This is a genomic window from Roseivivax sp. CAU 1753 (assembly GCF_054482575.1).
This window is the reverse complement of record NZ_JBTLRF010000004.1, coordinates 165,184-220,898: the sequence shown is the minus strand read 5'-3', so window position 1 is coordinate 220,898 and position 55,715 is coordinate 165,184. Positions and strand designations below refer to the sequence as shown.

Annotated in this window: 53 protein-coding genes and 1 tRNA gene (1 of these 54 running past the window's edge); 17 read left to right on the top strand and 37 right to left on the bottom strand. The window is 67.0% G+C overall.

Annotated features, from left to right (window positions below):
- The 6 genes from ACXYMN_RS10835 to ACXYMN_RS10810 all read right to left on the bottom strand — a co-directional run.
- Positions 1-1,024, bottom strand: the 5' portion of a protein-coding gene (locus ACXYMN_RS10835) for a carboxynorspermidine decarboxylase (RefSeq protein ID WP_459013648.1). Its footprint begins 68 nt before the window's first position; only the first 1,024 of its 1,092 coding nucleotides appear in the window; its start codon is at positions 1,022-1,024; the stop codon falls past the left edge of the window.
- A gap of 172 nt (positions 1,025-1,196) precedes the next feature.
- Entirely contained in the window at positions 1,197-3,158 is a 1,962-nt protein-coding gene (locus ACXYMN_RS10830; protein WP_459013647.1) for a bifunctional 2',3'-cyclic-nucleotide 2'-phosphodiesterase/3'-nucleotidase, read from the bottom strand.
- A gap of 294 nt (positions 3,159-3,452) precedes the next feature.
- Positions 3,453-4,616, bottom strand: coding sequence for a M20 aminoacylase family protein (locus ACXYMN_RS10825; protein WP_459013645.1), 1,164 nt, complete (start codon positions 4,614-4,616; stop codon positions 3,453-3,455).
- A gap of 67 nt (positions 4,617-4,683) precedes the next feature.
- Positions 4,684-6,027 carry an NAD(P)/FAD-dependent oxidoreductase gene (locus ACXYMN_RS10820; RefSeq protein WP_459013644.1) on the bottom strand — a complete coding sequence of 448 codons (1,344 nt, stop codon included), beginning with the start codon at positions 6,025-6,027 and terminating at the stop codon, positions 4,684-4,686.
- Positions 6,024-7,187 (bottom strand): acetylornithine deacetylase, encoded by a 1,164-nt coding sequence (argE, locus tag ACXYMN_RS10815; RefSeq protein ID WP_459013643.1) that lies wholly within the window; start codon positions 7,185-7,187, stop codon positions 6,024-6,026. Before argE ends, ACXYMN_RS10820 begins: the two co-directional genes overlap by 4 nt.
- Before the next feature lie 83 nt (positions 7,188-7,270).
- Entirely contained in the window at positions 7,271-8,377 is a 1,107-nt protein-coding gene (locus ACXYMN_RS10810) for an anhydro-N-acetylmuramic acid kinase (RefSeq protein WP_459013642.1), read from the bottom strand.
- Positions 8,378-8,465: 88 nt separating this feature from the next.
- Between ACXYMN_RS10810 and tyrS the strand changes: the two genes are divergently transcribed.
- On the top strand, positions 8,466-9,719 hold the full coding sequence (gene tyrS, locus ACXYMN_RS10805) for a tyrosine--tRNA ligase (protein ID WP_459013640.1): 1,254 nt from the start codon (positions 8,466-8,468) through the stop codon (positions 9,717-9,719).
- A 190-nt stretch (positions 9,720-9,909) separates the two neighbouring features.
- Here tyrS and ACXYMN_RS10800 read toward each other — a convergent pair whose 3' ends face one another.
- From ACXYMN_RS10800 to ACXYMN_RS10790, 3 genes are all read right to left on the bottom strand, one after another.
- Positions 9,910-10,857 (bottom strand): DUF3179 domain-containing protein, encoded by a 948-nt coding sequence (locus tag ACXYMN_RS10800; RefSeq protein ID WP_459013812.1) that lies wholly within the window; start codon positions 10,855-10,857, stop codon positions 9,910-9,912.
- A 192-nt stretch (positions 10,858-11,049) separates the two neighbouring features.
- The gene (locus ACXYMN_RS10795; protein ID WP_459013639.1) at positions 11,050-11,601 is read right to left on the bottom strand and encodes a peptidylprolyl isomerase; all 552 of its coding nucleotides are present in this window, start codon (positions 11,599-11,601) and stop codon (positions 11,050-11,052) included.
- Positions 11,594-12,100 carry a peptidylprolyl isomerase gene (locus tag ACXYMN_RS10790; RefSeq protein ID WP_459013638.1) on the bottom strand — a complete coding sequence of 169 codons (507 nt, stop codon included), beginning with the start codon at positions 12,098-12,100 and terminating at the stop codon, positions 11,594-11,596. The genes ACXYMN_RS10795 and ACXYMN_RS10790 overlap by 8 nt, the downstream gene beginning before the upstream one ends.
- A gap of 125 nt (positions 12,101-12,225) precedes the next feature.
- On the opposite strand from ACXYMN_RS10790, the gene ACXYMN_RS10785 reads away from it, so the two are divergent.
- Together ACXYMN_RS10785 and ACXYMN_RS10780 are read left to right on the top strand one after the other, a co-directional pair.
- Positions 12,226-13,413, top strand: a complete 1,188-nt coding sequence (locus ACXYMN_RS10785; RefSeq protein WP_459013636.1) for a phosphoglycerate kinase — start codon at positions 12,226-12,228, stop codon at positions 13,411-13,413.
- A 90-nt stretch (positions 13,414-13,503) separates the two neighbouring features.
- On the top strand, positions 13,504-13,803 hold the full coding sequence (locus ACXYMN_RS10780; protein ID WP_459013635.1) for an FtsB family cell division protein: 300 nt from the start codon (positions 13,504-13,506) through the stop codon (positions 13,801-13,803).
- A 26-nt stretch (positions 13,804-13,829) separates the two neighbouring features.
- Here ACXYMN_RS10780 and ACXYMN_RS10775 read toward each other — a convergent pair whose 3' ends face one another.
- Positions 13,830-15,494, bottom strand: coding sequence for an ABC transporter permease (locus ACXYMN_RS10775; RefSeq protein ID WP_459013633.1), 1,665 nt, complete (start codon positions 15,492-15,494; stop codon positions 13,830-13,832).
- 79 nt (positions 15,495-15,573) lie between these two features.
- On the opposite strand from ACXYMN_RS10775, the gene ACXYMN_RS10770 reads away from it, so the two are divergent.
- Complete coding sequence (locus ACXYMN_RS10770) at positions 15,574-16,455, top strand: hypothetical protein (protein WP_459013632.1); 882 nt, start codon at positions 15,574-15,576, stop codon at positions 16,453-16,455.
- Positions 16,456-16,576: 121 nt separating this feature from the next.
- Here the strand turns inward: ACXYMN_RS10770 and ACXYMN_RS10765 are convergent, their stop codons facing one another.
- Positions 16,577-16,837 (bottom strand): DUF2312 domain-containing protein, encoded by a 261-nt coding sequence (locus tag ACXYMN_RS10765; protein WP_459013631.1) that lies wholly within the window; start codon positions 16,835-16,837, stop codon positions 16,577-16,579.
- 125 nt (positions 16,838-16,962) lie between these two features.
- On the opposite strand from ACXYMN_RS10765, the gene ACXYMN_RS10760 reads away from it, so the two are divergent.
- Positions 16,963-17,178 carry a hypothetical protein gene (locus ACXYMN_RS10760; RefSeq protein ID WP_459013811.1) on the top strand — a complete coding sequence of 72 codons (216 nt, stop codon included), beginning with the start codon at positions 16,963-16,965 and terminating at the stop codon, positions 17,176-17,178.
- A 116-nt stretch (positions 17,179-17,294) separates the two neighbouring features.
- Here ACXYMN_RS10760 and ACXYMN_RS10755 read toward each other — a convergent pair whose 3' ends face one another.
- The 3 genes from ACXYMN_RS10755 to ACXYMN_RS10745 all read right to left on the bottom strand — a co-directional run bounded on the left by ACXYMN_RS10755 (position 17,295) and on the right by ACXYMN_RS10745 (position 20,116).
- A complete protein-coding gene (locus tag ACXYMN_RS10755) occupies positions 17,295-19,094 on the bottom strand; it encodes an ABC transporter transmembrane domain-containing protein (protein WP_459013630.1) in 1,800 nt (599 codons plus the stop codon).
- Between the two features lie 140 nt (positions 19,095-19,234).
- Positions 19,235-19,308 (bottom strand) — tRNA-Gly (locus tag ACXYMN_RS10750).
- A 163-nt stretch (positions 19,309-19,471) separates the two neighbouring features.
- Positions 19,472-20,116 (bottom strand): DUF1045 domain-containing protein, encoded by a 645-nt coding sequence (locus ACXYMN_RS10745; protein ID WP_459013629.1) that lies wholly within the window; start codon positions 20,114-20,116, stop codon positions 19,472-19,474.
- A gap of 201 nt (positions 20,117-20,317) precedes the next feature.
- Here ACXYMN_RS10745 and ACXYMN_RS10740 point away from each other — a divergent pair, with 201 nt between their 5' ends.
- Positions 20,318-20,941, top strand: coding sequence for a hypothetical protein (locus ACXYMN_RS10740; RefSeq protein ID WP_459013628.1), 624 nt, complete (start codon positions 20,318-20,320; stop codon positions 20,939-20,941).
- A gap of 52 nt (positions 20,942-20,993) precedes the next feature.
- Here the strand turns inward: ACXYMN_RS10740 and ACXYMN_RS10735 are convergent, their stop codons facing one another.
- From ACXYMN_RS10735 to ACXYMN_RS10725, 3 genes are all read right to left on the bottom strand, one after another.
- Entirely contained in the window at positions 20,994-21,674 is a 681-nt protein-coding gene (locus tag ACXYMN_RS10735; RefSeq protein ID WP_459013627.1) for an SOS response-associated peptidase, read from the bottom strand.
- A 6-nt stretch (positions 21,675-21,680) separates the two neighbouring features.
- Positions 21,681-22,886, bottom strand: a complete 1,206-nt coding sequence (locus ACXYMN_RS10730; protein ID WP_459013626.1) for a class I SAM-dependent methyltransferase — start codon at positions 22,884-22,886, stop codon at positions 21,681-21,683.
- A gap of 211 nt (positions 22,887-23,097) precedes the next feature.
- Positions 23,098-24,654 carry a bifunctional metallophosphatase/5'-nucleotidase gene (locus tag ACXYMN_RS10725; protein ID WP_459013625.1) on the bottom strand — a complete coding sequence of 519 codons (1,557 nt, stop codon included), beginning with the start codon at positions 24,652-24,654 and terminating at the stop codon, positions 23,098-23,100.
- A gap of 214 nt (positions 24,655-24,868) precedes the next feature.
- Between ACXYMN_RS10725 and ACXYMN_RS10720 the strand changes: the two genes are divergently transcribed.
- From ACXYMN_RS10720 to arsC, 3 genes are read left to right on the top strand one after another with little or no spacing between them, the layout of a single operon-like run.
- The gene (locus tag ACXYMN_RS10720) at positions 24,869-25,204 is read left to right on the top strand and encodes a DUF952 domain-containing protein (RefSeq protein WP_459013624.1); all 336 of its coding nucleotides are present in this window, start codon (positions 24,869-24,871) and stop codon (positions 25,202-25,204) included.
- Positions 25,201-26,259, top strand: a complete 1,059-nt coding sequence (locus tag ACXYMN_RS10715) for a quinone-dependent dihydroorotate dehydrogenase (protein ID WP_459013623.1) — start codon at positions 25,201-25,203, stop codon at positions 26,257-26,259. Before ACXYMN_RS10720 ends, ACXYMN_RS10715 begins: the two co-directional genes overlap by 4 nt.
- Positions 26,250-26,594 carry an arsenate reductase (glutaredoxin) gene (gene arsC, locus ACXYMN_RS10710; protein ID WP_459013622.1) on the top strand — a complete coding sequence of 115 codons (345 nt, stop codon included), beginning with the start codon at positions 26,250-26,252 and terminating at the stop codon, positions 26,592-26,594. Before ACXYMN_RS10715 ends, arsC begins: the two co-directional genes overlap by 10 nt.
- Here arsC and ACXYMN_RS10705 read toward each other — a convergent pair.
- The 15 genes from ACXYMN_RS10705 to modA form a co-directional block, all read right to left on the bottom strand.
- On the bottom strand, positions 26,591-27,253 hold the full coding sequence (locus ACXYMN_RS10705; protein WP_459013621.1) for a phosphoribosylanthranilate isomerase: 663 nt from the start codon (positions 27,251-27,253) through the stop codon (positions 26,591-26,593). The genes arsC and ACXYMN_RS10705 overlap by 4 nt on opposite strands.
- 76 nt (positions 27,254-27,329) lie before the next feature.
- Positions 27,330-27,680: a lipopolysaccharide assembly protein LapA domain-containing protein gene (locus ACXYMN_RS10700; protein WP_459013619.1), complete on the bottom strand. Its 351-nt coding sequence runs from the start codon at positions 27,678-27,680 to the stop codon at positions 27,330-27,332.
- Between the two features lie 7 nt (positions 27,681-27,687).
- Complete coding sequence (gene ihfB, locus ACXYMN_RS10695; protein WP_459013618.1) at positions 27,688-27,972, bottom strand: integration host factor subunit beta; 285 nt, start codon at positions 27,970-27,972, stop codon at positions 27,688-27,690.
- A gap of 277 nt (positions 27,973-28,249) precedes the next feature.
- Positions 28,250-30,052, bottom strand: a complete 1,803-nt coding sequence (rpsA, locus tag ACXYMN_RS10690) for a 30S ribosomal protein S1 (RefSeq protein ID WP_459013617.1) — start codon at positions 30,050-30,052, stop codon at positions 28,250-28,252.
- A 235-nt stretch (positions 30,053-30,287) separates the two neighbouring features.
- Entirely contained in the window at positions 30,288-30,665 is a 378-nt protein-coding gene (locus ACXYMN_RS10685; protein ID WP_459013616.1) for a hypothetical protein, read from the bottom strand.
- A gap of 120 nt (positions 30,666-30,785) precedes the next feature.
- Positions 30,786-31,859 carry a hypothetical protein gene (locus ACXYMN_RS10680; RefSeq protein ID WP_459013615.1) on the bottom strand — a complete coding sequence of 358 codons (1,074 nt, stop codon included), beginning with the start codon at positions 31,857-31,859 and terminating at the stop codon, positions 30,786-30,788.
- Positions 31,859-32,479, bottom strand: a complete 621-nt coding sequence (locus ACXYMN_RS10675; RefSeq protein ID WP_459013614.1) for a (d)CMP kinase — start codon at positions 32,477-32,479, stop codon at positions 31,859-31,861. The genes ACXYMN_RS10680 and ACXYMN_RS10675 overlap by 1 nt, the downstream gene beginning before the upstream one ends.
- A gap of 14 nt (positions 32,480-32,493) precedes the next feature.
- Entirely contained in the window at positions 32,494-32,898 is a 405-nt protein-coding gene (locus ACXYMN_RS10670) for a GFA family protein (protein ID WP_459013613.1), read from the bottom strand.
- Positions 32,895-34,244 (bottom strand): 3-phosphoshikimate 1-carboxyvinyltransferase, encoded by a 1,350-nt coding sequence (gene aroA / locus ACXYMN_RS10665; protein WP_459013612.1) that lies wholly within the window; start codon positions 34,242-34,244, stop codon positions 32,895-32,897. Before aroA ends, ACXYMN_RS10670 begins: the two co-directional genes overlap by 4 nt.
- A gap of 205 nt (positions 34,245-34,449) precedes the next feature.
- Positions 34,450-35,160 carry a tRNA (guanine(46)-N(7))-methyltransferase TrmB gene (gene trmB / locus ACXYMN_RS10660; protein WP_459013611.1) on the bottom strand — a complete coding sequence of 237 codons (711 nt, stop codon included), beginning with the start codon at positions 35,158-35,160 and terminating at the stop codon, positions 34,450-34,452.
- A 45-nt stretch (positions 35,161-35,205) separates the two neighbouring features.
- Positions 35,206-36,108, bottom strand: coding sequence for an EamA/RhaT family transporter (locus tag ACXYMN_RS10655; protein ID WP_459013610.1), 903 nt, complete (start codon positions 36,106-36,108; stop codon positions 35,206-35,208).
- A gap of 52 nt (positions 36,109-36,160) precedes the next feature.
- Positions 36,161-37,222, bottom strand: coding sequence for an aldo/keto reductase (locus tag ACXYMN_RS10650; RefSeq protein ID WP_459013609.1), 1,062 nt, complete (start codon positions 37,220-37,222; stop codon positions 36,161-36,163).
- Between the two features lie 43 nt (positions 37,223-37,265).
- Complete coding sequence (gene modC / locus ACXYMN_RS10645; RefSeq protein WP_459013608.1) at positions 37,266-38,360, bottom strand: molybdenum ABC transporter ATP-binding protein; 1,095 nt, start codon at positions 38,358-38,360, stop codon at positions 37,266-37,268.
- The gene (modB, locus tag ACXYMN_RS10640) at positions 38,357-39,052 is read right to left on the bottom strand and encodes a molybdate ABC transporter permease subunit (protein ID WP_459013607.1); all 696 of its coding nucleotides are present in this window, start codon (positions 39,050-39,052) and stop codon (positions 38,357-38,359) included. Before modB ends, modC begins: the two co-directional genes overlap by 4 nt.
- A 15-nt stretch (positions 39,053-39,067) precedes the next feature.
- Positions 39,068-39,838 carry a molybdate ABC transporter substrate-binding protein gene (gene modA, locus ACXYMN_RS10635; protein ID WP_459013606.1) on the bottom strand — a complete coding sequence of 257 codons (771 nt, stop codon included), beginning with the start codon at positions 39,836-39,838 and terminating at the stop codon, positions 39,068-39,070.
- A 141-nt stretch (positions 39,839-39,979) separates the two neighbouring features.
- On the opposite strand from modA, the gene ACXYMN_RS10630 reads away from it, so the two are divergent.
- Both ACXYMN_RS10630 and metG read left to right on the top strand, forming a co-directional pair.
- Entirely contained in the window at positions 39,980-40,606 is a 627-nt protein-coding gene (locus ACXYMN_RS10630; RefSeq protein WP_459013605.1) for an ImuA family protein, read from the top strand.
- Positions 40,607-40,911: 305 nt separating this feature from the next.
- Positions 40,912-42,624, top strand: coding sequence for a methionine--tRNA ligase (gene metG / locus ACXYMN_RS10625; protein WP_459013604.1), 1,713 nt, complete (start codon positions 40,912-40,914; stop codon positions 42,622-42,624).
- A 293-nt stretch (positions 42,625-42,917) separates the two neighbouring features.
- On the opposite strand, the gene ACXYMN_RS10620 is transcribed toward metG, so the two are convergent.
- The gene (locus ACXYMN_RS10620) at positions 42,918-43,352 is read right to left on the bottom strand and encodes an FKBP-type peptidyl-prolyl cis-trans isomerase (RefSeq protein WP_459013603.1); all 435 of its coding nucleotides are present in this window, start codon (positions 43,350-43,352) and stop codon (positions 42,918-42,920) included.
- A gap of 303 nt (positions 43,353-43,655) precedes the next feature.
- On the opposite strand from ACXYMN_RS10620, the gene ACXYMN_RS10615 reads away from it, so the two are divergent.
- The 3 genes from ACXYMN_RS10615 (at position 43,656) to ACXYMN_RS10605 (ending at position 45,683) form a co-directional block, all read left to right on the top strand.
- Positions 43,656-44,216, top strand: coding sequence for a L,D-transpeptidase (locus ACXYMN_RS10615; RefSeq protein ID WP_459013602.1), 561 nt, complete (start codon positions 43,656-43,658; stop codon positions 44,214-44,216).
- Position 44,217: 1 nt separating this feature from the next.
- Positions 44,218-45,408, top strand: a complete 1,191-nt coding sequence (locus ACXYMN_RS10610; protein WP_459013601.1) for a geranylgeranyl reductase family protein — start codon at positions 44,218-44,220, stop codon at positions 45,406-45,408.
- A 77-nt stretch (positions 45,409-45,485) separates the two neighbouring features.
- Entirely contained in the window at positions 45,486-45,683 is a 198-nt protein-coding gene (locus tag ACXYMN_RS10605; RefSeq protein ID WP_459013600.1) for a hypothetical protein, read from the top strand.
- A 373-nt stretch (positions 45,684-46,056) separates the two neighbouring features.
- On the opposite strand, the gene ACXYMN_RS10600 is transcribed toward ACXYMN_RS10605, so the two are convergent.
- Positions 46,057-46,761 (bottom strand): arylesterase, encoded by a 705-nt coding sequence (locus tag ACXYMN_RS10600; protein WP_459013599.1) that lies wholly within the window; start codon positions 46,759-46,761, stop codon positions 46,057-46,059.
- On the opposite strand from ACXYMN_RS10600, the gene ACXYMN_RS10595 reads away from it, so the two are divergent.
- From ACXYMN_RS10595 to ACXYMN_RS10585, 3 genes are read left to right on the top strand one after another with little or no spacing between them, the layout of a single operon-like run.
- Positions 46,760-47,464 carry an ABC transporter ATP-binding protein gene (locus ACXYMN_RS10595; protein WP_459013598.1) on the top strand — a complete coding sequence of 235 codons (705 nt, stop codon included), beginning with the start codon at positions 46,760-46,762 and terminating at the stop codon, positions 47,462-47,464. The genes ACXYMN_RS10600 and ACXYMN_RS10595 overlap by 2 nt on opposite strands.
- On the top strand, positions 47,461-49,977 hold the full coding sequence (locus ACXYMN_RS10590; RefSeq protein ID WP_459013597.1) for an ABC transporter permease: 2,517 nt from the start codon (positions 47,461-47,463) through the stop codon (positions 49,975-49,977). Before ACXYMN_RS10595 ends, ACXYMN_RS10590 begins: the two co-directional genes overlap by 4 nt.
- A 57-nt stretch (positions 49,978-50,034) precedes the next feature.
- The gene (locus ACXYMN_RS10585; protein WP_459013596.1) at positions 50,035-50,895 is read left to right on the top strand and encodes an inositol monophosphatase family protein; all 861 of its coding nucleotides are present in this window, start codon (positions 50,035-50,037) and stop codon (positions 50,893-50,895) included.
- A 123-nt stretch (positions 50,896-51,018) separates the two neighbouring features.
- Here the strand turns inward: ACXYMN_RS10585 and gcvP are convergent, their stop codons facing one another.
- From gcvP to gcvT, 3 genes are all read right to left on the bottom strand, one after another.
- Complete coding sequence (gene gcvP, locus ACXYMN_RS10580) at positions 51,019-53,868, bottom strand: aminomethyl-transferring glycine dehydrogenase (RefSeq protein ID WP_459013595.1); 2,850 nt, start codon at positions 53,866-53,868, stop codon at positions 51,019-51,021.
- 127 nt (positions 53,869-53,995) lie between these two features.
- Entirely contained in the window at positions 53,996-54,358 is a 363-nt protein-coding gene (gene gcvH, locus ACXYMN_RS10575; protein WP_459013593.1) for a glycine cleavage system protein GcvH, read from the bottom strand.
- 29 nt (positions 54,359-54,387) lie between these two features.
- Positions 54,388-55,545 carry a glycine cleavage system aminomethyltransferase GcvT gene (gcvT, locus tag ACXYMN_RS10570; RefSeq protein WP_459013810.1) on the bottom strand — a complete coding sequence of 386 codons (1,158 nt, stop codon included), beginning with the start codon at positions 55,543-55,545 and terminating at the stop codon, positions 54,388-54,390.
- Positions 55,546-55,715: the final 170 nt, after the last annotated feature.

Genomic DNA, 55,715 nt, shown 5'->3' with positions numbered 1-55,715 from the left:
CTTTGATCGCAATCGCGGGCATCTGCACGCCGTTGAACCAGTTCTTCTTGACCATGGTATACCCCGCCGCGTCCTCGATCGACAGCCGGTCGCCGGGTGTCAGCGCCTTCGGAAAGCGAAATTCGCCGAAGATATCCCCGGCAAGGCAGGACTTGCCGCAGATCTGCCAAAGCTGGTCACCGCTCTCGTGCATTTTCGCGCTCTCGCGGTAGATCAGCAGATCCAGCATATGCGCCTCGATCGAGCTGTCGACAATGGCCAGGTTCTTGCCGTTGAACAGCGTATCGAGCACCGTCACCTCGAGCGTGGTCGACCCGGTGATCGCGGCCTCGCCCGGCTCCAGGTAGATCTGCACCGCATTCTCGCCCGCAAACCGCTTGAGCCGCTCGGCAAAACGCGCAAGCGGATAGCCGTCGCCGGTGAAATGGATGCCGCCACCAAGGCTGATCCAGTCCATTCTCCGGATCAGCGGCCCGAACCGGTCCTCGATATGGTCCAGCATCTCGGCGAAGCGGTCGAAATCCGCATTCTCGCAATTGTTGTGGAACATGAAGCCGCTGACGCGATCGGCCACCGGCGCGATGTCCTTCGGGTCATGCTCGCCCAGCCGCGAAAAGGGCCGCGCGGGGTCGGCCAGATCGAACCCCGAGGTCGAGACGCCGGGATTGATCCGCAGGCCGCGCACATGCCCCGTCGAGCGGGCATCGAAGCGCTGCAATTGCGCGGCAGTGTTGAAGATCACCTTGTCCGACACCCGCAGAACCTCGTCGATCTCGTGATCGGCCCAGGCCACCGAATAGGCATGGGTTTCCTTGCCGAACTTCTCGGCCCCGAGCTTGACCTCGAACAGCGAAGACGAGGTCGTCCCGTCCATGTATCCGGCCATGAAATCGAACACGCCCCAGGTTGCGAAACATTTGAGCGCCAGAAGCGATTTGGCGCCCGACGCCTCGCGCAGCCAGGCGATCTTTTCCATGTTCGGCAAGAGCCTGGACTTGTCGATCAGGTAATAGGGCGTCTGCATGGTCGCGGGCTCCCTTGGCCGTTGGGTGGGTCCGCGCCATATAGGGCCCGCCCTGCCCCGGGGCAAGCCGCGCCGACGGCCCGGTCAGCGCACGGCAGGGGCTGGACGCCGCCCGCCTGCAGGATGCACCCCGCGCGACCGTGTCCGGCGGCGCGGGGCGGACCGGTGCGGCCTAAAGCGCGATCCGGTAGCGGGCGAAGCCGTCGTCGCCGTCCCCCGCGGCCTCGATCGAGACGCCGGTGACCTGGTCGATGTGCCGGGCCCCGGCCGGGCCAGTGTCGAAGATCACGGTGGTGCCGGGCAACGGTGCGAAGGTCCAGTTGGCGTCGGCCTTGGGGTTCACCTTCCCCTGTTCGACAAGGTAGCGCACGATGATATCGCGGTTCGTGTCGGGGCCGACAAAGATCGTGGTCTCGCCGTTCGCGCCCGGGAAATTGCCGCCGCCCCCGGCCCGGTAATTGTTGGTCGCGACCACGAATTTCTGATCTGGGTCAATTGGTTCGCCCATGTATGTCAGGTTGACGATGCGGTTGGCATCGGCCGCGACCACCGCACCTTCGCGGTTGTATTTCGAAGGCTGGCTGAGGTCGATCTGATAGGACACGCCGTCGATCACGTCGAAATTGTAGGACGGCATCTCGGGGTTCAGCAGCGCCGAGTCGGTGCTGCCGGGCTCGATCTGGTTGAAGATCGCCGCCGACCGTTCGAGCCATTCCCCGACGGTCTTGCCGTCGATCAGGACCGCGCGCACCGTGTTGGGATAGAGATAGAGGTCGGACACGTTCTTGATCGCCACCGGTCCCACCGGCACGTCGGTGTAATAGTCCGGGCCACCGCGTCCACCGGCCTTGAAGGGGGCCGCCGCCGACAGGATCGGCAGGCCGTCCCATTCGGTGCCCTTCATCATCTGTTCGATGTACCAGGTCTGTGCCTGGCTGACGATCTGCACCGACGGGTCGTCGGCCACCAGCGCGAAATAGGAATGCAGCGGGGCCTCGGTCTCGCCGACGGCGCGGCGCACATAGGCCAGCGTCGCGTCATGGGCCTCTTGCGTGGCGTCGATCACCGGCTGGTGGTTCTCGACCAGTGGCACCGAAGCCCGGTCGACGCGCTCATAGATCGGTCGGGCCGAGGTTTCGGCGGTGACCACGCGCCACGTGCCCGCCTCGTGTTCCAGCATCAGATCGATCAGCCCCATATGGCTGCCCCAGAACCCCGCCATCACGGCGGGCTTGCCGTTCAGGGTCTGTTCGCCGATGCCGTCGCCGGAATAGTCGGACCCCGGGAACACCAGGTGGTGGTGGCCGGTGACGACCGCGTCGATGCCCTCGACCGCCGCAAGGTGCAGGGACGCGTTTTCCATGCCTTCGCTGTAGGCGTCTGTGGAAATGCCGGAATGGCTGAGCGCGACGACGATCTCGGCCCCCTCCTCGCGCAGCTGCGGCACCCAGGCCCGCGCCGATTGCACGATGTCGCGGGTCGCGACATTGCCCTCGAGATGGCGGCGGTCCCAGTTCATGATCTGCGGCGGAACAAAGCCGATCAGGCCGACCTTCACGGTCTTTTCGGTGCCGTCGCCCAGCGTTACCGCGCGCTCGACGATGGTATAGGGCGGCACCAGCGTGGCATCGTCGGTGGCATTGGCGGCCAGTGCCCCCTTGACCACATTGGCCGAGACGACGGGGAAATCGGCCCCGGCAACGGACTTCGCCAGAAAGTCGAGGCCGTAGTTGAACTCGTGGTTGCCCAGCGTGGCCGCGTCGTAGCCCAGCACGTTCATGGCCGCGATCACCGGGTGCACGTCGCCCTCGGCAAGGCCTTTCTCATAGGCCATGTAATCGCCCATCGGGTTGCCCTGAAGGAAGTCGCCATTGTCGACCAGCATCGCGTTCGTTGCCTCGGCGCGGATGCCTTCGATGATCGAGGCGGTGCGGGCAAGGCCGACCGTGTCGACCGGCTTGTCGGCGTAATAATCGTAGGGATGCACGTGCACATGCAGGTCGGTGGTGGACATGATGCGCAGATGCGCCTGCTGGCCCTGGGCGTTGACCGAAAAGGGATGCAGCGCGACAAGGCTGCCCGCGCCAAAACCGGCAAGCAGGCTGCGACGAGAGATTGCGGATTGGATGGACATGGTGGGGCCCCGTTGTTTGATTGATGCACCATCCTTGCCAGTGCCGGGGATTCGGACAAGGAATGGTTTGAACCAGCGCGTGCTGCCAAGACAGGAATTCGGGTCCAGCGGCGCGCGCCGGATCCAGCGGCAGGTGCATGACCTTGGCGTCGTGGCGTCCGCCGGCCGTGATCGCCGGGCAGGATTGCCCTCGTCATTGCGGGCGGTCCCGGTCGCCGTTGCGCGCCCATCGCCCGATGATCGGCACGATCAGCGGGCCAGACATGACTGCGCCCTTGGGCGCAGCCCGCTGGATCACGCGGCGGGCAAGCGCCGTTCGACGATTTCGGCCCAGAACGAACAGCCCGCCGGGATGGCGTCGTCGTTGAAATTGTATTCCGGGTGATGCACCGCCGCCGTGTCGCCATTGCCCACCAGGATATAGGCCCCCGGGCGCTCTTCGAGCATGAAGGCAAAATCCTCGCCGCCCATCACCAGAGGCGCGTCGTCGCATTGCCCTGAAACCGCGCGGCCCGCCTCTGCGGCGAACTCCGTCTCGGCCTCGGCATTGACCATGATCGGGTAGTTGCGGGTGTAATCGACCGTTGCGGTGGCCCCGAAGGCCTGGGCCGTGTGCTCGGCGATCTCGGTCAGGCGCGTCTCGGCTAGATCGCGCATCCCGGGCGACAGGGTGCGCACCGTACCCTTCATCAACACCCGTTGCGGGATCACATTGAACGCGGTCGAAGAGGTTTCGAAAGACGTGATCGACACCACCAGCTGTTCGACGGGATCGGCGTTGCGCGCGGCGATGGACTGCATCGCGGTGACGATCTGCGCGGCGGTCACGGTCGGATCGATGGTCTCGTGCGGTTTCGCCGCATGGCCGCCGCGGCCCTCGACGGTGATCTCGAACACATCGGTCGCGGCGAAGAACGCGCCCGGGCGAATGGCGAAATTGCCCACCGGCAAACCCGGCCAGTTGTGCATGCCGTAGACCTCGGAGATGTTCCAGCGCGCCATCATGCCGTCGTCGCACATCTCCTTGCCGCCGCCGCCGCCTTCTTCGGCGGGCTGAAAGATCACCACGCAGGTGCCGTCGAAATTCCGTGTCTCGGCAAGGTACTTGGCCGCCCCCAGAAGCATCGCCGTATGGCCGTCATGGCCACAGGCATGCATCGCGCCGGGCGTTTTCGAGGCGTAGTCCAGCCCGGTCGCCTCGTGGATCGGCAGCGCGTCCATGTCGGCGCGCAGGCCCACCGTCCGGCCCGACGTGTCGGTTTTGCCCCGGATGACGCCGACGACGCCGGTCCGGCCGATGCCCTCGACCACCTCATCGCACCCGAAGGCGCGCAGCTTTTCGGCGACCATGGCGGATGTACGGTGCGTCTCGAACAGGATCTCGGGGTTCTGATGCAAATCTCGACGCCATTCGGTGATCTCATCTTGCATTTCTGCAATACGGTTCTTGACGGGCATGGTGGCTCTCCCTGGCTTCGGTGTTCGGCCCAAGCCTGCCTGATGCCCGACGGCTCTGCAAGCAAGCTCAGAGGTTCGGGCCGGGCACCATCGCCGTGCCGTCAGAGAACCGGTCGAACCGGAAGCGCGACAGATCGGCGCCCGGGTCCTCGCCGGTGGCCAGCGCCGCGGCGATGCGCCCGAAGGCCGGCCCCGCGCCGAAGCCATGGCCACACATGCCGGTCACGACAGTCAGCCCCGGCAGCGGTGCGATCCGGTCGACCAGCGGCACCACGTCCGGCAGCACGTCGATCATCCCCGCCCAGGCAGTGCGCACCGGCACCGTTCCCGCCTCGGGAAACGCATCTGCGAATGCGCGCAGGGCAGCGGTGATGGCGGCGCAATTGGGGTCGGGGTTCAGGATACGCATCGCCTCGAAGGGCGAGGCCGCATCCTCGGCCCAGCGGCGCGGGGTGGACCAGGCGTCGGGAAAGCCCGCAGGGGCCCGGGCGCGCAATTTTACCTCAAAGCCGCCCTGCCGCAGAACGGGGATGTACTTGCGCACGGCCCGCAGCGCATCGGGGCCGACGAACAGCTCGGACAGGGTGGCGGGTGCCAGCGTGTAGCCGCCGTCGTCGCGCGGCCGAAAGGCGATGCGGTCATCGACCCCGGCACTGTCGGCGACCTGCGGCACGGGCCCGGTCTCGAAGGCGGTGGCGCGCACCGACAGCTGCGGAATAAAAATGCCGTGCCGCCGCAACAGCAGCGCCGACCACGCCCCGCCGGCCAGCACCACGGCATCGGCCCGGACCCGCCCCTTTTCGGTCACCACCCCGGTCACCCGACCGGCCTCGATATCGAGCGCACGGATCGCGCACCGCTCGACGATGCGCGCGCCCGCATCGCGCGCCAGTCGCGCCAGTTCCGGCACCGCGACCCAGGGCTCGGCCTTCATGTCGGTCGGCGTATGAAGCCCGCCGATCCAGTCCGCGCGCGCGCCGGGCAGCGTCCTAGCGATGTCGGCCCGCGACAGCAGTTGCGACGTCGGGCCGAAGGGCTCCGCCGCCTTGAGCCAATCGGCATATCGCGCAAGCTGGGCTTCGCTGCGCGTCAGGTAATGCACGCCCACCGCGCGCAGTCCCAGACGGCCATGGCAGTCCTGATCGAGCGTGCTCCACAGGCGCTGCGCCTCTTGCGCGATGGGAATCTCGGCCATGTCGCGGCCCTGCACCCGGATCCAGCCCCAGTTGCGCGACGATTGTTCGGCGGCCACCCGCCCCTTTTCCAGCAGCGCCACGTCATGCCCGGCGCGCGCCAGGAAAAGCGCCGTCGCCACCCCGATCACGCCGCCGCCGATCACCACGACCCCGGTTTCGGAGGGCGGCGGACCACCATGTTCGACCGGGTTCTGAAGTTGGAACGGAAACCTCATGCGGACAGGTGTCGCACGAGGCGCTGCATGAAGTCCCGGCCCTTCTCGAACTGGGCCAGGGTGATGTATTCGTCCGGCTGATGTGCCACCGCGATATCGCCCGGGCCGCATACCACCGCGCGATAGCCCGCCGCCTGGAAATGCGCCGCCTCGGTTCCATAGCTGACATGGTGGGAGCCGTTGTCACCGGTGAGCGCGCGCACCAGCGCTTCGGCGGAATTGCCGTCCTCGGGGGCGAAGGTCGGCAGCGCGAAGGCCTCGGTCACCTCGATCCATGCCTCGGGCCGGATGGCCTGCATCCCGGCCTCGACCTCTTGCACCTTCGCCATCAGCCGCGCGCGCCAGAATTCCGGGTCCTCGCCGGGCACGATCCGGAACCCGAGCCCGAAGACGCAGTCCTTGGCGGTGATGTTATGCGCCGTGCCGCCGTGGATCTGGCCGACATGCACGTTGGTGTAGGGCGGATCGAACAGCGCCGCCATCGCGCCGGGCCTGGCGGCTGCATTCTCGGAATTCACCGCATCGGCCCAGGTGATCAGCTTCGCGCCTTCCATGATCGCGGACACCCCCTTGTAGAGGATCGAGGAGTGCACCTCGAACCCGTGCACATGCACCCGGAAGCTGAGGCCGCCCTTGTGTCCGGTGACCGCCTGCATCGTCGTCGGTTCGCCGACGATCACGTCCTGCGCCCGGGGGACGACAGCCTGCATCGCGGCGATCAGCGGCGGCGCGCCGGTGCAGCCGACCTCTTCGTCATAGCTGAGCGCGATTTGCAGCGGACGTGTCAGATCTGCATGCTGCGCCTCGACCAGCGCCCAGATCGCCAGCGCGTCGAAGCCCTTCATGTCGGTGGTGCCGCGCCCGTAAAGCCGCCCCTCGGCCTCGGTCACCTGAAACGGCGGCCTGGTCCAGTCCTGTCCGTCGGTCGGCACGACATCCGTATGGCCCGACAGGATCACGCCACCGTCGATCCCGGGGCCGACATGGGCAAACAGCCCCGCCTTGTCGCGCGCCGCGTTCCAGTGCCGATGGCACGCGATGCCATGACTGCCGAGATAGGCCTCGACCCAGTCGATCAGCGGCAGGTTGGTGTCGCGGGACACGGTCGGAAAGGCGATCAGCGCCTCGAGAATGGCGCGCGGGGACAAGCGGTCGGGCATGGGGGCAACTCCTTCACCCCTAGCCATAGCCGACGACGGGCCTGCCTGCGAAGGGGCGACCGCACGGCAGGCAGGCGGCGCGTCTAGCGCTGTGGCCGCGACACCTCGCCACCGCCGACAAGCGCGCGCACCCCGGTCGTCGAGGGGCCGGATGTCGGCAATCCGCGCAGCACCCGCACGGCGAGATAGCCGAATGCCTGCGCCTCCAGCATGTCCCCGTCGAGGCCGACCGCCTCGACCGGATCGACCGGGCAATCCAGCCCGGCCGACAGCATGTCCATCATCACCGGGTTCTTGCGCCCGCCGCCGGTGACCAGAAGACGCGTCGGCGGCGTCGGCAGATGTTCGAACCCCTGCATCACCGCAGCGGCGGCCATGGCCGTCATGGTGGCGGCGGCATCGGCATCGTCCAGTTCGCGCACCAGATCGAGCATGAGAGAAAAATCTCCTCGATCCAATGATTTGGGCGGCATCTTGCGGAAGTAGCCTTCGTCGAGGAACAGCTCCAGTGCGCCATCGACAACCTGCCCCCGGGCGGCCAGTGCGCCGTCCCTGTCGCAATCCTCGCCCCGGCGCTGCTGCATCAGATCGTTGATCGGCGCATTCGCGGGGCCGGTGTCGAAGGCAAGGCAGGCACCCGGCGTCTCGACCGTGTCGCAGGTCGGATCGACCCACGTGATATTGCCGACGCCGCCGAGGTTGAGGAAGGCCACAGGCTCGGTCGCGCCGATCCATTTGGCACAGGCGAAGTGATAGAACGGCGCCAGCGGCGCGCCTTCGCCACCCAGCCGAACATCCGAGGACCTGAAATCCCACACCACCGGAAGGTCGAGTTCCTGCGCCAGCGCAGCACCGTCCCCAAGCTGATGCGTGCCCTGCCCCTTGGGGTCATGCGCCAGGGTCTGGCCGTGAAAACCCACAAGTTCGGCCCCTTCGATTTGCGACAGGGCGGCGACATGGGCGCTGTGGACGACTTGTCGGGCCGCATCGAGCCCCGGATCCCCGGGCCACTTTCCCAGGGCATCGCGCAAGATCGCCGTTTCCTCTGCCGTGTAGGGCCGATACACGGTGTCGCCAAATGCGAAGATCCGCTGGCCATCGGTCTGGATCATGGCTGCGTCCACCCCATCGAGAGAGGTGCCCGACATCGCGCCCAACGCCCAGATCGGGCCACCTGTTCTGGAATTCATGCCTGCCTCATGCCGCCCCGCGAAAAGCGGTTTTCAAACCTTGTCTGCAAGCAGTATATCGCACCGGTCGAATGCGGAAGGAAAGACCATGACCTACCACCCGAAATCGGACTTCATGCAGGTCATGATGACACGCGGCTTCCTGGCCGACTGCACCGATTACCAGGGCCTCGATACGGCCCTGACCAAGGGGGTGGTGCCGGGGTATATCGGCTTCGACGCGACGGCCCGGTCGCTGCATGTCGGCTCGCTCATCCAGATCATGACGTTGCGCTGGCTGCAGAAGACCGGCGGCAAACCGATCACGCTGATGGGCGGCGGCACCACCAAGGTGGGCGATCCGTCGTTCCGGGCAGATGAACGTCCGCTGCTGACAGCCGATCAGATCGAAGCGAACATCGCGGGGATCAAACAGGTCTTCGCGAAATACCTCGACTATTCCGATGCGCCGTCGGGGGCTTTGATGCTGAACAACGCCGAATGGCTGGACGGATTGAACTACCTCGATTTCCTGCGCGACATCGGACGGCATTTTTCGGTCAACCGCATGCTGTCATTCGAGAGCGTGAAATCGCGCCTCGATCGCGAACAGTCGCTGTCATTTCTCGAATTCAACTACATGATCCTGCAGGCCTACGACTTCCTCGAACTCAATCGCCGGTACGATTGCCTGGTGCAGTTCGGCGGGTCCGATCAATGGGGAAACATCGTCAATGGGATCGACCTGACGCGGCGGGTGCTGGATCACGAGATATATGGCATGACGACACCGCTCCTGACCACGGCTGACGGCAAGAAGATGGGCAAAACGGCGGACGGGGCGATCTGGCTCAATGCGGAATTGCGTTCTCCTTATGAGTTCTGGCAGTTCTGGCGGAACACGATGGACGCCGACGTGGCCCGGTTTCTCAAGCTGTACACCGAGTTGCCGGTGGACGAATGCGACCGTCTTGGCGCCCTCGGCGGGGCAGAAATCAACGAGGCCAAGATCGTGCTGGCCGACGCGGTGACGACACTTTGCCATGGGCCGGAGGCTGCACGGACCGCCCGGGCCACCGCGCATGAAGTGTTCGAGAAAGGTGGCGCTGGCCCCGATCTGCCGACTTTGGTCTTGCACGCGGACGACGTGGGCGATGGCATTTCGGTCATCCAGTTGATCGTTCGGTCGGGCCTGGCGAAATCCGGCAAGGAGGCCAAGCGCCTGATCTCGGACAATGGCGCACGTATCGACGACGCACCGCTGACCGATGTCGGCCTGATGGTCAGCGCCGACGCGCTTGCCAATCCGATCAAACTGTCGGCCGGCAAGAAGCGTCACGCGGTGGTCAGGCTGGCCGAATAACCGCGGGTCCGCAGTCCAACCGGATTGGCGGCCCCGTCGCACGGCGGGCCTGGGCGGGTTTTCGTCGGTTCCGGCAATTTGATACCTTGTGTTTCATGGTCTGATCTTAACGTACCCTTCATTGATGAGACGTTAAGAACAGACCATGAATGTCGTCTGGACCATCATTTTCCGGTTGCTGAGCTGTCTTTCAAGGCCCGAGCATCCATTGCCCGTCCGGCCAGAAGGCGTGGAACGCAAAGGCAAACAGCAGGTCATGGGGCACATCGCGGCCCCGCCGGTCGGTCACCCGAATCTGTCCGATATCACGCCCCGCCCCGATCCGTCCGGTGTCGAGCGCAGAGGCAAGACCGGCCCGCCATTCGAACGTCAGCCCCGCCTCTTGCAGCTGCCCGGCCTCTGCCAGGCGGGTCAATGGCCACGCGCGCGCGCCCACCCGCACGACCCGTGCCAAGGGGGGTATATCGAATGGCGGCAGCTCGCCGGTATACAGAAACGGACGCGCCGACGTATCGTACCGTTCATAGGGATTGGTCCCGTACCGCCGATTGAAGGCGGGTTCCGCCATCACCAGGCCGTCGGGGTTTGCGCTTCGGAACTGCGCCCAGCTTTCCATCCAGGACGGCAGCGCATCCAGTCGTTTGCCCGTCAGCGTCCCGACGATGGCGCGGCCCTCGGCCTGCTGCCACCAACTTTGGGTCAGACGGTCGTACATCACCATGTCGGACCGCCGCAACTTGCCGGTCACCCCAAAGCTGAGAACCTTCCCATCGACGCGTCGGTCAAAGACGATGGCGGAATTGCAAAGCGGACAGTAGGTAACAGCGACAGGTGTGCCACCAACATTGTCATTCACGATCTCGTGCCACATCAGGTAGCGCAGCGGATAGGCGCGTGCCGGTCCGTCGCCCGTTTGGAACGTGATCACAGCCTCCGAGCCGTCGAGGCCCTGCTTCGTCTCGACCCGGGTGAAGGCCGGATCGTCAAGCGCGGGAATGCCGTCCTTGCCCGGCCCACCGGACATGATTTCAGCCCAATGCGCGATATCACGCCTGGAGAAATCCGTGTCGGGCCATTCATTCTGCCAGAAGGACGGATCGCCCGTCGCCGCGGTCGCCCAGAGCATCAATGCCAACATGAATCGCACGCTATCCCACCTCCTGCGTATCAGCAGACGCAAGAATGGGGGTCCGCGTCAAAACAAATAACGCCACATTGGCGTGATGCCCGCCGACCGGCAGTTCGGGGTGTCAGGCCGGGGCTGCATCACCCGCCGGGCAACTGCCAGCCGATGATGCAGGTTCAGGACGAATGCGACACGGGGTTCGGCTCAGTCGGTCACGCGCACAGCGGTCATGCGGTCGGGTTGCCCCGTCACCGCCCCGCTGCGACCGCTGCCACGCTTGATGGCGTCGACGACGTCCATACCGTCCGTCACACGCCCGACCACGGTGTATTGCCCGTTCAGAAAATCGCCCGGCGCGAACATGATGAAGAACTGCGAATTCGCGCTGTCAGGCGATTGCGACCGCGCCATTCCGACAACGCCGCGCGCGAAAGGCGCGTCCGAAAACTCGGCTTTCAGATCGGGCAGATCGGATCCGCCACGGCCTGCCATGCGCATGTCGCCGCCGATCTTGCCGAACTCGACATCTCCGGTCTGAGCCATGAAGCCGTCGATCACGCGGTGAAAGACCACGTCGTCATAGGCCCCGCTTTCGGCCAGCGCGGTGATCTGCGCGACGTGGCGCGGGGCAATATCCTCGAGAAGATCGATGGTGACCGTCCCGGTGGCCCCTTCACCCGCGATGTCGATCTCAAGCCCGGTGGCCAGCGCAGGGCCTGCGGCACAGATCAATGCGGCCAGACAGATATTACGCATCCGCGGCCACCTTGACCGAGATCATGCGATCGGGTTCGGCAGGCGGCTCGCCGCGGGCGATGGCATCGACATGCTCCATCCCCTCGATCACGCGGCCATAGACCGTGTATTGGCCGTTCAGGAAGTGGTTGTCCTTGAAGTTGATGAAGAACTGCGAATTTGCGGAATCCGGGTTCTGGCTGCGCGCGGCACCGATCGTGCCACGGTCATGCGGAATGCGCCCGAATTCCGCCGGCACATTGGGCAGGTCCGAGCTTCCGGTCCCGGCCATGCGCAGGTTGAAGTCCTTTTCGGTGTTGCCGTTCGCCACATCGCCGGTCTGCGCCATGAAGCCGTCGATGACACGGTGAAAGACGACGTTGTCATAGGCTCCGGCGCGCGCCAGTTCCTTCATCCGCGCCGCGTGCTGCGGTGCCACGTCGCTCATCAGCTCGATCGTGACGGTCCCGTCCTTCAACTCGATGAGGATGGTGTTCTCGGGGTCTTTGATATCGGCCATGCGCCGTCTCCCTGTTCCGTTGTGCGACCCATTAGGTAGCGGCAGGCAGGCAGGCCCGCAAGGCAGGCGTTGACCTATGGTCGCAGGCTTGCGAGATGTTGAACAACAGCTCAACGGAGGACCCCATGGCCTGGAAATCGCTCGATCAGATGGCGCTGGACGGCAAACGCGTTCTGGTCCGTGTCGACATCAACGTTCCGATGGACGACGGGCACGTGACGGATGCGACCCGGATCGAAAGAATCGTGCCCACGATCCGGGACATTCTGGACAAGGGCGGCAAGCCGATCTTGCTGGCGCATTTCGGGCGTCCGAAGGGCAAGCGCGTCGACGACATGAGCCTGCAACCGCTGATACCGGCGCTTGAAAACGCCATCGGGGCCGATGTCGTCTTTGCCGCCGATTGCCGGGGACCCACCGCTGATGCAGCGGTTGCGGCGCTGCAGCCGGGCCAGGTTCTGTTGCTGGAGAATACCCGATTTCATCCAGGCGAGGAAAAGAACGATGCCGCGCTTGCCGCCGAGATGGCGGCGCTCGGCGATGTCTACGTGAACGACGCCTTCTCTGCCGCCCACCGCGCGCATGCCTCGACCGAAGCCATTGCGCATCTCTTGCCCGCCTGCGCCGGTCGGTTGATGGCGGCAGAGTTGTCGGCGCTCGAGGCGGCACTTGGCAATCCGGACCGCCCGGTGGCCGCGGTGGTGGGCGGCGCCAAGGTATCGACCAAGCTCGATCTGTTGTCGAACCTCATCGAAAAGGTCGACATTTTGATCATCGGCGGCGGCATGGCCAACACTTTCCTGGCCGCGCAGGGCATCGATGTGGGCAAGTCCCTGTGCGAGCACGACATGGCCGACACCGCGCGCGAGATCGCGGCAAAGGCAGCCGGGGGCGGTTGCGAGATCCTGTTGCCGCGCGACGTGGTTGTCGCCCGCGAATTCAAGGCCGGAGCCGCCAACGAGACGGTGAAGGCCGAAGACTGCCCGGCTGATGCGATGATCCTCGATGCCGGGCCGGACAGCGTCGCGCATATCCGCGACGTGCTCGACCGCGCCCGGACGCTGATCTGGAACGGCCCGCTCGGCGCGTTCGAGATCGCGCCCTTCGATGCCGCGACCAACGCCGCCGCTGCCCATGCCGCGGAACGGACAAAGTCGGGCAAGCTGGTCTCGGTCGCGGGCGGGGGCGATACGGTTGCGGCGCTCAACAAGGCCGGCGCGGCCGAGGCCTTCACCTATATTTCGACCGCCGGCGGCGCGTTCCTGGAATGGATGGAGGGCAAGACCCTGCCCGGTGTTGCGGCATTGGAGTAACACCCTGCGCGCGGGGGATTCCCCCCGCCGCATCGGCGTGGCATAGTCGTGCAAACGCGCCCGTCAGAGGTGCATGTCCGAGGCAGAGCCATGACCAATCGCACACGTCCAGCCCTTGGCGGGCTTCTCTTCTTTGCCCTTCTGATCTCGGTCGGGGCGTATTTCACCTTCGCCGCCGTGCAGGGCGATTACGGCCTGTTCCGCCGCGCCGAGATCCAGGTCGAGGCGGACGCGCTGCGGGCCGAACTGGCCACCCTAGAGGCCGAGGTGGCGCGGATGGAAAACCTGACCCTGCGGCTGTCGGACGACTACCTCGATCTCGACCTGCTCGATGAACGCGCGCGCGACGTGCTGGGCCTGCTGCGTCACGACGAGGTGGTCGTGCGCTAGGTGCCACCGCCCGCCCCTCCTCCGGCCTAGCGATTGGCGCGCGCCAGAAGCCCCACCGCACACAGCCCGACAAGGATCACCAGCATCGCCGCCGGTGCCGCACCGCCAAGGTTTTCAAGGCTCGCCTGCTGATGCACGCGGGTCGCGAGCGTTTCGTAGTTGAAGGGGCGCAAAAGCAGCGTGGCGGGCAATTCCTTGACGCAATCCACAAATACCAGAAGCAGCGCCGATGCGATCGACCCTCGCATCAGGGGAAAGTAGACCGCGCCCAGCGTTTGCGCACGGTTGCGCCCAAGCGACCGGGCCGCCAGCGCCAGATTGGGTGACACCCGCCCCATCGCCGCATCCGCCGCGCCCTGCGCGATGGCAAAGAAGCGCACCGAATAAGCCAGCACCAGCGCGAAGGCCGAACCGGTCAGCAGCAACCCGATATCGACGCCGGTAACCCGCAGGACAAAATCGGCCAGCTTGTTGTCGAGAAAGGCCAGCGGGATAAGAATTCCGACGCCCAGAACCGCCCCCGGCGCGGCATAGCCAATCGAGGTGATCGGCATCAGCAGACGTGGCAGATCGTGGCCCGACATCCGCACCCCGTACACCATGAACAGCCCACCCGCGACGGTGACCACGGCGGCAAGTCCGCCAACCGTCACCGTGTGCAGCATGGCGCGGCCCAGCGCCGGATCGACCCAGGCATCCGCGTTGGACAACGCATGTTCAAGGATCACCGTCGCGGGCAGACCGAAGCCAAGCGCGCAAGGAAGGGCGCAGGCCAGCGTCGCCAGCCACCCCGCAGAGCCGTTGAGGGCGCGCCGCACGGCCGGGCGATGGCGCGACGACAGGTTGAAGAACTTCATACGCCTGCGCGACGACCGCTCGAGCATGACAAGGAAGACGACCAGCACCAGCACGACGCAGGCGATCTGCGCGGCACCGCCCGCATTGCCCGCCTGCAACCAGACCGAGAAGATGCCCGTGGTCAGCGTCTGCACCGCAAAATAGTCGACAGTGCCGAAATCGTTCACCGCCTCCATCATCACGATGGCACAGCCCGCCGCGATGGCGGGCCGGGCGAGCGGCAGGCCGACGCGCCAGAACCGCGCAAACCCGCCCGCGCCCAGCGATTGCGCCACCTCTTCGGCACTGCCCGACTGTTCGCGGAACGCCGCGCGCGTCAGCAGGTAGACATAGGGATAAAGCGACGCCGACAGCACGATGATCGCGGCCCCCAGCGACCGGATCTCGGGGAACCAGTAGGCACGGGCATCCTGCCAGCCGAAAAAGCTGCGCAACGCGGTCTGCACCGGCCCCGCATATTCCAGGAAATCGACCAGCGCATAGGCCCCGACATAGGCCGGGATCGCCAGCGGCAGCAGCAGCAGCCATTCCAGCCAGCGCCGCGCCGGAAAGTCATAGCGCGTCACCAACCAGGCCGCAGAGGTGCCCACAACCGCCGTGATCGTGCCGGTCGCCAGCATCAGGATCCCCGTGGTCCCGAGATAGCGCGGCAAGGTGGTGGCGGCGAGATGCGGCCAGATATTCTCTTTCGGAAAGGCGGCAAGGCCGATCACCGCGAGGATCGGCGCCAGCACCAGCGTCGCGATCAGCACCGCACCCACCGACCACAGGTTCGGGCGACGGTTGCGCTTGCGGGTCGTGGCGCGGTCGGTCTCGGTCGCTGATGCGGTCATGAAAGCCTTCGGGATTTGCGGTTTAACTGCCAGCCGAAGCGCTTATAGTCGCCCCGCAGGGCAACAAAAAGACCCAGACATGCAGGTAATTCTTCACGCGGGCGTGCACTTCACCGATGAGGGTCGTTTCCTCAAGGGGATGCAACGCAATTCCGATCTTCTGCACCAATCGGGCACGGTTGTGCCCGGTCCCAGCCGGTATCGCCAGCTGCTGTCCGAGGCAGCGCATCAGCTGGCCGGTGGCACCGCGGCCCCCGAGGCCCGCGAGGTTTTGCTGGACGGCTTGCTGGATGAGGACCCCGAGGCCATCGGGCGCATCGTGCTCAGCCATCCGAACTTCTTCTCGGTGCCGCGGCTGGCGATGCAGGGCGGCATGCCCTACCGCAAGGCCGAAGAACGCATCGGCATCCTCAAGGCGCTGTTCGAGGGCGACAGCCTCGAGGTGTTCATCGGCCTGCGCGATCCGTCGTCCTTCCTGCAATCGGCCTACCGCGAGGGCGATTACCCCAGCTTCGAAACCTTCATGGACGGGGCCACCGCCGAAGCGTTTCGCTGGTCGCACCTGATCAACCGCATCCGCGGCGCCCATCCGGATGTGCCGGTGACCTGCTGGTGCAACGAGGATACGCCGATCATCTGGGGGCAGATCCTGCGCGAGGCCTCGGGCATCGACGCCACCAAGAAGATCAAGGGCGCGTTCGACCTGCTGCACGAGATCATGGATCCCGAGGGCATGAAACGCTTCCGGGCCTATCTGCACCAGCACCCGACCATCAACGAACGCCAGAAGCGCCGGGTCATGGTGGCCTTCCTCGACAAATACGCCATGGACGAGGAAATCGAGGAAGAGCTTGACCTGCCGGGCTGGGACGAGGCCCGCGTCGCGGCGCTGACCGCGATCTACGAGGAAGACGTCTGGGACATCGAGCGGATCCCCGGCGTCACTTTCATCGCCCCCTAGCACCCGCCCGCGTCGGGTCACCGCCGACCACAGCACCCGGGAAACCCGGGTTTCCGACCCCACGCCCAGCCCCCCGCCGGGGCCAGAGCGCGCCTGCCGGGGCGGCGCGCTCCGGCGTGGCTCAGCCCATGCCCAGCGCGGCCTTGTACATGTCGAGGATCGCCTCTTCCTCGGCGATGTCGTCGGCGTCGCGCTTGCGCAGCGCGATGACCTTGCGCATCACCTTGGTGTCATAGCCACGCCCCTTGGCCTCGGCCATGACCTCCTTCTGCTGCTCGGCGATGTCCTTCTTTTCTTCCTCCAGCCGCTCCATCCGCTCGATGAACTGGCGCAGTTCGCCCGCCGCGACGCCGTAGCCGTCCGATGCCTGATTGTCGTCCATGAATGCCTCCTGTCGAACCAGACCCGCCGGGTAGCGCGGCGACGCCCGCGCGGCAAGGGGTTGCGGTGGCGCAGACGATCCTTTACCGCCCGGTCGGTGTCGGAACACCTGCGGGGAGAGACAGAATGGACGCATTGATCTGGGGCGGCGCCGCGGTGTCGCTCATGGGCCTGGCCGGTCTCGTCTTCTGCATTGTGAAGGTCTCGAAGGCGCGTCGCAAGGCGCTGCCCGACGACCAGCTGCGCGCCGAGTTGCATAAAGTCGTGCCGCTGAACCTCGGCGCGCTGTTTTTGTCGGTGATCGGGCTGATGCTGGTGGTGCTCGGCATCTTCCTCGGCTGACACCGCCGCTACCGGGCGTCCTGCGCACGATCGGACCCAAAATACTCCGGAGAGCACGAGAGGCAGCGCCTCTCGTCGCGCGCTGCGGGCCCCTTGGCCCGCCGCGCGCGCCCCGCCTACTCTGCCGCGATACCGTCGGTGAATTGCAGCCGGGCCAGCCGCGCATACAGCCCGTCCTCGGCAACCAGGGCATCGTGCCGACCGGTGGCGACGATCCGGCCATGATCCATCACCACGATCCGGTCAGCCTTCTTCACCGTGGCCAGGCGGTGCGCCACGATGATGGTGGTGCGGTCGCGCGACAGGCGATCCACGGCCTCCTGCACCGCGCGTTCGCTGGCCGCGTCCAGCGACGAGGTCGCCTCGTCCAGCAGCAGCACCGGCGCGTCCCGCAGGATCGCGCGGGCGATGGCGATGCGCTGTTTCTGCCCGCCCGACAGCATCACGCCGCGCTCGCCCAGCCACGAATCGTAGCCGTCCGGCAGCGCGGCGATGAAGTCATGCGCGGCGGCCGCGCGGGCTGCCTCCTCGATCTCGGCATCGGTCGCGTCGGGGCGGCCGAAGCGGATGTTCTCGCGCGCCGAGGCGGCAAAGATCACCGGGTCCTGCGGCACCAGCGCGATGTGATGGCGGAACGCATCCCGCGCCATCGCGTCAAGCGCCACCCCGTCCAGCGTGATCCTTCCCGAATCCGGGTCGTAGAACCGCAGCAGAAGCTGGATGATGGTGGTCTTGCCCGCGCCCGAAGGGCCGACAAGGGCGATGGTTTCCCCCGCAGCCACATCGAGCGTGACATGATCCAGCGCCGAGGTATCGGGCCGTGACGGATAGGTGAAGGACACGTCCTCGAAAGCCAGCGCGCCCCGCACCGGCGCCGGCAGGGCCACCGGGGCCACCGGCTCGGTCACCGCGTCCTCGCTGTCGAGCAATTCGACCAGGCGTTCGGTGGCTCCGGCGGCGCGCTGCAACTCGCCGAACACCTCCGACAGCGCTGCGACCGACCCCGCGACCATCACCGAATAGATCACGAACTGCACCAGCGCGCCGACGCTCATCTCGCCCGCGCGCACGTCCCATGCGCCCATCCAGAGCACGCCGACGATGCCGGTGAAGACCAGGAAGATGACGATCGCGGTCATCAGCGCACGCGTCCAGATGCGGCGCCGGGCCGCGTCGAAACTCTGCTCGGTGACCTCCGCGAAGGCCGCCTGCGAGATCTTCTCGTGGGTGAAGGCCTGCACCGCCTGCACCGACAGCAGCGCCTCCGACGCGCTGCCGGACGAGGCCGCGATCCAGTCCTGGTTCTCGCGGCTGAGCTTGCGCAGGCGGCGGCCCAGGACCAGGATCGGCACGACCACCGCGGGCACGATCAGAAGCACCATCATGGTCAGCTTCCACGAGGTGAAGAGCATCAGCACCAGCCCGCCCGCAAAGATCAGCACGTTGCGCAGCGCCACTGAGATCGACGAGCCGATCACCGACAGGATCAGCGTGGTATCGGTGGTGATCCGGCTCAGCACCTCGCCGGTCATGATCTTTTCGTAGAACGCGGGCGACAGCGTGATCACCCGGTCGAAGACCGCCATCCGGATGTCGGCCACGACCCGCTCGCCCAGCCGGGTGACAAGCGCGTAGCGCAGCGCGGTGCCGACGGCCAGAAGCGCCGCGATGCCAAGTGCCGCCGCGAAATAGAGATCGAGCAGCGCCGCTTCGCCGCCCTCGAAATTGTCGACCACCCGACGCACCGCAAGCGGCAGGATCAGCGAGATGGTCGCGGTGGCGGTCAGCGCCACCGCCGCCGCCGTCAGCAACAAGCGATACGGGGCCAGGAACGGCCAGAGCCGCGCCAGAACGCCGAGACGTTTCGACTTCTCGCGTTCTTCGTTTCCCTGCCCTGCGGCCAGCCCTCGCGCCATGTCACCTCCATCGCGTCGCCTCGGGGGTTTTTGGCAGGTTGGTCGCGGGGCCTCAACCCATGGCATGCGGCAAACGGCCCGTCAGGGGCCGCAAATGCGCCACGGACCGTCGGGGAAGGCGGCAGAATGGGGAAACAGAGTGGAGCGGGTAGCGGGAATCGAACCCGCACGACTAGCTTGGAAGGCTAGGGCGCTACCATTACACCATACCCGCCCGGCTCGGCCCGAGAGGTATTTTACACGCCGATCGAGGTCAAGATCGATTCGACCTGTGCGGCCCCGCCGGGACCTCGCGTCCGGCACGACCGAGGCACCGTGTGCGCCTCGGTGCCCCAGTGCCCCAGTGCCCTCTGCCGAGCGTCCGGGGCGTCGCTGGCTCAGCCGGTGGTCCCCAGCGGCAGGTCCGTGATGAGGTGAAAACGCCCCTCGGCGTCCTCGCCGACCAGCGACACCTGGTCCAGCCGGTAAGGTTGCGTCAGCGCCGGGGCGAAATGCGCCGCCGCCCGCGCATCGAGTCCGGCCTCGGGCCGCCCCCCCGACAAGGTCAGGTGCGGCCGATATTCATCGAGCACGTAAGCATAGCCCCACCGCTCCAGATAGGCCCGCTGCCGCGCGGACAGGTTGCGGCCGCGCCGGGCAAGATCCTCTGGGCCAAGATCGGCAGCCAGCGGATCGAGTGCGTGCAGAAACCCGTTGGCGATCCGCGCAATGCCGTCACAGTCAGCCGGGCGCAGCGCGACCATCCGCCCCAGTGCCGCCACGCGCAGCAGGCCAAGCTCGGCAGGCGCACAGGTCCGGGCGCAATCCCGCGCGGCCTGTTCCACCGCGTCCGGATCAACGCCCTCGGCCATGTGGAAGGGCGCCACAATGGTCGCATGCAGCCCGTAGCGGCGCGCTTTCGGCGCCACGACCCGCGCATCGGGCCGGGCGCGCCCCGCCCGTGGATCCCACCCCAACCAGTCCGCGCCGAGATCGCCGAGCGGTCCGCCCGGCAACCAGTAGAGTGCCACCCGTGTCCACATGCCCGTCGCCCTGCCCCGCCTGATCGGCCTTGCCCGTCCTGGTCTTCGGGCCATTCGCGGCCTGCCCCGACCCGGGATTTCCGCCAAAGTGCACACTATTTGCACCGAATTCATCCGATAGGCCAAACTTTCGCCAGATTTTGCCTCTAGCACCAAGCCAATGCAACCGGTGGGGGCCGATGCAATCTCAAGGAGCAGACCATGCTTCGTAAATCGCTGCTAATTCTGACCGCCGCTGCCTCATTCTCCGCGACCAGTGCCACCGCACAGGATGGGGGAGTCGTCGATGCCGACGAAAAGATTTTCGAGGTCGTGATGCTGGGCTACGGCTATTTCCCGGAAGTCGCCTATGCCGGGTCCGACTGGACCATCAAGTTCTACAATGCCACCGACACCCCCATGGCCGCGACCGCGACCGACGGGTCCTGGAGCACCGGCCTCGTGGCGCCCGGTGAAAGCTATTATGTGAACCTGGTCGGCGCTGACGGCGCAGTCATGGGTCGCGATTTCAACAACTCTGTCCCCGACGTTCAGGCCCTGGCCGAAGACGCCGGTGCAATCGCCATCATAGACGCGGTGGAAACGGTCGATGTGGTCACCGATCAGGTCGTGGCCTATGGCCGGATCGAGAACAAGGAGGCGGCTCCAAGCTTCCTTGCCAAGGACGGGCGCCCGATGAGCGACGCAGAAGCCAAGGCGCAATACGGCGACGCGAATTTCGATACCGATGGCGATGGCGATGCGGACGGCTACGACTATTCCGCGATGTTCAAGCAGGAATTCACTGCGCCACTGGATTCGGATGCGGCGGCAATCTACCAATAGGTCGCCCGACCGTCGCCGTCGGGCGACAAGGCAACAGCGCGACCGCCGCCCTTCAGGGTGATGGCGCAAGGGGCTCGATCAGGTCGGGCCCCTTCGCGCGGTTCGAATTCACCTTTGGATCGACGCGGTAATAGTCCAGCGTGCCGTCCGGTGCCGGGCGCATCAGCGGTGCCGCCTTGCCGTCACCCTCTCCCAGCCACTGGCCCCATCCATCCGCGGCAAGCACGACCGGCATGCGGTCATGCAGACAGGCCATTTCCGCATTGGCCGCACAGGTCACGATGGCCGCGGTGCGCAGCCGGTCGCCCGCGCGGTCCCAGTCCTGCCAGATACCGGCAAAGACCAGCGGCGCGCCATCGCTGCGATGGATGTACCAGGGCAGTCGCTTGTCCTCGGCGTCGCGGGTCCATTCATAGAACCCGGTGGCGACGATCAGGCACCGACGGTCGCGGGCCGCGGCGCGGAAGGCCGGTTTTTCGGCAATGGTTTCGGCCCTGGCATTGAACAGCAGCGGGCCATCCGCGGGTTTCTTGTACCAGTGCGGGATAAAGCCCCAGCGCATCGGCTCGAGGCTGCGCCCCGCTTCCGCCTCACCGGCTCCGCGCACCACGTGGATCGCGTTGGTCGGGCAGACGTTGAAATTCGGCACCTCCGGCAAATCGTTCGCCGGGCGCGCGGCAAACAGCTGCGCCATGGCGTCCGGAGGCAAGGTGATGGCAAATCGTCCGCACATGGGCGCTTAACCCCGCTGCCTGTTCAGCCCGGAATATAGCAGGATCCCCCAATCCCCAAGCGCCGCCTCGACCGGCTGCCACAGCGCCCGGAACGCCACCGGATCGTGCCCTGTGGCCCCTGCCATCTCGGTCAGGCTCCGCCGCCCGTCGATCGCGGCGATCAGGGGTGCTGCCTTGCGGCTCAACTCCAGCGGCACGGCGGTACCCCCGGCCCGGAGCACCGGACGCTTGCCCTGCGCGATGGCCCGGGCCAGCGCCTTGGGGTCCAGCCCCCGCAGATGCGGCACACAGGCCCGGTTGCGGCCGCTCGCCGGGCTGGGCAATGCCGCGTCATCGGGCACAAGGTAGGCGTTGTGCACCTTGATGGTGCCGCGCAGCCGCTCGGCCGTTTCCATCGCGGTGATCGGGTCAAGCCCCTGCCCGTCCGGCGTGATGCGCGCCAGATCGTACAGCCCGGGCGTCGCGAAGGATGCCAGTTGCCAGCCCGTGCGCGCCAGCGTGTCGGTCAGTTCGCGCACCGAATAGGCGCGGTCCTGGCTGTGCAACAAAAGGTCGTAGAACCCCGCATCGCTCTGGGTATGATCCACCAGGTTGGTGTTGGCGCGGAACGGGTGCCCCTCGGGCAGCGCCGCGACGATGGTCCTGGCCCGGGCCAGCCGATCCTCGGGTGCTACCCCCTGGAACAGGGCCGCGAAAGCCTGCTGCAGCGGATAGACCCCCGAGCGGCCATGCGGCGCATAGACCATGATGCCCGCGCCGCCACCGGGCGCCAGGGCGGCGCGCAGGGCGCGAAACCCCGCATCCGGGTCCGGCAGATGGTGCAGCACGCCGCAACAGTCGATGTAGTCGAACCGCCCCAGCGTCGGCGCGTCCAGCAGCGATCCGCTGCGAAAGTCGACGCCGGTCAGCCCGCGCGCCGCGATCCGGGCCTCGGCAATGGCGCGGGCGCGGCTCGACAGGTCGAGATAGGTGATCTCGTAGGGCCGCTTGGCGCTGGTCAGAAGCTGTGCCAGCTGGACCAGCCCGTCCCCGGTGCCCCCGCCCGCCACGAGGATGCGGATCGGCACGGACCAGTCGCGGCTTCCCGACCACAGGAAATGATCCATCTCCAGCGGATGCGAGGGCGATCCGGTGACCAGCCGCACCGCCTCGTCCGCCGGATCGCGGTCAGGATAGGGGTAGACCTCGTATTGCTCGGTGACGCTGACCACGCGCGGCGCTCCTGTGTTCTTCGCCCCGAACGCGCCCAAACCCCGACATGCCGGGCGCGTCCTGCCGCTTCATCTTTCCCAAAAAACGCAAATTCGCCGCCGAAACCCGCGCAACCACCCAGTTGTGGCGCGCGGTCAGCCCCAAAAAACGCGCGCGAAGCATCCGCCTTACGCGCGCGGGTCGGGCCGGGCATCGCCCGGGCCGAAACCATTACTTCATGGTGATGCGACCATCGGTATAGGGCGCATAGGGGCCTTGCGCGGCCAGGTATTCCGCCGTGACATCGGCCAGATCGGGGCCAAAATCATAGGCGTCCTGCGCATCGATCAGCATCCTGTAGCCGTCGCCGCCATTGCGGACGAAGTTGTTGGACACCACGCCGTACATCGCCTCCGGATCGATGGGCTCACCGGCCACCATGACCTCCGAGACGCGTGCCCCCGGTTCCGCGGCGGGATCGACGGTAAAGGTCAGACCGGCCACTTGCGGGAACCGGCCGGCCCCCTCCTCGATCTGGCTCACGCCATTCTCCAGCGCCTCGACCACGACCGCGCCGGAGATCCGGAAGGTCGCCAGCGTGTTCTGGAACGGCAGCACGGTCAACACCTCGCCCATCGTCACTTCGCCCGCGTCGATCGAGGCTCGCAGACCGCCGCCATTGGCGATCGCGATCTGCACGCCCTGCGAGGCGACGCGCGCCAGCATGGCATCGGCGACAAGGTTGCCCATCTGGCATTCGCCCGCGCGGCAGGAGTCGCGACCGCCGTCGATGGCCGCCGAGGTCTCGGCCACGACCTTGTTGCGGATCTCGTCCAGCGGTTTGGCCGCTTCGGCGATCCGGGCCACGACCGCTTCGGCCTCGACCACGTCCTTGTCCATGATGATCGGCGCGCCGGTGGCTTCGGTGAGCTTGCCGTCGTCGTCGAAGGTCACGTTCAGCTCGCCCAGGAACTTGCCATAGGCATAGGCCTGCACGATCGCGGTGTCGCCGACCATGGTCGGATACGGGCCCTGGGCGCTTTCCATCTCGCCCAGCAGCGTGTTGGTATGGCCGCCGACGATGACATCGACGCCGGTGGTCTCTTCGGCGACGCGCTGGTCGACGCCGTAGCCCGAATGCGACAGCACGATGATCTTGTTCACGCCCATTTCGGTCAGCTTGTCGACCTCGCCCTGCACCGCATCGACCGGATCGGTGAAGATCACGTTCGGGCCGGGGCTGGCCAACTCGTCGGTGTCCTGCGGCGTCAGGCCGATCAGGCCCAGCTTCTCGCCGCCACGCTCGATCACGGTGGATTTCATGATCGCATCGGCCAGCTGTGCCTCGCCCGAAATATCGGCGTTCGACATCAGCACCGGGAATGCGACCGCGTCGACGAATCCGCGAAGCACTTCGGGGCCGTCGTCGAACTCGTGGTTGCCCACGGTCATCGCGTCATAGCCCATCTGGTTCATCATCTCGGCGGCAAGCTTGCCCTTGTAATAGGTATAGAACAGCGTGCCCTGGAACTGGTCGCCGCCATCGACGAGGATGGGGTTGTTCGACCGTGCCTTCGCCGCCTCGATCGCGGTCATCAGTCGGGCCGAGCCGCCGAAGCATTCTCCGGCGGTGTTGTCTTCGGCCGAGCAGGTCGAATCATACTTGCTGATCGGCTCGAACCGGGCATGGAAATCGTTGGTGTGCAGGATGGTCAGCGAATACTCGGCCTGGGCGGCCCCGGCGAGCAGGGCCAGACCGGCTGCGCTGGAAAGCAGACGAAGCGACATGGGGTTTCCTCTCTGTCGAATGGTGGTTTTTTGTTCTGTGACCGGATGGTGCAACGATGCCCGGCCATAGTCAAAGCTGACGCGAGGGTTCGGGCCCACGATTTTACAAAAATCGTGCACGGCCAGAGTTTTAACTAAAACTCTGGCGCTTGGCACGCGGAGGCGCACATGCCAAAGGCTTGACCATGCGGCACGCGGCGGGCACATCGCGTCCATGTTGATCTATAAAATCCTCCGGGCCCAGGAATGGGCCGAACTGGACGCACAGGGCGTAAGCCAGGGCGCGCCCATCGATGTGGCCGATGGTTATATCCATTTCTCGACCGCCGCACAGGCCGCCGAAACCGCCGCCAAGCACTTCGCGGACGAGAGCAGCCTCAAGCTTCTGGCCTACAATCCGGACGACCTCGCCCCCCTGACATGGGAACCTTCGCGCGGCGGCCAGCTGTTTCCGCATCTCTACGGCCCGCTGCGCCGCGATCAGGCCATTTGGGTCGCGGACCTGCCTTTGGTGAACGGAATCCACGTCTTCCCCGAGGACCTGGCATGAAGCTGGCGGAACAGGCGGGGCTGGCCCTGCTGCACCGGCTCGATCCGGAACGCGCGCATGGGCTGGCGCTGAAGGCGCTGCAAGCCGGGATTGCGGCGTCACCGGGCGTGCTGAGCTCGGACCGGTTGCGCTGCGAGGTGGCGGGTCTGCGGCTGACCAACCCGCTGGGCCTTGCGGCGGGGTTCGACAAGAATGCAACCGCGCTGCGTGGCCTCGCGCGCGCGGGCTTCGGCTTTCTCGAGGTCGGGGCCGCGACGCCGCGCCCGCAACCGGGCAACCCCCGTCCACGGCTCTTTCGCCTGACCGAGGACCGCGCCGCGATCAATCGATTCGGGTTCAACAATGACGGCATGGAGGCCATCGCCACCCGCCTCGCCGCGCGTCCGCGCGATGCGGTGATCGGACTCAACCTGGGGGCGAACAAGGACAGCGCCGACCGCGCGGCGGATTTCGCGACCGTGCTGACCCGCTGCGGTCGGGACATCGATTTCGCCACCGTCAACGTGTCGTCGCCCAACACCGAAAAGCTGCGCGATCTGCAGGGCAAGGACGCGCTCGCGGCGCTTCTGGCCGGGGTGATGGCGGCGCGTGACGGCCTGGGCCGCCCGCTGCCGGTCTTTCTCAAGATCGCGCCCGATCTCGACGATCAGGGTTTGCGGGACGTGGTCGAGGTGGCGCGCGCGGCGTCCCTGTCGGGCATCATCGCCACCAACACCACCCTCGCGCGCGACGGGCTGCGTTCGCCCCATGCGGGCGAGGCCGGCGGGCTGTCGGGACGTCCGGTATTCGACCGCTCGACCCGCGTTCTCGCGCGCCTGTCGCAACTGACCGACGGCACCCTGCCGCTGATCGGCGTCGGCGGCATCGAATCCGCCGAAACCGCCTGGCAGAAGATCCGCGCCGGGGCTTCGGCGCTGCAACTCTACACCGCGCTGGTCTATGGCGGGCTTAGCCTCGTGCAGGAGATCGTCGAGGGACTGGACGCGCGGCTGGCCTCCGAAGGGTTCGGGACCGTCGCCGAGGCGGTGGGCACGGGCCGCGACGCATGGCTCTGACGCTCTGGCACAATCCGCGCTGCTCGAAATCGCGTCAGGCGCTGGCGCTGCTGCAGGCGCGCGGTGCCGATGTGACCGTGCGGCGCTATCTGGAGGACAGCCCCGACGCAGAAGAGTTGCACGCGACTCTCGCCCGGCTGGGACTGCCCGCGATCGCGATGATGCGGACCGGGGACGCCGCGTTCAGGGCGGCAGGGCTGACCGCTGACAGCGCCCCGACAGCGCTGATCGCCGCCATGTGCGCCACGCCGGGACTGATCGAACGTCCGATCCTGATCGCGGGGAATCGGGCCGTGATCGGCCGTCCGCCCGAACGTGTGCTCGACCTGCTTTAGAGGCGCGGCGGCTGGCCTGCGTTCTGCGCGGCATCGATGAAGGCGCGGATCTTGCCCGCATCCTTGATCCCCGGCGCGGATTCCACGCCCGAGGACACGTCGAGTTGCACCGCCCCGGTCATCGATACCGCGCGGCCCGCATTTTCCGGGGTCAGCCCGCCTGCCAGCATCCAGGGCACCGGCCATCGGCGGCCCTGCACCAGCTTCCAGTCGAAGGCCAGCCCGTTGCCGCCCGGCAGCTTGGCCCCCGCCGGGGCCTTCGCATCGATCAGAAGCTGGTCCGCGACGCGTCCGTAATCCGCCACCCGCGCCAGATCGGCCTCGGTCGACACCCCCAGCGCCTTCATCACCGGTAGCCCCATGTGGGCGCGGATCTCGGCCACGCGGTCAGGGGGTTCGGACCCGTGCAGCTGGATCATGTCAAGCGGCACAGCCTCGGCGATCCGGTCCAGCAGGGCGGCACCCGGATTGACCAGAAGCCCGACCTTGGCCACGCCCACCGGTGCCTCGACGGCCAGATCGCGGGCGCGATCGACCGACACGTTGCGGGGCGATTTGGCGAAGAACACAAAGCCGAGATACGATGCCCCCGCCGCCGCCGCGGCCAGCACGTCTTCCTCCCGGGTCAGTCCGCAGATCTTCACGCGCACCTTGGTCATGACGCGCCAGCCTTCCTGTCGATGGTTCGGGGAATCGGCGGTCGCGCGGACGGGGCCCGGTATTGGCCCCGCAGGATCAGCGCGCCTGGTCGAGGATGGCGAGCACCTCGTCCTTGTCCTGATCGCGCTCGGTCTGGGTGCGCTTCAACTCGCGTTCGAGCCGCTTGACCTCGCGCTGCTTGCGCGCGGCTTCGGCGCGATGCTTGTGCTCGCGCAGCCATTCCCAGACGAACCCGAGGATCAGCCCGACCACGATGCCGCCGAAGATCACGATGAACAGCGGCAGTGAAAGGGTCTGCTGCACCCCCAACAGATCGGCCACGTCGGCAGGCAGCAGTTTCAGCGTCACGAACCCGCGATTGGCGAGGGCGACAGCAATCAGCACGATGGCCACAGCGGCCATAAATGCGTAACGGATATATCTCATGTGTTGGTCAGGCCTTTCCGTTCAGACGGTCGCGCAGGAGTTTTCCGGTCTTGAAGAAGGGAACGTGTTTCTCTTCGACCTCAACGGCTTCGCCGGTGCGGGGGTTCCGACCGGTGCGGGCATCGCGCTTCTTGACCGAAAAGGCCCCGAAGCCGCGCAACTCGACCCGGTCGCCTTGCGCCATGGCGCCGGTGATCTCATCGAAGACGGTGTTCACGATGCGCTCCACGTCACGCTGGTATAGGTGCGGATTGTCATCCGCGATTTTCTGGATCAATTCCGACCGGATCATCCGCACATCCCCTTGAACCCTTGAAACGTCATTTGGCGCGTTCTGTTCGGTGCAGTATAGGCCGCGCCGCGCCCATCTGAAACTGTTTCCATGCGCTTTGGACTGGGAAATCACGCCCTTAGCAGGCCAAGGTTGGCGCTCTGACGGCGTTGCGGCAGCGCGGAGCCTCCGCGAGGCCGATCCGCAAGGGTCGGACAAGCTGCCCGATTCGCGAAAAAAAGGCCCCGGGGCGGATGCCCGGGGCCCTTGTCGTGTCCCATCCCCGCGGGGATGTCGATCACTCGTCCTTGTTGCTGCCGAGTGCCGCACCAAGGATATCACCCAGCGATGCGCCCGACGCGGAGGAACCGTACTGCTCGACGGCTTCCTTCTCTTCGGCGATCTCGCGCGCCTTGATCGACAGGCCGAGGCGACGGGTCTTGCTGTCCACGTTGGTCACGCGCACATCGACCTTGTTGCCGACCGAGAAACGCTCGGGGCGCTGCTCTGCACGGTCCCGCGACAGGTCCGAGCGGCGGATGAAGGATTTCATGCCCTCGTATTCCACCTCGATGCCGCCATCCTCGATCGCCGTGACTTCGACGGTGATGATGGAGCCGCGCTTGGTGCCACCGACCGCTTCCGCGAACTTGTCGCCGCCGAGTGCCTTGATCGAGAGCGAGATGCGCTCTTTCTCGACATCGGTTTCCTGCACGACAGCCTGGACCATGTCACCCTTGCGATAGTTCTGGATGGCATCCTCGCCGCGCTCGTCCCAGCTCAGGTCCGACAGGTGGACCATGCCGTCGATGTCGCCGTCGAGACCGATGAACAGACCGAATTCGGTGATGTTCTTGACCTCGCCCTCGACTTCAGTGCCCGCCGGATGCGTCTCGGAGAAGACTTCCCACGGGTTGCGCATGGTCTGCTTGAGCCCGAGCGACACGCGACGCTTGGCAGCGTCGATCTCGAGCACCATGACTTCCACTTCCTGGCTGGTGGAAACGATCTTGCCCGGGTGGACGTTCTTCTTGGTCCAGGACATCTCGGAGACGTGCACGAGGCCTTCGACACCGGGCTCCAGCTCGACGAACGCACCGTAATCGGTGATGTTCGTGACGCGACCCTGATGCACCGAGGACAGCGGGTACTTCGCGCCCACCAGATCCCAGGGATCTTCCTGCAACTGCTTCATGCCGAGGCTGATACGGTGAGTCTCGCGGTTGATCTTGATGACCTGCACCTTGACCGTCTCGCCGATGGCGAGGATCTCGGAGGGGTGGTTCACACGGCGCCATGCCATGTCAGTGACGTGCAGCAGGCCGTCGACACCGCCGAGGTCCACGAAGGCCCCGTATTCGGTGATGTTCTTGACCACGCCGTCAACCGCCTGACCTTCTTCGAGGTTGGCGATGACTTCGGCGCGCTGCTCGGCACGGCTTTCCTCGAGGATCGCACGGCGCGACACCACGATGTTGCCCCGGCGACGATCCATCTTGAGGATCTGGAACGGCTGCTTGAGACCCATGAGGGGGCCTGCGTCGCGCACCGGGCGCACATCGACCTGGGAGCCGGGCAGGAAGGCCACGGCACCGCCGAGGTCGACCGTGAAGCCGCCCTTGACGCGGCCGAAGATCGCGCCTTCGACGCGGGCATCGTCGGCATAGGCCTTCTCGAGGCGGTCCCACGCCTCTTCGCGGCGCGCCATCTCGCGGGAGATGACAGCTTCGCCGCGCGAGTTCTCGGCCGAGCGGAGATAGACCTCCACTTCGTCGCCCACGTTGATTTCCGCAGGTTCGCCGGGATTCGCGAATTCCTTGAGATCGACGCGGCCTTCCATCTTGTAGCCGACATCGATGATGGCCTGGCCCGCTTCGACAGCGATCACCTTGCCTTTGACGACAGAGCCCTCATCGGGCGTGTCCATTTCGAGGCTTTCGTTCAGAAGGGCCTCGAATTCCTCCATGGTAGCGTTCTGAGCCATGTGGCGTGTTGTTCCTTTACGTCTTCGTTTTTCTGGCCGCGCGGTTGTCTCCGCCGGTCTTTGGGTTGGTCCGGGCGTGCAAAACAAAAGGGGCCGGACGGGTCCGACCCTGCTCACCTCTTTTGTTCTGCGGCATTGATGCCGTCTCGACAGGCGCGCTCATAGCGCCGTTCCCGGCATATGGCAAGGGTCGGGGGCGGTCAGAGGCGGGAGGGGACGCGGCTTTTGCCATCCGCTGCCGATCCCGGGAGTGCCGCGGGTGTGCCCCGGGTGTTCTCTGGCCGACACCGCCGCCTCCGCCTTGCCGCACGCGCCTTTGCCTGTGCCTGTGCCGCCGCGGGGGTGTTTGGTCCTAATCGGTGGCGTCGAGCCGCCGCAGCGCCCGCGCGATCCGCAGGTTGAGCCCGCGATCGGTGCGCGCCTCGGCGTTGATGCGGTCGAACTCGGACAGTGTCAGCCCCGGTGCCGCCTCGATCATCGCCCGCAGCTCCGCGTTTGCGGCGTCGATCAGGGCGCGCCGGGCGGTGGCATCCCCGGCCTCGAAATACCGCGTCATGGCGTCGCGTTTCAGGTCCGCCACGCGATGCGCCACCTCGGCGAAAGTCGCGATCTTGGCGTGCGTATAGGTCGGGCTGAAGGCTGCCTGCTCGGGCTTGATGTCCTGCGCGACGGCGGGCGCTTGCAACATGCCCAGCGCCAGCATCGCGGCCAGAAGAGGTTTTTGCGTCATGGTTTTCCCCGTCGTTTTGCCATCGGCGCCGGGACCGGGACGCCCCCGCGCCACGTCCCCACACTGACAAACCGGACGCGATCCGTAAACCTCTGTGCTGATTCGGGCGGGTCGGGCGCGCTAGTCGCCCAGATGGGTCGCGAGGGCGCGAACCGCCTCTTCGTCGCGGCAGGTATCCTTCGGCACCCCGAGCCGCCCCCTGCCCTTCCACGCGGTCGACACGCCCTTGCAATGCAGGAACCGGAAGCCCCGCGCGGGCAGATTGTGCAAAAAGCCCAGCTTTTCGAAGCCGTGGATGTCCCAGCTGAAGCCGCCACATGGCCCGGACGGATCGAGGCACCACTTGGTCGGGCAGGTCTTCGGCGGATCGTGCCGCCAGACGTGATCGGCATGGACAAACGGCGGCGCGCTGCCGGGCGCGGGGTTCATCCACTGGCCCCTGATCTGCAGGAACTTCAGCCGCGATGCGCGCACCGCCTCGAAGACGCTGCCCCGCCCCAGCACCAGCTCGTCGAGATCGGCGTTCAGCACCCCGCCCGCGCGGTCCAGTCCGCGCAGCCTGAGCGCATTGAAAAGCGCGGTCTGCAGGTATTTTTCGGTCCGTCGGAAGGGGGGCTTGCCGATCGGTCCGTAGCGGTAGGGGGCCTCGAACACCAGCGGTGCGACGCCCTGCGCGCGCAGGGTGTCGGCGATGTCGTCGGGGCCATAGGACGTCGAGCCGTTGTCGATCACCACCACCGCATCGAGCCCATGCGCGGACCGGGTGAAGCGCGCATGATCGGCGATCCAGCGCAGGTCGTTGTCGCGGTTGATGTAGAAATGCACCCGCGCGCCGTCGATGCCGGGCAGGCCCGCGTGATGCACGATGCTTTCGCCGGTCCAGTCGCCGATGCGCACCGCGACCCGGTCCGGTGCGCGCGGCGCGGCCAGTTCCAGCACCGCGTGCCGCTTGTAGGGCCGGGAACGCAGGACCCGCGCAGCCAACCCGTCCAGCGAAAACGCGGCCCCCAGCACCGCCGGCTTGAGGTTGTTGAACGGCGGGCAGACCAGATGCACCACGCCCCGCCGCCAGATCGCATCGTACCAAAGCGTGTCTGCATCAAAGCCGTCGGCATAGCCGTAGGGGCGGTATTTTTCCCTGAGGATCGAGGTCCGGCGCAGATGCGCAGGCAGGGTCAGCCGCGCGAACTGCATCACCGCACGCGGGTGCCGCCGCGCGCCTCGATGGCCCGGATGGCGGCGTCGACGGCTTCGTCCACCGTCAGGTGCGTGGTGTCGATCTCGACGGCGTCGTCGGCGGGCTTCAACGGCGCGTCCGCGCGGCCCATGTCACGGGCATCGCGGGCGCGCACGTCCTCGAGCACGCGGTCGAAATCCACGGTTTCGCCTGCCGCGGTGAATTCGTCAAAACGGCGTCGCGCGCGCACCTCGGCCGAGGCGATGACGAACAGCTTGGCCTCGGCGTCCGGGCAGATCACCGTGCCGATGTCGCGCCCGTCCAGCACCGCGCCGCCGTCGCGCCGGGCAAAGGCGCGCTGGAAATCGACCAGCGCCGCGCGCACCTCGGGGATCACCGCCACCTTCGAGGCCGCCTCGCCCACATGCGGCTTGCGCAGGCCGTCCACGTCGAGATCCGCCGCCCGCAACGCCAGTGCGGCCTCGATGGGCCGTTCGCCGTCCAGCATCCGGCGGCCAACCGCCCGATACAACAATCCGGTATCGAGATGCGCGCAGCCGAAGACGCGCGCCACCTCGCGGCTGATCGTGCCCTTGCCGGATGCGGCGGGTCCGTCGATGGCGATGGTGAAGGCCATGGGTCTCTCCGTTTTCAGCGCGCCGCGAGGGCAATGTCGGGATCGTCCTGCGCAGCCTGCGGCGTACCGTCGGTGATCTGGTAGTAGGACCCCTTGTCGGCGCAAAAAATATGGCCTGCAAGGGTCAGATCGGCCGGATGGCTGTCCAGCGTGCCCGCGAAGATCGACAGGTGCCTGTCGCGCCGCCAGAACAGGTTCGACCCGCAGGTCGGGCAAAATCCACGCTCTGCCCCGGGTGACGACCGGTACCAGCGCACCGCCCCGGTCACCGTGATATCGGCGGGATCGGCGGCGGTGGCGGCGACATGGTGCCCCGAGGTCTTGCGACATTGCATACAGTGGCAGGCGACCACCGGGCGAAGGGGACCGGTGACCGCGTAGCGGATCGCACCGCAGAGACAGGAACCGGTCGCGCTCATGCGGCGTCGCGCGAAATCGTCGCGCCAAGCGACGCCATCAGCGGCTCGAAGATCGGAAAGGACGTGGCGATCGGGCCGCCATCGTCCACGCGGCAGCCCTTCTCGGCGGCAAGGCCGAAGACCAGGAACGCCATCGCGATGCGATGATCGAGCCGCGACGCCACCGTCGCGCCGCCGGTCACGTCGCCAAAGCCCCGTCCGTGGACGCGCCACCAATCCGCGCCCTCGTCGACGTCGATGCCGTTGGCGCGCAGCCCCTCGGCCATGGCGTCGATCCGGTCGCTTTCCTTGACCCGCAATTCCTTGACCCCCGGCATGTAGGTCGCGCCTTCGGCATAGGCCGCGACCACCGACAGCACCGGGTATTCGTCGATCATCGACGCCGCGCGCGCCGCGGGCACCTCGATCCCCCTGAGGTCGGGCGAAAACCGCGCGCGCAGGTCGGCGACCGGCTCACCGCCCTCTTCGCGCAGGTTCTCATAGCTCAGATCGGCCCCCATCTCGCGCAGGGTGGTGAACAGCCCCGCACGCGTCGGGTTCAGCCCGATATTGGGCACCAGCACGTCCGACCCTTCGGTGATCAGCGCCGCACAGACCGGAAACGCCGCCGAGGACGGATCGCGCGGCACCACGATGGTCTGCGGCCTGAGTTCGGGGCGGCCCTGCAAGGTGATGAGCCGTCCACGCGGTGTGTCCTCGACGCCGACCTGGGCTCCGAAGCCCGCCAGCATCCGCTCGGAATGGTCGCGCGTCGCCTCGGCCTCGAGGATTACCGTCTCGCCGGGGGCGTTGAGCCCCGCCAGCAGCACCGCGGACTTCACCTGCGCCGAGGGCACCGGTGTCTCGTAGCGCACCGGCAAAGGGGTGTGCGCGCCGGTGATCGTCATCGGCAGTCGCCCGCCCGACCGGCCCATCGCCTGCGCACCGAACAGCCGCAGCGGGTCCGTCACCCGCGCCATGGGGCGCGCATTGAGGCTGGCATCGCCGGTGAAGGTGGCGGTGATGGCGCTGGTGGCCATCGCCCCCATGATCAGCCGCACGCCGGTGCCGGAATTGCCGCAATCGATCACCTGGTCCGGCTCTGCAAAGCCGCCGACGCCGACGCCATGCACGACCCAGGCGTCGTCCGCCTTGAAAACCTCGGCCCCGAAGGCCTGCATCGCGCGCCCGGTATCGAGCACGTCCTGCCCTTCGAGCAGGCCGGTCACCCGCGTCTCACCCACCGACAGCGCACCGAGGATCAGCGCGCGATGCGAGATGGACTTGTCGCCGGGCACCTCTGCGGTGCCGGTCAGCGGCCCGGATTTCTGCGCGGTCATCGGAATGGCGGGGCCGTGGGCGGACATGGGCGTTCCTTCGCTCTGCAGGGTCACCGGGCTTTAACAAGACCGGGTCAGGCCGTCCATCGGTGCCGCGGTGAAAACGTCCCGGCAAGGCACCTCGCCTGCCGCCCGCGCCCGCCGGAGGCCAGGGCCCGTGGGCCCTGGACGACAGGACCTGCGCGGGTGCGCCTGCACCCGCACCGCCGGATCATTCGGACCGATCAATGGATCAGCGCTTGCGGAAGGTCAGGTAATGCGGCGTCCGGCCCTCGCGCAGCGCCTTTTGCTCGTAGCGGGTCGAGATCCAGTCATCCCAGGGCTTGCGCCAGTCGTCCGGTCCCTCGGCCAGCCATTCGAAGCCGGCGCGCGGCACCTCGGTCAGGGTCTGGCGCACATAGTCGCCGATATCGGTCGCGACCCGGAACTCTGCCCCCGGTTTCAGCGCCCGGGCCAGCGGCGCAAGGTGCTCGGGGGTGACAAAGCGGCGCCGGTGATGGCGCTTTTTCGGCCACGGGTCGGGATAGAGCAGGAACGCCTTGTCAAGCGATGCCGCGGGCAGCACGTCGAACAGGTGCCGTACGTCCCCGGGGTGGATCGCGACGTTCTGCGCCGGGTTGTCGCGCAGCTTGCCCAGCAGCATGGCGACGCCGTTGATATAGGGCTCGCAGCCGATGATGCCGGTGCCGGGGTTGGCCAGCGCCTGATGCACCAGGTGCTCGCCGCCGCCGAAGCCCACCTCGAGCCAGACGGGCTTGTCCCCGAACCGCGCCGCAAGGTCGATCTCGTCGCGCGCCGGATTGTCCTCCCACGTGACCGCTCCGGGCGCGTAATGCGCCAGATCCTCGTCGAGATAGGCCTCCTGCGCCTTGCGCAGGCCCTTGCCCTTGAACCGGCCGTAAAAGTTGCGCCAAGGGGCGCCCGAAGGGTGTCTGTCCGTCATGGTGCGGCGGGATAGCGGCTTGGCGGCGCGGGCGCAACGCCTGGCTCAGAGGGCGGCGATCAGCGCCAGGATGGACAGGGCCAGTGCCCCCATCCCCGCGATTTCGCGCCGGGTGATCGTCTCGCGGAAGACCAGCGCCGAGACGGCGATGGAAAAGATCAGCTCGACCTGCCCCAGCGCCTGCACATAGGCCGCGGTCTGCAGCGTGAAGGCGGTGAACCAGCCCAGCGATCCCGCCATCGAGGCAAAGCCCAGCCAGACGCCCCGACGCCGCGCCGCCCAGACCGCCGCCAGCGTGCCGGGCGCGCGCATCCTCAGCCACAGGCCCAGCACCGACGATTGCATCAGCGTCACGATGGACAGGGTCATCACCGCGCGCAGAAACGCATCCTCCGAGGCAACCGCCAGCGTCGCCCCCCGGTAGCCCACCGCCGAGACCGCAAAGAAGAACCCCGCCGTCAGTCCCAGCGCCACCGCGCGCGGTGCGATCCGCTGCCACCAGCGCCCGGTCAGACCCGGGGTCTCGGACAGCAGCAACACCCCCACAAGGCCGATCAGGATCGCCATCCAGCCGCCTGGCGACACCGCTTCGCCCAGCACGATCACGCCGAGGATGGCGGTCTGGATCACCTCGGTCTTCTTGAAGGTGATCCCGACGGCGAAATTGCGCGCCTCGAACAGCGCGACGACGCAGACGGTGGCCAGAATCTGCCCGATCGCCCCGAGCGGCGCATAGACCCAGAAGGCCGCCCCGAGCGCGGGCAGATCCGATACCGACAGCCACAGGTACAGCCCGAAACACCCCCAGGCGAAGGGCATCGCATAGACAAAGCGCGTCAGCGTCGATCCGGTCGCGGACAACCCGTCCAGGCTCAGGACCTTGTGCAGCGCGAAGCGCAAGGTCTGGAACGCCGCGGCGGCCAGGGTCGCCACGATCCACGGCTCCATTGCGACCACTCCCTCGAAGACGCCCGTTCAGGGCGGATGAGACGCTGCCCGTTCAGAACGGCAGCGGATGATCCCGGTGCACCCGGTCGAGCGCGGCCAGACAGTCGTCGCCAAGCCGGGTCTCGACGGCGCCCAATGCGTGATCGAGTTGCTCCAGCGTCGTCGCCCCGAAGATCGACGAGGTTACGAAGGGGCGCCGCGCCGACCACGCCAGCGCCATCTGCACCGGATCGTGCCCGAAATCGCGCGCCACCTGCAGATAGGCCGCCGCCGCCACCAGGGCGCGGTCGGTCTTGCGGCCGCCAAGCCCGCCCTCGCCGCCATTGGCAAGATCCACCGCCATCCGGCTGCCCTTCGGGATGGCACCGTCCTGGTACTTGCCCGACAACAGCCCTGCCGCCAGCGGCGAATAGGGCAGGAACCCGACCTCTTCATGCAAGAGCACCTCGGCCAGATCGGTATCGGCCATCCGGTACATCAGCGAGTACTCGTTCTGCACCGACTGCATGCGCGGCAACCCCTCGGCCTCGGCGATGCGGTTGAACGCCATCGTCCCCCAGGCGCTGTCATTCGACAGGCCCATGGCGCGGATCGTGCCGCGATCCACCTCACGCGCCGCCCAGCCCAGCACGTCGGCCATGTGCTGACGGGTCTCCTTGGTGTCCTGCATCTCGGGCGCGAAGCCCCAGTTCTGCCGAAATCCGTAGGACCCGCGATTGGGCCAATGCAGCTGGTAGAGGTCGATCACATCCGTCTGCAAGCGCCGCAGCGACGCCCCGAGCGCCTCGGTCAGGGTCTCCGGGCTGATCGGCGCGCCGTCCCGAACCGCCATAAGGCCCGCCCCAGACACCTTCGTCGCCACAACCCATTCGTGCCGCCGACCGGAGCTTGCGAACCAGTCGCCGAGGATTTCCTCGGTGCGGCCCACGGTCTCGGCCCGGACCGGGTTCACCGGATACATCTCCGCGGCATCCATGAAATTGACACCCGCCGCGGCGGCGTGTTCGATCTGGGCATGCGCCACTTCGGGCGTGGTCTGGTTGCCGAAGGTCATGGTCCCGAGGCAGAACTCGGTCACGTTCAGGCCGGACCGGCCAAGTGCGTTCTTCTTCATTGCGGAAGGCTCCTTTTGTCGCGGTCATCCCTAGCGCGTCGGCTCAGACCCGCAAGCCCCGACCGACATCCGTCGGCGCGACCGCCACCGATTTCATCACCGCAAAACAGGCCCGCCCTTCGTGCAGGTCGAGCGCGTCGGCGCTGCGCCGCGTGACCCGCGCGAGGATCGTGTCCTGCCCGACGGCCAGCTGCGCGATCATCCCCGGCCCCTCGCCCATGCGCAGCGCCATCACCCTTGCGGGCAGGATGTTGAGCGCCGAGATATGGGTCGGCCGCTCGGTCGCGACGATCACGTCCTGCGCCAGGATCCGCACCCGCAGCGCGGTGCCCACCGCGGCGTCGATCCGCGGCAGCCACAGCGTGCCGCCCGAAACCGACAACCCGGTCAAGCCGTCGCCGTCATGGCCCAGAACCCGCGCGGGCAGCATCGCCCCGGCCTCGCGCACCCCCATGACTGGCACGAGGTCGGGATCGGACAGCAAGGCCTCGGCGGGACCCGCCTTCAGCACCCGCCCCTGGTCGAGCACGACAAGATGCGTCGCCAGCCGCGCCACCTCGGACAGGTTGTGGCTGACATACAGGATCGACAGCCCGGTCTCGGCCCGGAGCCGTTCGAGATAGGGCAGGATTTCAGCCTTGCGGGGGGCATCGAGCGCCGCCAGCGGCTCGTCCATCATCAGCAGGCGCGGCTCTGCCAGCAGCGCCCGCCCGATCGCCACCCGCTGCGCCTCTCCGCCCGACAGCGCGCCGGGACGCCGGGCCAGAAGCGGCTCGATCCCCAGAAGCTCCGCTATTCGCGGCAGCGTACCGGCGTCAGCCAGCCCCTGCGCGCGCCGCCCGTAAAGCAGGTTCTGGCGCACATCGAGATGCGGAAACAGGCGGCTGTCCTGAAACACGTAACCCAGCCTGCGCCGGTGTACCGGCACCGATTGCCGGGACGCGGCATCGAACAGCACCTTGCCATCCAGAACGATTCGCCCCCGATCCGGCCGCAGCAACCCGGCCACCGCATTGATCACCGAGGTCTTGCCCGACCCCGACCGCCCGAACAGCACCGTCACCCCTTCCGGGGCCTCGAACCCGACATCGAGGGTGAACTGCCCCAGGTCGTGACGGATGGCCACCGACAGCGTCATCTTCCGGCCACCCGCCGCGCCACGCGCCGGGCCAGCACTTCGGACACCGCCAGCGCCGCCATCGCGATGCCGATCGAGATCGCCACCAGCATCATCGCCGCATCCTCTCCGCCCGGCACCTGCAGGAAGGCATAGATCGCCGAGGGCAGCGTCTGCGTCTCGCCCGGAATATTGGACACGAAGGTGATGGTCGCACCGAATTCGCCCATCGCCTTGGCAAAGGCCAGCACCCCGCCGGCAACCACCCCGGGCAGGATCAACGGCAGGGTGACGGTCACGAAGACCCGCAGCCGCGAGGCCCCGAGCGTCGCCGCCGCCGCCTCGAGCCCCGGATCCACCGCCTCGAGCGCCAGACGGATCGCGCGGACCAGCAGCGGGAAGGCCATGATCGCCGCGGCCAGCGCCGCCCCGGTCCAGCGGAAGGCCAGGGTGATCCCGAAAAGATCGTGCAGCACCGATCCGACGGGTCCTTGCCGACCGAAGCCCAGAAGCAGCAGGTATCCGGTCACCACCGGTGGCAGGATCAGCGGCAGATGCACCAGCCCGTTCAGCACCCCCCGCCCCGCGAATGGCACACGCGCCAGCAGATAGGCCACACCCACGCCAAAGGGCAGCGCCGCGAGCGTTGCCCAGAACGCCACCTTCAGCGACAGCCGCACCGCCTCCCATGCTTCGGGTCCAAGCGTCTCCATCCCTGCCGCGATACCCTAACCGGGGGCCGCCGCAAAGCCATGCGCGGCAAAGATTGCCTGCGCTTGCGGACCTTGCAGCCAGATCAACAGCGCGGCGGCCTCCGTCGGCGCGCGCCCGGTACGGGTGACCGCGGCGGGATAGCGAATCGGCGGATGCGCGTCTTCGGCAATGCGCGCCACGATGTGCACCCGCGGCTCGGCGGCGGCATCGCTGGCATAGACGATCCCCAGCGGGGCCTCGCCCAGCGCCACCAGCGCCAAGGCGGCGCGCACGTTGTCGGCCTCTGCCAGGCGCGGGCGCAGCGCGTCCCACAGGCCCAGCGTCTCAAGCGCGGCCTTGCCGTAAATCCCTGCCGGCACCGCATCGACCAGCGCCATGGCCAGCCGTCCCTCGGGGCCCAGCCGTGCGATCAGATCGTCCCCCGGCTGCAACAGGCCCGGCGGGTCCGCCGCCGCTGCCGCCGCGCCATGCCCGATCAGCACCAGCCGGTTGCCCAGCAGCGTTACCCGCGTCTCGTCCCGGATCGCCCCCTGTTCGGAAAGCCAGTCCATCCAGTCGGCATTGGCCGACAGGAACAGGTCCGCAGGCGCGCCTCGGGCGATCTGCCGCGCCAGCACCGAGGACCCCGCCGGGGCGATCCGCACGTCATGCCCGGTCTGTGCCGTCCACCGGTCCGCCGCCGCGCGCAAGGCATCCCGCGTCGAGGCCGCCGCAAAGACGGTGATCTCCGCCGCCGCGACCGGGCAGGCCGTCATGGCCAAAAGAGCAAGCACAATCAAACGCATGACGACATGTCCTCCGAAGACCAGAGGTGGCATGCGCGGCGCTGTCGGACAAGCCCGGTTTCGTCGCGCGGGCGCCGCGCGGGCGTCATGCGGGGCGCAAGCCCACTTGAGAACATAGCGCGAACAAACTACACTCACCCCATGGTCGAAACCCTCCTCAGACGCGCCCCCCTGAAGGCCCCGCCCGCGATCGCGCTGACCGGCGATATCCGTCTGACCGAAGGCCGCGTGCACGAGGTTTGCGGCCGCGCCCGGCGCAGCTTCGCGCTGCAACTGGCCGGGGTCACGCAAGGCCCGGTGATCTGGATCGGCCCGCCCGGGGGCTCCGGCCTCAACCCCGACGGCATGACCGCCTTCTGCGACCCCGCGCGGCTTCTCTTCGTCGCCGCCCCGCGTCCCATCGACCGGCTCTGGGCGCTGGAAGAAACGCTGCGCGCAGGCGCGGTGGCGCTGGCCATCGCCGATCTCTCCGAGCCACCGGGCCTCACCCCGGTGCGCCGCCTGCAACTGGCCGCCGAGGCCGGCAGCACCCGCCAGTGCCGCCCCACGGGCCTTGTCCTGACCCCCGGCTCCGGCGGATGCGCCGGGGTCGAAAGCCGCTGGCAAAGCGAGCCGTGCCACGGCCCGGGCCGCACCCTCTGGCGCACCGATCGCCCGCGCGCCCGCATGGCCCCGCCAAAGGCCTGGGACCTCACATGGACCAGGGATTGCCCGACCAGCAGCCCGGCACGCCCCGGCACCGCCGCACCGCCCGACCGAACATCCTGATCGCCCCCCCCAGGCCCCGCCCCGCCAGGCACCGCAAATCACGGACCGCACCCGTCACATCCCGGGCACCGCCCCCCCTTCATCTTTCCGGAAAAAACGCCGGGGTGAATTGGTTGCCCCTGGGGCAACCAAGAGGGGCCGCGCCCCTCCCCTGCCCGATGATCGGCACGATCAGCGGGCCAGACCTGCGCGGGCGGCACGCCCGCCCCGCCGGATCGCGCGCCTCCGGATCACCCACTGGCCCCCGCAGCGACGATGGGCTACACGGCCCGAAAGCCCGCACCCAGGACCCCGAGGCACGCGACATGGCACGACATCTCATCACTTCCGCGATCCCGTATATCAACGGCATCAAGCACCTGGGCAATCTCGTGGGCTCGCAACTGCCCGCCGATCTCTTCGCCCGCTACCAGCGTGCGCGCGGCCACGAGGTGCTGTTTCTCTGCGCCACCGACGAACACGGCACGCCGGCCGAACTGGCGGCCCGCAAGGCCGGTCAGCCGGTCGCCGAATACTGCGCCGAGATGCACGCCGTCCAACGCCGCATCGCCGACGGTTTCCGCCTGTCCTTCGATCACTTCGGGCGCTCCTCCTCGCCGCAGAACCATGCGCTGACGCAGCATTTCGCGGGCGTGCTTGCCGACCGGGGCCTGATCCGCGAGGTCTCGGAGACGCAGATGTATTCACCCACCGACGGGCGCTACCTGCCCGACCGCTACATCGAGGGCACCTGCCCCAACTGCGGCTTCGAGGAGGCGCGCGGCGATCAGTGCGACAACTGCACCAAGCAGCTCGACCCGGTCGACCTGATCGATCCGCGCTCGACGATCTCGGGTGCCACCGACCTCGAGATGCGCGAGACCAAGCATCTCTATCTCTGCCAAAGCCAGATGAAGGACGAGCTGGCCGCCTGGATCGACGGCAAGACCGACTGGCCGATCCTGACCACCTCGATCGCGAAGAAATGGCTCAATGACGGCGACGGTCTGCAGGATCGCGGCATCACCCGCGATCTCGACTGGGGCATCCCGGTCAGGCGCGGCGATCAGGACTGGCCCGGCATGGAGGGCAAGGTCTTCTACGTCTGGTTCGACGCGCCGATCGAATACATCGCCAGCGCCCAGGAATGGGTCGCGGCCGGCAAGGGCGACAACTGGCAGCGCTGGTGGCGCACCGATCAGGGTGCGGACGACGTGCGCTACACCCAGTTCATGGGCAAGGACAACGTGCCGTTCCACACCCTGTCCTTTCCGGCCACCATCCTCGGCAGCCGGGAGCCCTGGAAGCTGGTCGATTACATCAAGTCGTTCAACTACCTGAACTATGAGGGTGGCCAGTTCTCGACCTCGCGCGGGCGCGGTGTCTTCATGGACCAGGCGCTGGACATTTTGCCCGCGGATTACTGGCGCTGGTGGCTGCTGAGCCATGCGCCCGAAAGCTCGGACGCCGAGTTCACATGGGAAAATTTTCAGACTTCGGTGAACAAGGATCTGGCCGATGTCTTGGGCAATTTCGCCAGCCGGGTCACCAAGTTCTGTCGCTCGAAATTCGGCGAGGTCGTGCCCGAGGGCGGCAGCTTCACCGATCGCGAAACCGCGCTTGTGGTCGCGCTGTCGGAAAGGCTGGCCGAGTACGAACGCCATATGGAGGCGATGGAGGTGCGCAAATCCGCCGCCTCCCTGCGCGCGATCTGGGTGCTGGGCAACGAGTACCTGCAAGAGGCCGCGCCCTGGTCGACCTTCAAGCAGGACCCGGAGGCCGCGGCGATGCAGATCCGTCTGGGCCTCAACCTCATCCGGCTCTATGCCGTGCTGTCCGCGCCGTTCATTCCCGATGCCTCGGCGCAACTGCTCGCGGCGATGGGCGATGCGCAGGCCGCCTGGCCCGAGGATGTGAACGCAGCGCTTCAGGCGCTGCCGGCGGGCCATGCCTTCAGCGTGCCCGAGGTGACCTTCCGCAAGATCACCGACGCCGAGCGCGAAGAGTGGCAGGTCCGGTTCGCAGGCAAGCGCGACTGACCGCCTGCGCCGCGCCCCGCCCCCCCGGATGCCGAGGCGACGCATCCCGGATGTGACGCGGCTTCAAGACGGTCGCGCCGCATCCGGGCCGTGGCCACAAATCCGGACCATGATGCCCGTGCTGCCCCGGACCTGATCCGGGGCCTCGCGGCAACACCCCACACCAGACCCCTGCAGCACCATTCACTTCGGCAGCGGCAAAAAACGCCCCCGCGCAAAAAAAGACCGGGCGCCCGACGCCCGGCCCTTGTCATCCTGTCGACGCGCGGCGCAGTCAGCGCCGCACCGATGGATCAGGCGGCCTTGATGTCCACAAGTTCGATGTCGAAGTTCAGGTCCTTGCCCGCCAGCGGATGGTTGGCATCCAGGGTCACTTCGGTCTCGGTGACCTCGGCGACCATCACCGGCATGACCTGGCCAGTCGGCGTCTGGACCTGAAGCTGTGTGCCGACCTCGAGCGGGATATCCGCCGGGACCTGTTCGCGCGGCACGGACTGCAATGCTTCTTCCTGACGCTGGCCGTAAGCGTCGTCCGCCGCGATCGCGACCGACTTCTTGTCGCCGACGCTCATGCCGGGCAGCGCCTGATCGAGGCCGGGGATGATCTGGCCCGATCCAACCGTAAATTCGAGCGGATCGCGCCCGGCGCTCGAATCGAAGGTCGAGCCGTCATTGAGCGTACCGGTATAGTGGATAGCAACAGTGTCGCCGCTTTTTACCTCGGTCATGAAAAGTCCAGTTCTGATTGGGAGTGAGTTTGGATGAGGCCGCATCGCGTGCGGGTGCTCGTCGGTCCCCTGCAAGATACGCATCCTGCCATGATTTGCAAACCGGGCGCGGCGGATTCGCGCAGGTCCGGTGCACAAGGCGGTTCCGACCCCCATGTGCGAAGGGAACAAAACGCCATCGTGCGGATTGTATCTATGGTGTGGCCCCGAGGCCATCACCCGCGCATCACGCAACCGCGAGCGCTTGCGCGACACACCAGAGCCTTCACTATTGCGGGTCTGCTCGATAAAAAAGGTCTGCCCATGTTTACACGTCGCACATTCATCGCCGCTGCCACGGCGACCCTTGCCGCGCCTGCCATCGCGCAAGCCCAGGGATTTCAGCTCAACCCCATTTTCCTGCCGCAGACGGTACGGGTGAAACCCACGCTTGCACCGCAACAGATCATCATTCTGCCGCGCGCGCATTTCCTCTATTTCGTCGAGGCCCCGGGTCTCGCGCGGCGTTATGGCGTCGGCGTGGGCAAGGCCGGGCTGGAATTTTCCGGCGAAGCGATCATCCAGGTCAAGAAGGAATGGCCGACCTGGCGTCCGACCGAGGAAATGATCGAGCGCGACCCCGAGGTCTACGGCCGGTTCAAGGACAATGACTATGTCCAGCCCGGTGGCCAGTCGAACCCGCTGGGCGCGCGCGCGCTCTATCTGTTCCAGAACGGGCGCGATACGTTCTATCGTATCCACGGCACCACGCAGCCCTCTTCGATCGGGCGGTCGGTATCGAACGGCTGCATCCGGATGATCAACGACCATGTGATCGACCTGTACAACCGGGTGCCGACGGGGACGAAAGTCATCGTCGCCTGACATGGACAGGACCCGGCGCTTCGATCTGATCGTGGTCGGCGCCGGTCCGGCCGGCAGCGCCGCGGCGGCACGGGCGGCCTCTGCGGGGCTGAAGGTGGCGCTGGTCGACAAGGCCACGTTCCCCCGTCCCAAGCTGTGCGGCGGCGGCTTTACCGGGCGGGCCATGGCGGCCTATGGCCGGGCCTTCGGAACCGGCGCGCCCGACGCGCCGTATCTGACCGCCACCGCCGTCACTTTCGGGGCCTTCGGGCGCGAAATCGGGCATTTCGAGGATGTGCCGCCGATCCATCTGGCGATGCGCAAATCCCTGGACGCGGCGCTTTTCAATGCCGCCGAGACCGCGGGCGCGCACAGCTTTACCGGCACCGCGCCCTCGACACTCGACATCGCGACGCCCGGCCTAAGCGTCGGCGATCTCCGCCTGACCGCACCGGTGCTGATCGGTGCCGACGGCGTGTCGAGCATGGTGGCACGCAGCCTGTTCGGTCGCCCCTTCGATCCCGGCAATATCGGCTTCGCGCTTGAGGTCGAACGCCTCGAGACCGGACCCGACCGGGTCATGCGCATTGACTTCGGCGCGGCGGACTGGGGCTATGGCTGGGTCTTTCCCAAAACCTGCGGCACCACCATCGGCATCGGCGGCGTGCATCTGCGCAATCCCGACATGAAGCATCGGCTGGCGGCGTATCTGAAGACGCTTGGCCTGCCCGATGACGCCAGGGTCAAGGGCCAGTTCCTGCCCTTCGGCGCGCCGCGCCGGGTGCCCGGGCAGGGACAGGTCCTGCTCGTGGGCGACGCGGCGGGACTGGTCGACCCGATCACCGGTGAGGGCATCGCCTACGCGCTGGAGTCGGGCCGCATCGCCGCCGAGGCCACACTCGCGGCCCTTGCCGCCGGTGCGCCCGAGACGGTCCTCGCACGCTATATTCGTCAGTTGCGGCCCATCCACAGCGCCATGCGCCACGCCCGGGCGATCCGGCCCCTGCTGTTTCAGCCCCGCCTGCGCGACGGCTTCATCAAGAGCTTCATGCGGTCCCGAACACTCAAGCACGACTACCTGCGCATGCTCGCCGGTGAGACGGAATACGCCGAAATCTCGCGCAAACTGGTGGCGCGCTTGCCCCATCACCTTTGGCGTGCGATTATTTTGTCCAGCAAGGACAGACAACAGATCGCCCCGCGCCTGCCCTGATCCTGCCGCAATCAAGACCCCTTAATGATTTCGTAATGAAACACCGTAAGACTGACACGACGGAAAGGGTGCATAACATGATGATCATCGCATTGATCGGCAGCAGCTGTATTGGCGGTCTTGTGGCGATGCTTGGCGTCATGACCTTCAGCATCGGCGTCTGGATGGGCCTGGCGCTTTACCTCGGGATCGCAATGACAGGCATCGTGCTTGCCATGATCGCGCAACTCGGACGACAGTCGCAGAGCCAATTCGAAGTATCGCGCACGGCCTGACCGGTCCGGCGCACCCTGGCGTCGACGTAGGCAGCGGCGAAGACTTGGGCGAAGGCACCGGCGCAGACACCGGCAGCGGCGCTGGAAACTCCCCTTAACCTGATCAAGATCGACGCTGGCACTGAGATCTCCGTTGGCGCGGGCATCACCGTCGGCACCGGGATCTGCACCGGCACCCGGATCGACCGCGGTGCAGGCACGATCGACCGCGGTGCAGGCACCGGCGTCGGCATCGGCGCGGGGGAATCGGGATCGGCCGCAACGGCAGCGGCCCTGCCCGGATCGACGTCCCCGACGGGATCGACCGTGACCAGGGCCTGGACGACCCGCGGCGGTGTTTACGACCTCCACTTGTGCCGATGCACGCCTGAGGTCAGTCCTGCCCGCCCGCGGCGTCGAGTAGTTCGACTACCACCGGCCCGATATCGTTGACGATACGCACCACCCCATCCTCATTGGGATGTATGCCGTCATTCTGCATGTAATCCATCAGGTTGGTGGGGCCCGCGCCGTTGCCATCGCGCAGCCCGGCAAAGAACTCCGGGTAGAACAGCGTGTCGTATTCCTGCGCCAGTTCGACATAAAGCGCGTCAAACGCCCGCTTGTAGTCGGGTCCGTAGTTAGACGGCGCGTACAGACCGACCAACAGCACCGGCAGACCGCGATCCCGGGCCACCTTCAGGATCCCGTCGAGGTTGGCGCGCGATGTCGCGGGCGCGATACCGCGCAGAAGGTCGTTGCCGCCAAGCGCCACGATCAGCGCGTCCGTGTCCTCTGACAACGACCACGCCACGCGCGACAGCCCGCCCGCCGTGGTGTCGCCCGACACCCCTGCATTGACCACGTTGACATCCCGTCCCGACGCGTCCAGCCATCTTTGCAGGGTCGGCACGAAGCCCTGGTTGCGGGGCAGCCCGTAGCCCTGGGTCAGCGAATCGCCTAGGGCCACAAGCTCCAGTTCCTTTGCCTGTGCGGTGCCGCACAGCAGCATCAGCGCCACACATGCGTTGAACGCGGCGCGCGTTGCCCCATATCTGAACCAACTGATCATTTGTATAATGCGGATATTGCTCGACATGGCCACTCCCACGGAAATCGTGCTTTCCCTTAAAGATGTCACTCTCAGCTTGAACGGCAATGCCGGGATGGTGGAGATTCTGCACGGCATCTCTCTCGACGTCCACAAGGGCGAAACCCTGGGCCTGGTCGGGCCGTCCGGGTCGGGCAAATCGTCGCTCCTGATGCTGATGGGCGGACTCGAACGGGCGACGGACGGGTCGGTGATGGCGCTGGGTCAGGACCTGACGGCGATGAACGAAGACGGGCTCGCGCGGTTCAGGCGCAATCACATGGGCATCGTCTTTCAGTCGTTTCACCTGATCCCGACGATGACGGCGCTGGAAAACGTGGCGACGCCGCTGGAATTGGCGGGCGACCGCGACGCCTTCGACAAGGCCCGCGCCGAGCTTGAGGCCATCGGCCTTGGCCATCGTGCCGATCACTACCCGGCACAGATGTCGGGTGGCGAACAGCAGCGCGTGGCGCTGGCCCGCGCCGCCGCGCCGCGCCCCGAGATCCTGCTGGCGGACGAGCCCACGGGCAACCTCGATGGGGTCAACGGCGAGGCGATCATGAACATGCTCTTCGGGCTGCGCGACCGCCACGGTGCGACACTTGTGCTGGTCACCCATGCGCCCGCGCTGGCCGATCGCTGCGACCGCGTGGTCACCCTGACCGACGGGCGCGTCTCGACCGACGCCATGGCCGAGGCCGCGGAATGAGCCTGCAGACAGCCGCGACCTTCGCCCGGCGGGAACTGCGCGGCGGGCTGAAGGGGTTTCGCATCTTTCTTGCGTGTCTCGCACTGGGGGTGGCCGCGATTGCCGGGGTCGGCTCTGTGCGTTCGGCGATCCAGGCCGGGCTTGAGGATCAGGGCGCGATCCTTCTGGGCGGTGACGCAGAGGCGCAATTTACCTATCGCTACGCCACCGAAGCCGAGCGCGCATGGCTCGACAGCGTCGCGACCGAGGTTTCCGAAGTGGTCGATTTCCGCTCCATGGCGGTGGTCGGCGAGGGCGACGCGGCCGAGCGGGGCCTGACCCAGATCAAGGCGGTGGATGCCGCCTATCCGCTGCTCGGGCAGGTGCTGCTGACACCCGATATGCCGCTGGCGGAGGCCCTTGCCGGGGACCGCGCGGTGATGGCCCCGATCCTGGCCGACCGGCTGGGCATCGCCCCGGGCGACAGGTTCAAGCTGGGCACCAAGACCTTCACCCTCAGTGCGGTGATCGAGACCGAGCCCGACGATGCGGGCGGCGGGTTCGACCTCGGTCCGCGCACCATGCTGCGCACAGACGCGCTGGAGGGGGCGGGCCTTCTGGAGCCGGGCACCCTGTTCGAGACCGAGTATCGCATGGTCCTGCCCGAGGGCACCGACCTCGACGCGATCAAGACCGAAGCCGAGGACCGCTATCGCGACGCCGGTATCCGCTGGCGCGATGCCCGCAACGGTGCCCCCGGCACGGCGCGGTTCGTCGACCGGCTGGGCGCGTTTCTGGTGCTGGTGGGGCTGTCCGGGCTTGCGGTTGGCGGCATCGGCGTCTCGGCGGCGGTGCGGGCGTATCTGGCGCGCAAGACATCCGTGATCGCCACCCTGCGCACGCTGGGCGCAACGCGCGAGACAATCTTTCTGACCTATTTCATCCAGGTGGGCGTTCTGGCCCTGCTGGGCATCGTACTTGGCCTCGTGCTGGGGGCCGGTGTGCCGCTTCTGTTCGCGCCGCTGATCTCGGACGCGCTGCCGGTGCCGACGCTGTTCACGCTGCACCCGGCACCGCTGATCGAGGCTGCGATCTATGGCGTTCTGACGGCGCTTCTGTTCACGCTCTGGCCGCTCGCGCGCACCGAAGACGTCCGTGCGGCGACCCTGTTCCGCGACGCGCTGTCATCGGCCAAGGCGCTGCCCGCGCCGCGCTACCTCGTGGCGACGGCGGTTCTGCTGGTGGTGCTGGTCGCCACGGCGATGACCTTTTCGGGCGATGCGCGGCTGACGCTCTGGACCGCGGGCGGCATCCTTGGGTCGCTGCTTATCCTGGTGGGCGCGGCCTTCGTCATTCGCTGGGCCGCCAGGCGCGCGACCCGCCCGGCCCGGGGGCGCGCGGCGCTGCGCTGGGCCCTGGCCTCGATCGGCGGTCCGCGCGAAGAGGCGTCCTCGGTGGTGCTGTCGCTGGGTCTTGGCCTTGCCGTTCTGGCGGCCATCGGCCAGATCGACGGCAACCTGCGCTCGGCCATCGACCGGGACTTGCCCGACGTGGCCCCGTCCTATTTCTTCGTCGACATCCAGAAGGATCAGATGCCGGTTTTCCGCGACATTGTCGGAAACGACGATGCGGTCAGCCGCATCGACAGCGCGCCGATGCTGCGCGGGGTCATCACCGAAATCAACGGCGTGCCCGCGACCGAAGTGGCGGGCGATCACTGGGTGATCCGGGGCGACCGGGGCATCACCTATGCCGCCCTGCCCGACAGCCGCACCCGCATCACCCAAGGCGAATGGTGGCCCGAGGATTACACCGGCCCGCCGCAGATCAGCTTTGCGGAGGAAGAGGCGCTGGAACTTGGCCTGTCGCTGGGAGACACGATCACCGTCAACATCCTGGGCCGCGACATCACCGCCCGGATCACGTCGTTCCGCGTCGTGGACTTCTCGACCGCGGGCATCGGCTTCGTGATGACGATGAACCCGGCCGCGGTTGAGGCCGCCCCGCATACCTTCATCTCGACGGTCTATGCCGAGGCGGGGCAAGAGGCCCGCGTCCTGCGCGCGGTGGCCGAAGCCTTGCCCAACGTCACCGCCATCGGGGTCCGCGACGCCATCGACCGGGTGTCCGAATTGCTGGACGGCATCGCCGAGGCAGTGCGCTGGGGGGCTGCGGCAACGCTGGTGACCGGTTTTCTGGTGCTGATCGGTGCGGCGGCGGCGGGCGAACAGGCGCGGACCTACGAGGCTGCGATCCTCAAGACGCTGGGCGCGACCCGTGGCCGGATTCTGTCAAGCTTTGCGCTGCGATCCGCGCTGCTGGGCGCCGGGGCCGGGCTGGTCGCCATCGTGGCGGGCATCCTCGGCGGCTGGGCGGTCTCGACCTTCCTGATGGAGACGTCCTTCGCGGTGGTCTGGCCTTCGGCGCTCGGGATCGTGTTCGGCGGGCTGATCGCGACCCTTCTGGCCGGTCTGGGCTTTGCCTGGCGGCCCCTCGCGACGCGCCCAGCGCAGGTCCTCAGGGCACGGGAATGACTTGGCAGCGCGGGGCGCTTGGCGTAACCCAAGGGCCTTGGCTGAAGGAAGAAAGACATGTCCGATACACTGCCCATGACAGTCACCACCCTGACCCGCGCGCAGAAGCGCCAGGTGCTGAACCTTGTCCGCCGCGCCGCCCGCGCCGAGATCCTGCCGCGCTTCCGCAGTCTGTCGCCGAGTGAGGTAAGCACCAAGTCCGGCCCACAGGACCTTGTGACCGACGCCGACCGTGCCGCCGAGGCGATGATCGCGCGCGGACTGCAGCAGATGTTCCCGCATGCGCTGATCGTCGGCGAAGAGGCGGTGTCCGACAATCCCAAGATCGCGGATGGCCTGCCCGATGCAGAGATGGCCATCACCATCGACCCGGTAGACGGCACCTGGAACTATGCCAACGGCATCGCGACCTTCGGCGTCATCGTGGCCGTCGCGCGCTACGGCGTGCCGGTCTTCGGGCTGCATTACGACCCGGTGATGGACGATTGCATCTGGGCCGATGCGGGCGGATCGGCCGAGTTCGTCAAGGGCCGCCGCGCACCGCGTCCGGTGCGGGTGAAGGGCGGCGGCGCGATTGCCGATCTTGCGGGCTTTGTGGGCCTCAGCCTGCTGCCGCGCGACAAGCAGGACGCGATGGCCGCGACCTTCCCGAAGTTGCAGCGGGCCATGCAGATCCGCTGCGCCTGCCACGAATACCGCGTCTTCGCACAGGGGGGCGTCGACTTCGTGCTCGCCACGCAACTGACCCCCTGGGATCACACCGCAGCGACGCTGATTTCGTCGGCTGCGGGGGGACATGTGGCGATGCTCGACGGTTCGGAATACCGGGCGGGCATGCGCGATGGCCATCTGTTGGCGGCCTCGGACAAGGCCACCTGGGAACGGCTGCGCGATCTCTGGGCGTTCCTGCTGGACTGAGCCCCCGGAACTCCGGCGCGACCTTCGCCACCGCGCATGCGGCCCGCCGCGCCCCTGGCCATCCCTGCAGCACCCAGCCCCCGGTCTTGTCGATGGATACCGGGGGCGGCTCCGGTGCAGGCCCTACTCTGCCGCCTCGGCGTATGCCTCCATCGGCGGGCAGGTGCAGATCAGGTGCCGGTCGCCATAGACGTTGTCCACCCGGTTCACCGGCGGCCAGTACTTGTCGACCCGGAACGCGCCCGGCGGGAAACACCCCTGTTCGCGCGGATATGGCCGGTCCCAATCGCGCACCAGATCCTCCATCGTGTGCGGCGCATGCTTGAGCGGGTTGTTCTCGGGATCAAGCCGCCCCTCCTCGATGGCGCGGATTTCCTCGCGGATCGCCAGCATCGCGTTGCAAAAGCGGTCCAGCTCGGCCTTGGTCTCGCTCTCTGTCGGCTCCACCATCAGCGTGCCCGCCACCGGCCAGGACATCGTCGGCGCGTGGAAGCCGCAATCGATCAGTCGCTTGGCGATGTCATCGACGCTGACCCCGGCTGATTTCTGGAACGGTCGCACATCGAGGATGCACTCATGCGCCACCCGGCCCGCATGCCCCCGATAGAGCACGTCATACGCCCCCTCGAGCCGCGTCGCGATGTAGTTGGCGTTCAGGATCGCGCTCTTGGTGGCCTGTGTCAGCCCCGCTCCGCCCATCATCTTGATATAGGCCCACGAGATCGGCAGCAGCGACGGCGACCCGAAAGGTGCCGCCGACACCGGCCCCGGGCCGTCCCCGCCCGCGGTCGGATCGCCGGGCAGGAAGGGCGCCAGATGCGCTTTCACGCCGATCGGCCCCATGCCCGGCCCGCCGCCGCCATGCGGAATGCAGAAGGTCTTGTGCAGGTTCAGGTGACTGACATCGCCGCCGAGGTCGCCGGGCTTCGACACCCCCACCATCGCATTGAGGTTGGCGCCGTCGATATAGACCTGCCCGCCGTGGCGATGGGTGATGGCGCAGACCTCCTTCACCTCGGTCTCGAACACCCCGTGGGTCGACGGATAGGTGATCATCGTGCCCGCCAGGCTGTCGGCGTACTTCTCGGCCTTGGCGCGGAAATCCTCCAGGTCGATAGAACCTTTCGCGTCGCATTTCACCGCCACGACCGTCCAGCCGACCATCTGCGCCGAGGCCGGGTTGGTGCCATGCGCGTTGACCGGGATCAGGCAGACATTGCGGTGCCCCTGGCCTTGCGCGCGGTGCCAGCCCGCGATGGTCAGCAGTCCCGCATATTCCCCCTGCGCGCCGGAATTGGGCTGCATCGAGATCGCGTCATAGCCGGTAATCGCACAGAGCTTGGCGTTCAGATCGGTGATCAGCCGGGTATAGCCTTCGGCCTGATCCTTCGGGCAATAGGGGTGCAGCATCGAAAACTCGGGCCAGGAGATCGGCATCATCTCGGCGGCGGAATTCAGCTTCATGGTGCAGGATCCCAGCGGAATCATCGCCCGGTCCAGCGCCAGGTCGCGATCCGCAAGTCGCCGCATGTAGCGCATCATCTCGGTCTCGGCACGGTTCATGTGGAAGACGTCGTGCTGCAAATAGTCCGAGCTGCGGATCAGCCCGTCGGGCAGGCGATACTCGGCCTCGTCGGCATAGGTCCGGTCGATCCCGAAGGCCCGCCATACCGCCTCGATCTTCTCGGGGCGGGTGGTCTCGTCCAGGGTGATGCCGATGCGGGTATCGTCCAGCGCACGCAGGTTCACCCCCTCGGCCACGGCCGCTGACATGATCTGCTGCTGCCTGTCGCCCACCGCGACCGCGAGGGTGTCGAAAAACGTCGCGTTCTCGACCGCGAAGCCCGCCTCGGACAGCCCCCGGGCCATCGCCACCGCCTTGAGATGGATGCGCTGCGCGATCGCCTTCAACCCCTCGGGGCCGTGAAACACCGCGTAGAACACGGCCATCACCGCCAGAAGCGCCTGTGCCGTGCAGACGTTCGAGGTCGCCTTCTCGCGCCGGATATGCTGCTCGCGCGTCTGCAATGCGAGCCGGTAGGCGCGGTTGCCATGGGAATCGATCGACACGCCCACAAGCCGGCCCGGCAGCGCCCGCTTGTAGTCGTCCCTGGTCGCCATATAGGCCGCGTGCGGGCCGCCATAGCCCATCGGCACACCGAAGCGCTGGGTCGAGCCGACGGCGATATCCGCCCCCATGGCCCCCGGCTCGGTCAACAGGCACAGCGCCATCGGATCGGCCGACACGATGCCCAACGCGCCCGCCTCGTGCAGCTTCGCGATCGGACCCGTAAAGTCCTGCACGCGCCCGTCGGTCCCCGGATACTGAAAGATCGCGCCGAAGACCGCCTGCGGATCGAGCGCGTCTGGATCGCCGACGATCACCTCGATGCCCAGCGGCGCGGCACGGGTCTTCATCACCGCGATATTCTGCGGGTGGCAGTTCCGGTCGACGAAAAACGCCCGCGCCTTCGACTTCGCGACCCGCCCTGCCATGGTCATCGCCTCGGCACAGGCCGTGGCCTCGTCCAGCAGCGACGCATTGGCGATCTCCAACCCGGTCAGGTCCGACACCATGGTCTGGTAATTCAGCAGCGCCTCGAGACGCCCTTGCGAAATCTCCGGCTGATAGGGTGTGTAGGCGGTGTACCACGCCGGATTCTCGAGGATGTTGCGCTGGATCGCGGGCGGCGTGACGGTGCCGTGATAGCCCTGCCCGATCATCGTCGTCAGCACCTGGTTCTGCTTGGCGATCTGCCGCATCTCGAAGATCAGCTGCCGTTCCGACAGCGGCGCCCCGAAATCGAGCGGTTCGGCCTGCCGGATCCCTTGCGGCACCGTCTCGTCGATCAGCGCCTTGAGATCGGCCACGTCAAGCGTGGCAAACATGTCGTCCATTTCCGCGGGCGACGGGCCGATATGGCGCCTGTTGGCGAAATCATAGGGATCATACTCGGTCGGCGTGAAGGCCATGCGACGTCTCCTTCCAGGGCGTGGGAACAGCGCCGCGCGGCATCGGATGCGCGCCCCCCGCCCCTTTCCATTTTGCAAATACGCAGTCCCGTCCCCGGCCACGCGCGCCGGGGACGGGACTGTGCGCTCAGGCGATGTAGGCCTTGTAGGCGGCTTCATCCATGTATTCGTCAAGCGCCGAGGCATCCTCGATCTGCATCTTGAAGAACCACGCTTCGCTCTCGGGATCCTCGTTGATCTTCGCGGGCGCGTCGGTCAGCACCTCGTTGACCTCGACGATCTCGCCATCGAGCGGCGCCAGGATTTCCGAGGCCGCCTTGACCGATTCGATCACCACGACCTCGTCGTCCTTCGACACCGTCCGGGGCACGTCGGGCAATTCGACGAACACCACGTCGCCCAGTTGTTCGGCCGCGTGCGCGGTGATGCCGACGGTCACGATACCGTCGTCGTCAATGTCGAGCCATTCGTGTTCTTCGGTGTATTTCATATGCGGGGTCTCCCGTACCTGCTGGATGACTATCGTTTGAAACTGGGGGCCACGAAGCGTGGCGCCGCCACCGTGAGCGGACGGCGCTTGCCGCGCAAGTCGCCAAATAGCACCGTGCACTGCGCCGCCAAGGCCGCCGGGACGTACCCCATGGCCATCGGTCCGCCGAATGTCGGGCCGAAACCGCCCGAGGTGATCTGGCCGATAGGCGCGCCGCCGGTCTCCTCACCATACAGGACCACCCCTTCGCGCATCGGCGCACGCCCCTCGGGCACCAGCCCGACGCGCTTGCGCGCGGCACCTTCGGCCAGTTCGGGCAGGATGCGCGCGGCGCCCGGAAAGCCGCCCGCGCGGTCGCCGCCTTGCCTCCGCACCTTCTGGATCGCCCAGGTCAGGCCCGCCTCGGCGGGGGTGGTTTCGGTGTCGATATCGTGCCCGTAAAGGCACAGCCCAGCCTCGAGCCGCAGCGAATCGCGCGCGCCAAGTCCGATCGGTTCGACATCCTCATGGGCCAGCAGCTTGCGCGCGAATCCCTCGGCGGCATCCGCCGGGATCGAGATCTCGAAGCCGTCCTCGCCGGTATAGCCCGACCGCGACACCCACAGCGCGACCCCGTCCACGACCACGTCGCGCACGTCCATGAACTGCATGTCCGCGACCTCGGGGGCGTGGCGGGCCAGAACCTGCACGGCGCGCGGCCCCTGCAACGCCAGAAGCGCGCGGGTGGCGATGTGCTTGACGACGACGCCGGGTTCCAGGCCGCGACGCATCAGCGCGATATCGGCGTCCTTGCAGGCGGCGTTGACCACCAGGAACAGGTGATCGCCCTTGTTGGCGATCATCAGGTCGTCCTCGATCCCGCCCGCGTCATTGGTGAAGAACGCGTAGCGCTGCCGCCCGGGCCCGAGCCCGATCACATCCTGCGGCACCAGCGTCTCGAGCGCCTCCGCCGCATCGCGCTTGCGCGACAGCAACAGCACCTGGCCCATATGCGAGACATCGAACAGCCCCGCCTTCTCGCGCGTGTGCAGATGTTCCTTCAGCACGCCCAGCGGGTACTGCACCGGCATGTCATAGCCCGCGAAAGGCACCATCCTGGCCCCGAGTTCCACATGCAGGGCGTGCAGCGGCGTCTTCAGCAGGCCCGCCTCGGTACGCGGCGCGGCTTCGCTCGCCGTCGCGGCCATCGGCCCCGGGCAGCCCGGCGCATGGCCGCCGCCCGGTCCGTGCGGCATGCCGCAGCCGCATTCGAGGTTGCGCCAGTCGTCGTAGTCGCGCGTGTCGGGCTCTGGCACGGCGTCCCCTCCCTTGCATCGGGTCCGGGGTCACGGCCCCGCACCCCGTGAGCGGCAAGGCA

Bases quoted from the DNA above. Each gene is read 5' to 3' on its own strand.
- metG (WP_459013604.1), top strand. From the start codon at position 40,912: ATGGCACGACATCTCATCACTTCCGCGATCCCGTATATCAACGGCATC.
- ACXYMN_RS10675 (WP_459013614.1), bottom strand. From the start codon at position 32,479: ATGGCCTTCACCATCGCCATCGACGGACCCGCCGCATCCGGCAAGGGC.
- ACXYMN_RS10590 (WP_459013597.1), top strand. From the start codon at position 47,461: ATGAGCCTGCAGACAGCCGCGACCTTCGCCCGGCGGGAACTGCGCGGC.
- ACXYMN_RS10605 (WP_459013600.1), top strand. From the start codon at position 45,486: ATGATGATCATCGCATTGATCGGCAGCAGCTGTATTGGCGGTCTTGTG.
- argE (WP_459013643.1), bottom strand. From the start codon at position 7,187: ATGCCCGACCGCTTGTCCCCGCGCGCCATTCTCGAGGCGCTGATCGCC.
- gcvP (WP_459013595.1), bottom strand. From the start codon at position 53,868: ATGGCCTTCACGCCGACCGAGTATGATCCCTATGATTTCGCCAACAGG.
- ACXYMN_RS10650 (WP_459013609.1), bottom strand. From the start codon at position 37,222: ATGAAGAAGAACGCACTTGGCCGGTCCGGCCTGAACGTGACCGAGTTC.
- modA (WP_459013606.1), bottom strand. From the start codon at position 39,838: ATGCGTTTGATTGTGCTTGCTCTTTTGGCCATGACGGCCTGCCCGGTC.
- ACXYMN_RS10830 (WP_459013647.1), bottom strand. From the start codon at position 3,158: ATGTCCATCCAATCCGCAATCTCTCGTCGCAGCCTGCTTGCCGGTTTT.
- ACXYMN_RS10735 (WP_459013627.1), bottom strand. From the start codon at position 21,674: ATGTGCGGACGATTTGCCATCACCTTGCCTCCGGACGCCATGGCGCAG.
- ACXYMN_RS10810 (WP_459013642.1), bottom strand. From the start codon at position 8,377: ATGAATTCCAGAACAGGTGGCCCGATCTGGGCGTTGGGCGCGATGTCG.
- tyrS (WP_459013640.1), top strand. From the start codon at position 8,466: ATGACCTACCACCCGAAATCGGACTTCATGCAGGTCATGATGACACGC.
- aroA (WP_459013612.1), bottom strand. From the start codon at position 34,244: ATGTCCGCCCACGGCCCCGCCATTCCGATGACCGCGCAGAAATCCGGG.
- ACXYMN_RS10755 (WP_459013630.1), bottom strand. From the start codon at position 19,094: ATGGCGCGAGGGCTGGCCGCAGGGCAGGGAAACGAAGAACGCGAGAAG.
- ACXYMN_RS10600 (WP_459013599.1), bottom strand. From the start codon at position 46,761: ATGTCGAGCAATATCCGCATTATACAAATGATCAGTTGGTTCAGATAT.
- ACXYMN_RS10785 (WP_459013636.1), top strand. From the start codon at position 12,226: ATGGCCTGGAAATCGCTCGATCAGATGGCGCTGGACGGCAAACGCGTT.
- ACXYMN_RS10595 (WP_459013598.1), top strand. From the start codon at position 46,760: ATGGCCACTCCCACGGAAATCGTGCTTTCCCTTAAAGATGTCACTCTC.
- ACXYMN_RS10780 (WP_459013635.1), top strand. From the start codon at position 13,504: ATGACCAATCGCACACGTCCAGCCCTTGGCGGGCTTCTCTTCTTTGCC.
- ACXYMN_RS10775 (WP_459013633.1), bottom strand. From the start codon at position 15,494: ATGACCGCATCAGCGACCGAGACCGACCGCGCCACGACCCGCAAGCGC.
- ACXYMN_RS10745 (WP_459013629.1), bottom strand. From the start codon at position 20,116: ATGTGGACACGGGTGGCACTCTACTGGTTGCCGGGCGGACCGCTCGGC.
- ACXYMN_RS10790 (WP_459013638.1), bottom strand. From the start codon at position 12,100: ATGGCCGATATCAAAGACCCCGAGAACACCATCCTCATCGAGTTGAAG.
- ACXYMN_RS10680 (WP_459013615.1), bottom strand. From the start codon at position 31,859: ATGCAGTTCGCGCGGCTGACCCTGCCTGCGCATCTGCGCCGGACCTCG.
- modB (WP_459013607.1), bottom strand. From the start codon at position 39,052: ATGGAGACGCTTGGACCCGAAGCATGGGAGGCGGTGCGGCTGTCGCTG.
- trmB (WP_459013611.1), bottom strand. From the start codon at position 35,160: ATGACGGACAGACACCCTTCGGGCGCCCCTTGGCGCAACTTTTACGGC.
- ACXYMN_RS10655 (WP_459013610.1), bottom strand. From the start codon at position 36,108: ATGGAGCCGTGGATCGTGGCGACCCTGGCCGCCGCGGCGTTCCAGACC.
- ACXYMN_RS10620 (WP_459013603.1), bottom strand. From the start codon at position 43,352: ATGACCGAGGTAAAAAGCGGCGACACTGTTGCTATCCACTATACCGGT.
- ACXYMN_RS10825 (WP_459013645.1), bottom strand. From the start codon at position 4,616: ATGCCCGTCAAGAACCGTATTGCAGAAATGCAAGATGAGATCACCGAA.
- gcvH (WP_459013593.1), bottom strand. From the start codon at position 54,358: ATGAAATACACCGAAGAACACGAATGGCTCGACATTGACGACGACGGT.
- ACXYMN_RS10630 (WP_459013605.1), top strand. From the start codon at position 39,980: ATGGTCGAAACCCTCCTCAGACGCGCCCCCCTGAAGGCCCCGCCCGCG.
- gcvT (WP_459013810.1), bottom strand. From the start codon at position 55,545: ATGGCCGCGACGGCGAGCGAAGCCGCGCCGCGTACCGAGGCGGGCCTG.
- ACXYMN_RS10715 (WP_459013623.1), top strand. From the start codon at position 25,201: ATGAAGCTGGCGGAACAGGCGGGGCTGGCCCTGCTGCACCGGCTCGAT.
- ACXYMN_RS10760 (WP_459013811.1), top strand. From the start codon at position 16,963: ATGGACGCATTGATCTGGGGCGGCGCCGCGGTGTCGCTCATGGGCCTG.
- ACXYMN_RS10800 (WP_459013812.1), bottom strand. From the start codon at position 10,857: ATGTTGGCATTGATGCTCTGGGCGACCGCGGCGACGGGCGATCCGTCC.
- ACXYMN_RS10670 (WP_459013613.1), bottom strand. From the start codon at position 32,898: ATGAGCGCGACCGGTTCCTGTCTCTGCGGTGCGATCCGCTACGCGGTC.
- ACXYMN_RS10740 (WP_459013628.1), top strand. From the start codon at position 20,318: ATGCTTCGTAAATCGCTGCTAATTCTGACCGCCGCTGCCTCATTCTCC.
- ACXYMN_RS10615 (WP_459013602.1), top strand. From the start codon at position 43,656: ATGTTTACACGTCGCACATTCATCGCCGCTGCCACGGCGACCCTTGCC.
- ACXYMN_RS10700 (WP_459013619.1), bottom strand. From the start codon at position 27,680: ATGAGATATATCCGTTACGCATTTATGGCCGCTGTGGCCATCGTGCTG.
- ACXYMN_RS10610 (WP_459013601.1), top strand. From the start codon at position 44,218: ATGGACAGGACCCGGCGCTTCGATCTGATCGTGGTCGGCGCCGGTCCG.
- ACXYMN_RS10705 (WP_459013621.1), bottom strand. From the start codon at position 27,253: ATGACCAAGGTGCGCGTGAAGATCTGCGGACTGACCCGGGAGGAAGAC.
- ihfB (WP_459013618.1), bottom strand. From the start codon at position 27,972: ATGATCCGGTCGGAATTGATCCAGAAAATCGCGGATGACAATCCGCAC.
- arsC (WP_459013622.1), top strand. From the start codon at position 26,250: ATGGCTCTGACGCTCTGGCACAATCCGCGCTGCTCGAAATCGCGTCAG.
- ACXYMN_RS10765 (WP_459013631.1), bottom strand. From the start codon at position 16,837: ATGGACGACAATCAGGCATCGGACGGCTACGGCGTCGCGGCGGGCGAA.
- modC (WP_459013608.1), bottom strand. From the start codon at position 38,360: ATGACGCTGTCGGTGGCCATCCGTCACGACCTGGGGCAGTTCACCCTC.
- ACXYMN_RS10795 (WP_459013639.1), bottom strand. From the start codon at position 11,601: ATGCGTAATATCTGTCTGGCCGCATTGATCTGTGCCGCAGGCCCTGCG.
- ACXYMN_RS10820 (WP_459013644.1), bottom strand. From the start codon at position 6,027: ATGAGGTTTCCGTTCCAACTTCAGAACCCGGTCGAACATGGTGGTCCG.
- ACXYMN_RS10685 (WP_459013616.1), bottom strand. From the start codon at position 30,665: ATGACGCAAAAACCTCTTCTGGCCGCGATGCTGGCGCTGGGCATGTTG.
- ACXYMN_RS10770 (WP_459013632.1), top strand. From the start codon at position 15,574: ATGCAGGTAATTCTTCACGCGGGCGTGCACTTCACCGATGAGGGTCGT.
- ACXYMN_RS10585 (WP_459013596.1), top strand. From the start codon at position 50,035: ATGTCCGATACACTGCCCATGACAGTCACCACCCTGACCCGCGCGCAG.
- ACXYMN_RS10720 (WP_459013624.1), top strand. From the start codon at position 24,869: ATGTTGATCTATAAAATCCTCCGGGCCCAGGAATGGGCCGAACTGGAC.
- ACXYMN_RS10725 (WP_459013625.1), bottom strand. From the start codon at position 24,654: ATGTCGCTTCGTCTGCTTTCCAGCGCAGCCGGTCTGGCCCTGCTCGCC.